Genomic DNA, 57,671 nt, shown 5'->3' with positions numbered 1-57,671 from the left:
GTCGATACCGGTGAATGATCCAAAAATACCTTCTGCGACGGTGCTGTGGGCTGGAGCCAATTGGATGGAACGCGAAACATATGATTTTTTTGGTGTTGACTTTGAAGGTCATCCCGATCTGCGTCGAATCCTGAATATGGACGATCTGGATGTGTTCCCAATGCGACGGGAATATCCGTTAGAAGACCCTAACCGAGTAGATAAAAGAGATTTTTATTTTGGGCGTTAGTCCACATTATAAAGCGCGATACGCATGAGCAAGCCGATCACTGAATTAACATCTAACAGACCCGTCTTTGAAGAGCACGATCCAGAAGAAGAGCTCACTACACTCAATCTAGGTCCTACGCACCCTGCTACACACGGCGTATTTCAGAATGTGCTGCAAATAGACGGCGAGCGCATCATCAGTGGTGTATCCACCATAGGCTATATTCATCGCGCATTCGAAAAAATTGCAGAACATCGTCCTTTTTACCAAATCACCCCGTTAACCGATCGGCTCAACTACTGTTCAGCCCCGATTAACAATATGGGCTGGCACATGACGGTCGAGAAACTTCTAGAAATAGAGATCCCCAAACGTGTGCAATACATGCGTGTCATTGTGATGGAATTGGCAAGGATTGCCGATCACATCATCTGTAACGGAATTTTGGGAGTAGATACCGGTGCGTTTTCCGGCTTTCTTTATTTGATGCAGGAGCGCGAGTTTATCTACGAGATCTTTGAGGAAATTTGTGGTGCTCGTCTGACGACTAACATCGGCCGTATAGGCGGCTTCGAAAGAGATTTCAATGATATCGCCTTTACGAAGATCGAGGAGTTTATAGATCGCTTCCCAGCGGTATTGGCCGAGTTCGAGGAACTATTTACCAGAAACCGCATATTTATCGAACGTACTTCAAACGTGGCTGCTGTTACACCGGAGCAAGCGTTGAATTACAGTTGGAGCGGTCCTATCTTGCGTGCTACAGGTGTGGATTACGATGTACGCGTAATGTCGCCATATTGTTCGTATGAAGAATTTGAATTTGATGTGCCCGTGGGTACCAATGGGGATGTATACGATCGGTTTATGGTACGAAACGAAGAGATGACACAATCTATGCGTATCATCAGACAAGCCCTAGAGAAAATAAAAGGTGAACCAAAAGGAATATTCCATGCCGATGTGCCAGAATTCTATCTGCCACCCAAAGAGCAGGTGTATACCAATATGGAAGCGCTTATTTACCATTTCAAAATTGTCATGGGCGAATGGGAAACTCCTAAATCGGAGGTGTACCATGCGGTAGAAGGCGCCAATGGCGAATTGGGTTTTTACCTCATACACGATGGCGGTCGCACACCATATCGTTTGCATTTCCGTCGACCTTCTTTTATCAATTATCAAATGTTTGCGCCGATGAGCAGCGGCATGCTGATCTCCGACGCTATTATTAATATGAGTAGTTTAAACGTAATTGCAGGAGAGTTAGATGCTTAATGTGAAAGAAAATCTGGTGGTAGACTTCTCTCCTAGCTTAGTAGAGAAGTTTGGTGAGATCGTCGCTCGTTATCCGGAAGGTCGCCAAAAATCTGCCTTGCTACCGGTATTGCACGAGGTGCAAGCGGTATATGGCTGGTTAAGTGTGGATATGATGGACAAAATAGCTTCTTATCTAGCGATTAAGCCTATCGAAGTGTACGAAGTCGCTACCTTTTACAGTATGTATTTCTTACAGCCGCAAGGTAAATATACGTTGGAAGTGTGCCGCACGGGTCCATGCTGTCTGGTGGGTGCGGAGAAGATCATGGATCAGATAGAAAGTACATTAGGCATCAAGGAGGGCGAAATTTCGGCTGATGGATTATTCTCTTGGCGGGGCGTCGAGTGTCTGGCGGCCTGTGGATTTGGTCCTGTATTGCAAATCGGACCCGAATATACATTCTATGAAAACCTCACGCCAGATAGTGTCGACGAGTTGATCGCGAATTTGAAAACCGAAGGACAAGCTAAAGATTAGTATCATGGGGCGAAAGTTATTACTCACACATATAGACGTACCCGGCATACAAAGTTATTCCGTGTACAAGGCACAGGGCGGTTACCGATCGGTTGATAAAGCCTTGAAGTCTATGAGTCCGGACGATGTGGTAGAAGAAGTGAAAAAATCTGGACTACGCGGACGTGGAGGAGCAGGTTTTCCGACCGGAATGAAATGGAGTTTTCTGGCGAAGCCAGAAGGTGTGCCACGCTATTTGGTGTGCAATGCTGATGAATCGGAGCCGGGAACATTCAAGGACCGGTATCTTATGACGTATATTCCCCACGCTTTGATTGAGGGAATGATCGTATCCAGCTATGCGCTGGGTGCGCATACTTCTTTTATCTACGTGCGTGGCGAAATGATGCCACAGATCCGTATCCTCGAAAAGGCTATCGCAGAAGCGAAAGCAGCAGGATATTTGGGTAAAAATATATTGGGATCGGGCTACGATCTTGAGTTGTACGTACAACCTGGAGGCGGTGCATACATTTGCGGTGAAGAAACCGCATTACTCGAATCTTTGGAAGGCAAACGTGGAAATCCACGCATCAAACCACCTTTTCCAGCTATTGCGGGGCTTTATGGCTGTCCGACCGTAGTCAACAATGTAGAATCTATCGCGGCAACTGTTCCGATCATCAATGATGGTGGCGAAGAATACGCGAAGATCGGCATTGAGCGCAGTACAGGCACGAAACTGATCTCTGCTGGTGGCAATCTGGCTAAACCCGGTGTGTATGAAATAGAACTGGGATTGCCCGTAGAAGAATTTATCTATTCCGATGAGTATTGTGGCGGTATTGCCAATGGCAAGAAACTGAAAGCTGTTGTAGCCGGAGGATCTTCTGTGCCGATCTTACCGGCCAACCTCATCTCGAAAACAATCAAAGGCGAAGCACGCCTGATGACCTACGAATCGTTGGCTGATGGTGGTTTTCAATCGGGTACCATGATGGGATCGGGCGGTTTCATCGCCTTCGATGAAGATCAATGCATCGTGCGAAACACCTGGAATTTTACCCGGTTTTACCGGCACGAGAGCTGCGGACAATGTTCGCCTTGTCGGGAAGGTACCGGTTGGATGGAGAAAGTGTTATACAATATCGAGCATGGCCGCGGTTCAATGAACGATATCGACCTGCTGTGGGATATACAGAGAAAAATTGAAGGCAATACCATCTGTCCACTGGGTGATGCAGCAGCATGGCCTGTTGCTGCAGCGATACGACATTTCAGAGATGAATTTGAATGGCATATCAACCACGGGCAAGAAGCACAAAGTAGAAATTATGGATTAGCACATTATGCTGATCCCTTGGAAGTCGTAACGGAATCATAGAGCTAAGCATACGGTGATGGCGGAAGAAATACAAAAGTTTCAAGTAAGTATAGATGGCATATCGGTTGAGGTAGATGCCGGAACAACCATATTAAATGCGGCTCGTCAGATCGGTGGAGATATTGTGCCGCCGGCGATGTGCTACTACTCGAAGTTGGAAGGCAGCGGTGGTAAATGCCGTACGTGTTTGGTGAAAGTGACCAAAGGATCTGAAAAAGATCCTCGTCCGATGCCGAAGCTCGTGGCTTCGTGCCGTACCACGGTGATGGATGGAATGGAAGTGCAGAATATCACTTCGCCAGATGTGGTGGATGCGCGCAAAAGCGTTGTAGAGATGCTATTGATTAATCATCCGCTGGATTGTCCAGTGTGCGATCAGGCGGGAGAATGTAAACTGCAAGATCTAGGCTACGAGCACGGATCCGAAAATACACGCTACGATTTTGCTCGCCGTACGTTTGAGCGAATTGATATTGGCGATAAAATCCAGCTGCACATGAATCGTTGTATTCTGTGCTATCGCTGTGTGTATGTGGCCAATCAATTGACCGACACGCGTGAGCATGGCATTTTGAATCGTGGAGACCATTCCGAAATATCCACCTTTATTGAGAATGCCTTAGACAATGATTATATCGGGAATGTGATTGATGTGTGTCCGGTAGGCGCACTAACCGACAAAACCTTTCGTTTCAAAAACCGCGTTTGGTTTACCAAACCGGTCAATGCACATCGCGACTGCCCGTCTTGTTCGGGTAAGGTGACTTTGTGGTACAAAGGAGCGGATGTATTGCGTGTAACGGCGCGTAAGGATGAATATGATGAAGTAGAAGAGTTTATCTGTAATACCTGTCGGTTCGACAAGAAAGAGACAGCCGATTGGACTTTGCAAGATCCAACGAAAGTGAGTCAGGAGTCGGTTATCGCTTCCAACCATTATTCGCAGTTCCAACCACCAGCGGTGATTCCAGAAAATACCCCATTAAAAGAAGCCAATTGGGAACAGTTGGCCAGAACAGAGAGATTGAACTAAGCGGCTAACAGACATGGAGACAGCATTTCTACTAGAAAAATTGATATTAGTGGTCGTCGTATTTACGATCACCTTAGTGATCGCGATGTATTCTACGTTGGCGGAGCGCAAGATTGCAGGTTTTATGCAAGATCGGCACGGACCAGATCGCGCTGGCGCATTCGGGTTGCTACAACCATTATGCGATGGTGGTAAGTTCTTTTTCAAAGAAGAGATCATTCCGGCAGGCGCGCATAAAGGTTTGTTTATCATCGGCCCAGTAATCGCTATTATTACCGCGTGTATCAGCTCGGCTGTCATCCCTTGGGGGCAAACGTTGACCATTGGCGATGCCAGCATCAAATTGCAGGTGGCAGAGGTGAATATTGGCGTATTGTACATTTTTGGTGTCATTGCGCTGGGTGTATACGGCATAATGCTGGGAGGCTGGGCATCCAACAACAAATTTTCATTGATGGGCGCTATTCGCGCTGCTTCCCAAAGTATTAGCTACGAGATTGGTTTGGGCTTGTCGCTGATCGCGTTACTAATGGTAACAGGCACACTTTCGATCGGTGAGATCGTAGCACAACAATCGGGATTTGTCAATTGGAATATTTGGGCGCAACCGCTAGGCTTTATCATCTTTGTGGTGTGTGCTTTTGCAGAATGTAATCGTGTACCTTTCGATTTGCCCGAGTGTGAAACCGAGTTAGTTGGTGGTTATCATACCGAGTATTCGTCTATGAAACTGGGTTTATACATGTTCTCGGAATACATCAATATGTTTGTATCGTCGGCACTGATGGCGGCCTTGTATTTTGGCGGTTACAACTTTCCATTTATGTACGATCTTGGCCTATCGGCCAATTGGATTACGATCATTGGCGTATTCGTGTTTTTTGCCAAAATATTTGCCTTTATCTTTTTCTTTATGTGGATCAGATGGACCTTACCACGTTTTCGGTACGATCAGCTGATGCGATTAGGTTGGAAGAAGTTGATACCATTGGCTATCGCCAATATTGTATTGACAGGCGTGATCATTTTGATCAAGGATACATTTTTTTAGAGAGAGGAGATCTATATGCAGTCGTTATCGAATAGAAAAAAAGTACTGGAACAAAAACCGATGAATTTCTGGGAGCGCATTTACCTGCCTGCCATATTCAAGGGTTTGTCCATTACCTTAAAGCATTTTTTTAAGAAAATCCCGACCGTGAAATATCCGGAAGAGGTGCGTCCGTATTCTAAAAATTTCCGCGGGCAACATTCTTTGAAGCGTGATGAGGAAGGTAGAGAGCGCTGTACTGCTTGTGGATTATGTGCTTTGTCCTGTCCAGCAGAAGCCATCACGATGACATCTGCCGAGCGAGCCAAAGGCGAAGAGCATCTATACCGCGAGGAGAAATATGCTTCGGTATATGAAATCAATATGTTGCGCTGCATCTTTTGTGGCCTGTGCGAAGAAGCTTGCCCTAAAGAAGCCATCTATCTGGATGGATCACACGTGACGGCCGATTATCTCCGGAAGGATTTTATCTATGGAAAAGATAAGTTGGTGGAGCCCAAATTCGACATTACAAAACTTGCTAAAGACTAAATATATAGCCGATGTCCTTTTTTTATCTTGTGGCTTTTCTATCGGTGATATTTTCGCTGATGACCATTTTTACGAAGAATCCTGTACACAGCGTGCTGTACTTAGTGATCACATTTTTTACGTTCACGGTGCATTACATCATGCTGAATGCGCAGTTCTTGGCCGTGGTGAATTTTATCGTCTACATGGGTGCGATTATGGTCTTGTTCCTATTCGTATTGATGTTGCTGAATCTAAATAAGGATACAGAACCGATGAAATCTCCTTTGGTGAAGGTGATGGGGACGATTGCAGGGATGTGCCTGTTAGCTACTTTTCTAGGTGCTTTCCGCGCATTGGAGCAGAATGATGTGCTCATCACACCCCATGAAAATATTGGATTAGTGGAAAATCTAGGGAAAGTGCTCTTCGGAGAATTTCTACTGCCTTTTGAATTGTCTTCCATTCTATTGCTCACTGCAATGGTCGGAGCAGTGCTATTGGCCAAACATGAGAAAGGAGTGAAGAAGCAACATGGATAATTTAGCAACTCAGCTCCAAGGCGTTCCCTTGCAGCATTATTTGATCTTCTGCAGCACCATTTTCGCCATTGGCGTGGTGGGCGTGTTGACCAGAAGAAATATCATTATTATCATGATGTCTATCGAATTGATGCTCAATTCGGTGAACCTGCTACTCGCCGCCTTCTCTGCGCATCATGGTGATCCTGCTGGTCAGGTATTCGTCTTTTTCATCATGGCATTGGCGGCTGCCGAAGTAGCTGTTGGCCTCGCGATCGTGATTATGGTGTATCGAAATACCAAATCGCTCGATATTGACTCCTTGACCAAGCTGCGCCTGTAATAGCGGCACACAGAAAGAACTTTGCTAACCCACATATATAAACTTGCATAGAAAAAATTAACCACGTATGAACGAATTGATCTGGATAGTGCCCTTACTGCCTTTGTTGGGCTTCGTATTCATCGGGACTTTACGAAATCACCTGCCGAACTGGCTCGTAAGCTTGGTTGGCTGTGGCACAGTACTCGCGGCATTTGTAGCCAGCGTGGCTCTGTTTTCGGAGGTGTACGGTGCACGAATGGTAGGAGGTAACGGCGAAATGACGCAGGAATTATTTACTTGGATTTCTGTTTCAGATTTTCAGGTTTCTTTTCGCTTTTTGGTGGATCCATTGAGTGCCATCATGCTCTTAATCGTAACGGGGATTGGTTTTCTGATTCATTTGTATTCTACATCATACATGCATAAAGATCCTGGATTTGCTAAGTTCTTCAGCTACTTGAACTTGTTTATCTTTTTCATGTTGCTTTTAGTGTTAGGATCCAATTACTTGGTGATGTTTATTGGATGGGAAGGTGTTGGTTTGTGTTCTTACCTATTGATTGGGTTCTGGTACAAAAACACCAACTATGCGAAGGCAGCTAAAAAAGCGTTTGTGATGAACCGGATTGGAGATTTGGGTTTTCTGATTGCCTTATTCTTTATGATTGCACACTTTGGTACGTTGGAATTTGCTGGTGTACTGGGGCAAGCAACGCTGATGGTTTCTGGCGATACCACTTTATTGATCATCACCTTATTGCTTTTCGTAGCCGCAACCGGTAAATCGGCGCAAATTCCACTTTTTACGTGGCTGCCTGATGCGATGGCAGGGCCCACGCCTGTTTCAGCGTTGATCCACGCAGCGACCATGGTTACTGCAGGTATTTACATGATTGCGCGATCTAATATTATGTTTACGCTATCGCCGATTACGATGCAGGTGATTGCCATCATTGGTGTGACGACCGCCGTTGTGGCGGCATTCATTGCCCTTACGCAAAATGATATTAAAAAGGTACTAGCCTATTCGACCGTATCACAATTAGGATATATGTTTTTGGGTTTAGGTGTCGGTGCTTTTACGGGCGCATTTTTCCATGTATTGACACATGCGTTCTTCAAAGCTCTGTTGTTTCTTGGTGCAGGTTCTGTGATTCATGCTATGAGCGATGAGCAGGATATGAGAAATATGGGCGGCTTGCGCAAAGCTTTACCAGTCACTTTTGCAACGATGCTGATCGGGACAATTGCGATTGCAGGGATTCCGCCGTTTGCGGGATTCTTTTCCAAAGATGAAATCTTGGCGTATGCTTTTGTCGAAAACCCAATCTTTTGGGTACTTGGTTTAGCGGGAGCGCTCATGACGGCTTTCTATATGTTTAGATTGCTATTTATGACCTTTTCGGGAACCTTTCGTGGTGCCGAATCGCAAAAAAGTCATTTGCACGAATCTCCTTGGCCGATGACGGCTGCGCTGATCTTGTTGGCATTACTGTCTGTATTGGGTGGCGCACTGAATGTGCCAGAAGCACTGCATGGTCATCATTGGTTGGCCAACTTCCTGCACCCTGTTTTTGCGGATTCGGCGGCTTTATCCGTTCCTTTTAGTTTAGATCATACCACCGAATATCTGTTGATGGCCGTATCTACCGTTGCCGCATTGGCGATGGCAGCCGTGGCGTATATGCGTTATGTCAAATCCGCGGCAAGATCGGAGAAAGTGCTGAGCGATCGTGGTCTTTTGTACCGACTTTCCTATCACAAGCTGTACGTGGATGAAGCGTATGAGCTTTTGATTACAAAACCGTTGCACAGTTTGGCTGGCGCATTCAAGAAAGGAGACGTAAAACTGGTCGATGGATTAGTAAACGGGGTGGGCAAAATGTTTTTAACTGCTGGAAATGGCATCCGACATTTGCAAACGGGGCATGTTAGTTTTTATATATTTATGATGGTATTGGGCGTGGCAGGCATTATGTTGTATGGCCTTATTGCACAATTAATAGAAAGATAACCTAAGAATTCATGGACAACCTTTTTTCGCTGCTGCTGCTCCCTTTAATTAGTGCTATCGTTCTGGTCTTCGTGCGTACGGATCGTGCTAAATGGGTGGCTTTGCTCTTATCATTAATCAACTTAGGACTTACCGTGCCGTTTCTACTGCGTTTTGATCCACAAGCTGGAATACAGTTTGAGCAGATGTGGGTATGGATTGAGCGCTTGAATGTCAACTTTCATATCGGTTTGGATGGCATTAGCTTACCGCTGGTTTTATTGACCAACGGACTGATTCCTCTGATCATTGCTACGACCGATCGTAGTCGTTTCAAAGGTGATTTCTACGCGCTCGTGTTATTTATGCAGCTGGGTCTTTTGCTGGTCTTCACGGCGTTGGATGCATTTTCGTTTTATGTAGGCTGGGAAATTGCCTTGATTCCGATTTATTTTATCTGTGCCTTGTGGGGCAGTGGTGATCGCGTTGCTACCAACCTCAAGTTCTTTATCTATACGTTTGCCGGCAGTATTTTTATGCTGATCGGTATACTTTACCTTTACCAGCAGACGCCGTCCGGTAGTTTTGAATGGACGGCGTTTACAAACTTAAACCTTCCGGAGAACACACAGCATTGGGTTTTCTGGGCGTTCTTTCTCGCCTTCGCGATCAAGATTCCGATTATTCCATTTCATACTTGGCAACCCAACACCTATGTACAAGCGCCTGCCGCCGGTACGATGTTGTTGTCTGGTATCATGTTAAAAATGGGAGTCTTTGGCCTATTACGTTGGTTGTTACCGATAGCGCCTCTAGGCGTAGCTGAATATGGCACACTAGTGATGATATTATGTGTAGTTGGAATTGTTTATGCCTCGCTTATTGCCTTTCGGCAAGATGATGCAAAGCGCCTCATTGCTTACTCCTCTATTGCACACGTTGGCCTTATTGCAGGTGGCGTATTTTCCTTGACGGTAGATGGTTTGCAAGGAGCAATGATCCAGATGGTTAATCACGGGATCTCGGTAGTCGGTCTGTTCTTTGTGATAGATTTGATCGAACGCCGTACCGGAAGCAGAAGCTTATCGGCACTTGGTGGACTGGCGTCGCGCACGCCTAAGTTGGCCATAGCATTTTTAATTCTGGTGATGGGTGCGGTCGGCTTGCCTTTAACCAACGGTTTTATCGGAGAGTTTCTTTTATTGAAAGGCTTGTTTGGTACGGCAGATTACGGGTTATGGTATGCGGTTTTCGGTGGACTTACCTTGATTTTGGGCGCAGTATACATGCTTCGACTTTATCAGAAAACTATGCTAGGCGAACTACAGGAGCAATGGAACTCCGTTTCCGATGTCAAAAGCATGGATGTGGTTATATTGGGGATTTTGGTGATTCTAATCGTCGTAATCGGGGTATTGCCCAATTATCTGCTACAACTCTCCGAGCCAGCAATACACAACTTATTACAGCAAATTTCATTTAGAACAGCATAGCTTAATACCAACATACATTATGGGTGCAATTATCACGCTTTCATTATTGGCAATACTGCTTTTGTACTTAGGGCTTTTTAAGGCCAAAAGTGCGTTACTGCCGGTCACCTTAGCGGGCTTAGCATTAGCCATCGGTTTCGAATGGTATGGCTGGGATCAAGTGGCAGAGCCACAATACACCGGTATGGTGTTGTTCGATCGGTATGCGATAGCATTTTCGATCTTATGCATTTTTATTGCCGGCTTAGTATTGTCTCTTTCCAAAGCCTATTTCAAGGCGATCAGCGAAAACGTGGCAGAATACTATGCCTTGATCTTATTTTCATTAGTAGGTGCATTATTGGTGTGTGCATATCACAACTTTGCCATTCTGTTTATTGGTATAGAGGTGATGTCTGTCGCTTTATACATCTTGGTAGGCATTCGCAAAAAAGATCGTGCATCCAATGAAGCAGCATTGAAGTACTTCCTGATGGGTGCATTCTCTACGGGATTTCTACTGTTTGGTATTACATTAATGTACGGCGCTACAGGATCCTTCGATTTGAGCGAACTGCAACAATATGTGCGCAGCACGCCAGATCATCAAATCTCCCCATTATTCTTTGGTGGGATTTTATTGATGTTGGTGGGCTTATGTTTCAAAGTGGGCGCAGCACCATTTCACTTCTGGACTCCAGATGTATACGATGGATCACCGATTTTGATTACGGCTTACATGAGCACGGTGGTGAAAGTGGCTTCTTTTGCCGGATTCCTGCGGTTGTTTTCTATGGTAATGGTTCCGTTAGATGGTTTCTGGGAACCACTGCTACTCACCATTGCGATCATTACACTGTTTGTGGGTAATATCTCCGCATTAGTACAATCTAGCTTCAAGCGCATGCTCGCCTATTCTAGTATAGCGCATGCGGGTTATATGTTGTTTGCTATTCTTTCGATAGGAAGTCTTTCGCCTTCGGCGATCCTTACTTACGGATTTGCTTATTCTTTGGCCTCCGTCGTGGCATTTGCTGCCTTGATATTGGTTAAGAGACAAATTGGTACCGATCAGTTCGAATCATTTAATGGATTGGCTAAGCAAAACCCATTCTTGGCTTTTGTCGTGACCATCGCTATGCTCTCGTTAGCTGGTATTCCATTGACCGCAGGTTTCATCGGAAAGTTCATGATGTTTGGCCGTGTGATGGAAAGTTACCATACCTTATTATTGGTACTGGCGGCGATAAATGCGGTCATAGGTGTATGCTACTACTTACGTGTCGTGGTACATCTGTATTTCAAATCTGCAGGCGATGAAGCAGCAACTTCAGCTATCAAAGTGCCTTTGATTTTTCAAATCATATTTGCCATTTCGATCCTGTTAACTTTAGCGGTAGGCGTCTACCCAGAATGGCTGATCAATTTGTTGTAAATGATGATCCTGAACGAACGTTAACAAAGAAATAAGTTTTTCCTCTATAAGCGATTAACTCTGCGAACAAATTGTATCTTTATCAGAGTGAGCATAGAGGAAACATGACTATAGGGGCTTTAGCGATAAGATATATAAACCTTCTTTTCCTGATATCGTGTTTAGCACCTGCCGTATTTGGACAACATAGAATCCAAGGTGTAGTCGTGGACGAAGATTCGGGAAGTAAGCTGATGGGCGTATCGGTGCGTGTGTTGGGAAGCAATGCCGGTACAGCGACCGACTCGACAGGACGTTTTGTGTTGCTGTTGGATAAATCTTATGCGCAGGTAGAGCTTACTTCAATTGGCTATGCGACAAAAGTGTTGCGCGTGAGCGAACAAGAACCCAACTTAATTTCTTTGCGAACCGAAGGGACGCTTATTGACGGCATTACGATTCGTTCAAACAGACGATATTCCAATAAGGATAACCCCGCCGTTGAGTTGATTGACTCAGTCATCCGTTACAAATCACAAAATCGCCTTTCCGGAAACGCGCGCATTCAATTTGAGCAGTATGATAAAATTAAGATCGGAATAGTAGATCCTCCAAAACTCTTGAAACGCACGCTATCTATGGTGAACTTTCCAACGGATTACATGGATAGTCTCACGCTGCCAGGGAAGAAGCTGCTAGGTGTTTATCAAGAAGAAAACCTAGCCAAAGTATACAGCCAACGAAATCCATCCCGCTCCAAGCGACGGATTGAAAACCAGATCAAAACAGAATTTGATCAGCGTTATGTGAACAATCCCAATATCCAATCCTACATCAATTATGTGTTGCAGCCGATAGATATTTATGATGAAAGTATCTTCATGCTGGACAAGCTAATCTTGAGCCCCATCGCAAATAGCGGAAAGACGTTCTATAAATATTTTGTAATAGATACGATTAAGAATGAGCATGGTGAATTTCTGGAGTTGGAATTTGTGCCTCGTAATGATAAAGATTTGTTGTTTCGTGGCAAGTTACAGGTGGCATTGGATGGAAGCTACGCCGTAAAGCGTGCCGAATTGCACCTCGGAACCTCGGCCAATATCAATTGGATTAGTGCGGTAGATTTGCAATTAAACTATTCTCCGACAGCAGATGGTGTGATGTTGTTAGACAGTACGCATGTGGGCGTATCCTTTGGTTCGGAGAATAATCAAGCTATGTATGCCGAGCGAGTGAGTATACACCGCGATTATGACTTAAATAGCCCGATTGACAACTCAGTGTTTGGCGGGCCGCCAATCGAGGTAATACCCAATGTGAGCGCATTTATTCCCAATCGGCCAATACCACTTACGGTGTTTGAAAGAAACACGTATGAAAATATCAATCGACTTAGAGAGAGCCCTACTTTCAGATCGACATTGGCCTTGGGCTATTTGATCGCACAAGGATATTATAATCTGAACGTCTTTGAACTTGGGCCGTTAGAATATACGTATAGCCGCAATAATATTGAAGGAAACCGCATTCGTTTCGGGGGACGAACAACACCAATGCTCTCCGAAAAAATGTACTTGGAAGGATATGTAGCGTATGGCACGCGCGACAATGACCTGAAATATTTCTTGAGAACGGCCGTTTCTCTGGATGGGCGCAACATTGCGACCTTTCCAGCGCATTATATAGAAGGTACAATCCAGCACGATATTTTAGAACCGGGACGGCAGCCGAGTTTTTTGCGAGGAGATAGTTTCTTTGAATCCTTTAGAAGCAACCGGCCGACTAAATGGTTTATGACCAATGCGTACCGTTTGGGTCACGTGGTGGAGTTTGGCAATCATTTCTCGGTTGCCACAGCATTTAGCCATATCAAACGACAGACGATCGGCGACTTCCGATTAATAAGTTCTGGCGATCCGACCCTTGCGGTGCGAGATATCAATACCAATGATTTGGAAGTTATTTTGCGTTGGGCGCCTTACGAGCGGTTTTATTATCGAAACTTGACCCGAAGTACCATCATTGAACGGCATCCCGTATTTACGGTTCAATACAATAAAGGGTTGAAAGGATTTTTAGATGCGCCCTACGATTACGATATGGTTAAAGCATCGGTATCGCGGCGATTTTTCCTCAATCAATTGGGCTTTGCTGATGTAACGCTGACCGGTGGCAAAATTTGGGGCGTGTTGCCTTACACGCTGTTACATATGCCGAATGTTAGGCAGCAAGAATTAGATGGTCGGCACGAAATTCGCTATGATTTGATGAACAGTATGGAGTTCGCGGCAGACCAATATGTAAAGTTCGGTTTTCAGCATGCGTTAAATGGCTTTATCTTTAACAAAATTCCGTTGCTGCGCAGGTTAAAATTGCGTGAAATTTGGGGAGCACAAATGTTTTATGGACGTATGAGTCCACAAAATGATCCGGCGCTTAGCGATCGAGTCCTCGAATTTGATTTAGACGGAGAAGGATTACCAATAACGAGAAGTCAAAACGGAAGACCATACTGGGAAGCATCGGCAGGAATAGATAATATTCTTCGTGTGTTGCGCGTAGAATATGTGCGCAGGCTCACACACCGAGACTTTCCAAACATTAGTCAGGATAGATACCGCGTTTCGCTGTCCCTAAATTTCTAAAACCAATACGTTATGTACAACAACATTAAAGTCCAATTGCTCGACCAAACCGCGCTATTGGAGATCGATCGCCCTAAATTCTTAAATGCGCTTAGCAGAGAAACGTTAGAAGAAATTGACCATGCTTTTCAGCATGATTTACTTCAGAATGCAGCTGTTCGCGGTGTGATTATCACGGGAGCTGGCGAGAAGGCCTTTGTGGCTGGTGCCGACATTAAGGAATTCGAGAACTATAACGCTGAAGAAGGCATGGCATTGGCCAAGTGGGGTCATGGTGTGATGAATCGCATTTACGAATTTCCGAAACCTGTCATCGCAGCCATCAATGGTTACGCTTTAGGTGGCGGTTTAGAGTTAGCATTATCTTGTCACATTCGTATCGCTTCTGATAATGCTAAGATGGGGCTTCCAGAAGTTTCCTTAGGATTGATACCGGGTTATGGCGGTACACAACGTCTCACCGAATTGGTGGGGCGCGGAAAAGCATTAGAAATGATCATGAGCGGGGAGATGATTGATGCACAAGATGCGCAACAATGGGGCTTGGTAAATCATGTGGTCAGCCTAGATGAATTAATAAGCAAATCGACAGATTTGTTGAAAAAGATGTATGGCAAATCTTCTCATGCGATTGCAGCAGCCATAAAAGCGGTGAATGCCGGTTTGGATAAAGGTAAGGACGGTTATGCCAGTGAAATTGAAGCCTTCGGTGGAAGCTTTGGAACACCGGATTTCCGCGAAGGAGTCGATGCGTTTCTTGCTAAACGCAAACCAAATTTCTAATTTGCTGTTATATCGATATCAGATCGTAAATTTTTTTAACTTAACATGGAAAACCCAGTTTTTTCTCAGAAGGAGCGGAATATTATTATTCTGCTCATTGTCCTCGTATTAGGAGGTATTATTTTACACGCTACACGAGGCTTGTTTGGTGCTTTCTTAGGTACTATGCTCATGTATACGCTTTTTCGTGGACTCAATATCTTTTTAATTGAACGCTGGAAATGGCCAAAACCTGTCTCTGCGATTTTTATCATCATCATCTCCATCTTGATTATTGTATTGCCTTTTTATGGGATCGGAAAGATGTTGTTTTCAAAAGCGATTGAATTGCAACGTGATCCAGAATGGATAAATAATCTGGTTGGTGCGATTAAGCAATTTGCGGGTGACAAATTGGGTCAGCCTGATTTTATAGAGAAGCAGTTGGAATCTAGCTCTTCCTACATAGGAGGCTTGTTGACCAACACATTGGGCGGCGCAGCAAATCTATTTCTGGAGATTACGGTAATGTATTTCATCCTGTATTTTTTGTTTGTAGGCTACAAAAGTTTTGAGCAATCTTTGCGTTTTTATTTACCATTTGATGATTCCAGTGCAGGGGTTCTTGCTGAAGAATTCAAAAATGTCACTTACGCAAATGTCATTGGACAGACCTTAATCGCTATCGTACAAGGAGCCTGTCTGAGTATCGGTTTTTATATATTTGGCGCATCAGATCCCTTCTTTTGGGGCGTGATTACGGCTATTTTGTCTTTTATCCCATTATTAGGGCCACCACTTATTTTTGTTCCAGCGGCGGTGATTATGTTTTCTCAGGGAATGACATGGCAGCCGGTGGGTTTATTGATCTGGGGATTTGGATTGGTGATCAACATCGATAACGTGTTGCGGTTTATCATTGCAAAACGAATGGGAGATATTCACCCGATTATTACGGTAGTGGGAGTCATTATTGGTATCCCATTATTCGGACTGCTAGGTTTGGTGTTCGGTCCGCTTTTATTGGTCTACTTTTTATCAGCCGTCAAAGTATATAAAGCAAATAAACGCTTATCCTTAAAAGAGCAAACTATTCGAGAAAAATTGCGCGAATAGGGAGATTAAAGTTTTTTTAATCTTCTTCGGGTAATACAAACAGCTCGCTGGCAATACGATCAGCGAGCTGTTTGCCTTCTGGCGATAGCTTTAGCGTCACTTCATCATAGATAAGTTCTCCTCCATCAATATAAGATTGCGCTTGTTGCAGCAGGAATTGCATCACGTCGAAACCAAACTGCTCCTCGACGACGTTCTTACGAATGCCCCACATGGTACGCAAACTCGTCATAATGTATTCATTGATGCGATCTTCTGTGCTTAGTACCTCACTCTCCAAAACAGGAACACCACTGGCTATGCCGCGCATGTACAGCGCATTGTTGCTTTTATTCCAAGATCGTGAACTGCCATTGAAGGAATGAGCAGATGGCCCGATGCCTAAATAATGTGTGCCATTCCAATAGTTTGTGTTGTGCTTAGCATATTTTCCATCTTTGGCGAAGTTGGAGATTTCGTAATGTTCAAAGCCGTTGGAAGTCAGTTTGTCAATCAGAATGCCCATCTGGTCGGCACTTTGCCCTTCATCGATTGGTTTTGTCTTTCCCTTTTTGATTTGGTGATGCAGTGCGGTTCGCTCTTCGACCGTCATGGCATAAGATGAAATATGCGGTACGCCATAGCCGATTAACTGGTCGATATTGTTGTGCCATTTTTCATCGGTCAACAAAGGATAACCATAGATGAGGTCGCAAGAGATATTATCAAAACCGGCATCCTGCACGCGTTTGATCACCACATCCGCTTCTTGGGCATTGTGCGCACGATTCATCCAGCGTAGATCTTCTTCGAAGAAGGATTGAATGCCGATACTAAATCTATTGATCGGCGTAGCGCGAAGATCTTGTATTTTAGAAAGACTGAGGTCGTCTGGATTAGCTTCTAGCGTAATCTCTGACTGCGGATCCAAGGTGAAATGTTGAGAAATTTTGTCTATTACGCGCTGAATATCCGAAGCGGCTAACAGGGAAGGCGTACCGCCACCAAAATAGACCGATCGAATGTGGCGATCTACCAGATAATCCGAGCGCAGCTCAATCTCCCGAAGCAGAGCATCGACCATCGCAGCCTTATCGCCCAATTGCGTGCTGAAGTGAAAGTCACAATAGTGACAAGCTTGTTTACAAAAAGGAATATGGAGATAGAACATGAGAATAATTACAATAAAGAAGTTTTTCGGTACTTAACCACCAAACTCAAGAAATCTTTCGAGGCTTACCTGCACGTTATCTCCCTTTTCTAGAGTTGGTAAACCGATCTTGGCAGCACGTATGCTAACATCTCCATTGCCGACCACGTATTCGTAGTACATACCACGGAATTTGATCTCTTGCACTTGAAAGAGCGCAGATTCATCAGCCGTCAAAGAAATATCTTCCTGATGAATAGCAACGGTCGAAGCGGTCTCTATGCCCAGTTCCTTTGCTTGCTTGGCAGAAAGAATATTGCTCTTGGCTAACAACTGCGCGGTATATATATTACTCGGCTTGAAGTACAAATCCTTCGGATTCCCGTCGTCAATAATCTTCCCATCTTTCATCACAATCAATTGATCGGACATCGCCAGCACTTCTGCTGGATCATGAGATACTAAGAGCACGGTAAGCCCGGTATCCGCCACGATCTGCTTGATGTCTTGTTGCAATGCGTCGCGAAATGCGGCATCCACTTGGTTAAAGGGTTCATCCATCAACAGCACTTCCGGATCATTGACCAAGGCACGAGAGATCGCTACGCGTTGGCGTTCGCCACCACTCAGATCCGCTACGCGCTTCTGTGCGAGATGCAAGATTTGTAGTTTTTGTAAAGTTTCTTCCGTTTTGCGCTGTTTGTATTCTAGATTGATGTTGGATAATTGCGAAGCTACATTGTCCCACACCTTCGCGTAGAGGTTGAGATCATCAAAATTCTGAGAAACCATTTTCATGGCTTCGTGGCCGGGAATGAGTTTATCTTTTCGTGTGGGCACCAACCAACCACGGTAGCGGATTTCTCCGTTGGCAGGCTCTAGCAATCCGTAAATCAATTTCAATAAAGTACTCTTACCACTTCCCGAAGCACCGATAATTGCCGTGATGCTGTTCTCTTGGATTCCTACGCTAACCTGATCTACCGCAATCACATCATCCTTGCCCTCAAAAACGCAGGAAACTTCATGCACATGAATTAATGGTAGGCCATGCTGCTGCGTATCCTGAGGAACCAATTGACAAGATGAAGAAGTTGTACTCATAAAAAAAATGCCGAATCCTTTTAGATGATCCGGCACAAAAATACGGTTTTAAAATCAGGAAATGTTTGCCTAGAAACCCAAGTTTAGCCCAAATACAAAATTCTTGAATCCATTTTGATTAGGTGATTGTTCGAACATATCGTTCATGTAATATTTTGTGAAAACACCGAAAGAACCAAATCCGACGCGCAGATGTCCGCCATATTGAAAGGATTGCAGGTTGTAGGTATCCCGAAAACTTTGTTTGCCCAATTCATCGCTGCGCAATCGTTGCGAACCTTTTAATAGAATACCAAACATTGGCCCTGCCACAATGCGTACACGATCTCCACCGCGACTGCGGCCGCTACGCCACTCGAATGCTACAGGTATACGCAAGTAAGTAGAGGTCAGTACATTCTTGGTATAATTTACCTCATTACGATCTACAAAAGTCGGTGTAAGCGGTGTTTGATTTTGATTCAAAATCACATTGTTCGTCAAGCGCATGTAATTCCATTCGAAGCCAGCTGCGGTATATATTTTGATGTTGTCATCCAAACGAACGCCAAACTGCGCAATATCAAAACCAAAGTTGGAAGCTCTACTGTGCGACAAAAATTGATTCTCCTCGGAGAACGTGAAGCTACCGTTGTCCATCGGACGGGAAAAGCCCCAGTCGATCCGAGTAAAAGTTAGTCCACCAAAGATCCGTGGATATTTTACCTTCTTTTTATTGCTGTTATTGTCTTCATCATCACCTTTTCCTAGAGTAAGGTTCATGTTTACTTTCCTGCTCGAATCTCGTTCTGTGGTCAAGCTGTCTTGTGTCTGCGCTTGCGCAGCGGTGGTAGCTGAAAGTCCGAACGCGATCCAGACGATCATAAGATATAAGTATGTTTTCATAGTTGCTGAGTATGTTTTAAGAGTTATTTGCGTTTTTTTGTTCTGTTTTTAGCGAAGAGATTGCCTAATTCTAGGCGGAATGAGCCTTCTTCATCCTTCAATACGTAGATATCCTTTGTTACCTGTGTTGGCGTATTATCGTTCACTACATGTCTAATTTTGCTGATTACGCTGCCTGTAGCCTTTCTTACGGTTCCTGCAATCATCATTTCTTCCTCTTCCTCAAAAGGTTCTATGAGTGGCTTGATCGGTTCTACATCGGTTACAAATCGGGTCGGAAGATCCATCGTTGGCACTTCTGCCAACTGCAGATGTTGCAAAGTCGGGATTTCCGGTTTCTCCATCGCTGCCAGCTGATTTACTTCTGGCTGATTAACAGGAGCAATGCGCTTTTGTTCTATGGATTCGCTTGTCGTTTTTCTGAGAGGTTCTTCCTGCTGCACAGGTGTTATGCTGTGGGTTAATAGTCTTCCCGGGCGTACAATGTTTTCCATTACTTCTTCCTCTGCAGATGTTGTATCGTCATTTATGGATTCAACAGCCTTCTTTTCCGATTGCTGATGCACCACTTGTGTTTGCGGTATGATGGATTTTTGTTGCATCATGAAATAGGCAAATAAACCTACACCGACTAAGGCACAAGCTGCTGCATACCTTATCCAAAGATAATTTCGTTTTTTGGTGACTGGAATCAATGGAACAATTCCTTCCTTGCCCTCCGCTTCCTCATCCAACTGCTGCACGATCTTGTCCCACAGCTGTGGACTCGGCGTCGCTTCCTCGCTTTGCAGCGCATCGCGAAACAGTTTGTCGATATCTTTTTCTTTCATATCCATTTCTCCTATTAGCTAATATGATCCATTTTTAATAACCGTTCTTTCAGCCAGCTTCTTGCTCTCGAAAGCTGCGATTTAGAATTTGTTTCCGTAATCGATAGGCTGTCGGCAATTTCTTTGTGACTGAATCCTTCTATCGCATACAGGTTGAAGATCGTTTTGTAGTTTATCGGCAGTTGGTTGACCAATTGCAACAAATCTTTGTACGCCGTCTGATCTGCTTGCAATGGGCTAACGATCTGCGAAGCGCCATTACCTTCCTCCTCTAAATCGATGTATACCATCTTTCGCTTTCTGTACACTTCAATAGCGGTATTCACCATGATTCGTCTGATCCAACCTTCCAGCGATCCTGCGCCATCATATAAATGATATTTGGTATATACCTTTACAAAACCGATCTGCAACATATCTTCCGCCTCTAAGTGATCTTTTGCGTACCGCAAACAAACGGCAAACATCTTCGACGAAAAATGATGGTATAAAGCCGCTTGTGCTTTGCGTTCCTGCTTTTTGCAGCCCTCCCATACCATGTCAATATTCGTCAGTTTCAATTTTACTAGGTTTTATAAGAAAGACGGAGCTTCTGAACGAATGGTTGCAGCAGAAATAGAAAAAAGTTAAAAAATCTTAAATAAGTTCAATAATCCGGCTTTCCGGGCCGGTAACACGAAGGTGAATGGACTTCGAATCTGGTGGTAATAGATTGGCAATCTTATCTGGCCACTCGATTAAGCAGTAGTGGCCAGAGTATAAGTATTCTTCATATCCCATATCAAATGCCTCTTGCTCATTTCGTAATCGATAGAAATCGAAATGATACACGGAGCCCTGAGGGGATTCATATTCGTTAACAATTGAAAATGTGGGGCTGGAGGTATTTTCAACCACACCGAGCTGAGCACAGACTTCTTTGATAAAAGTCGTTTTGCCGGCGCCCATATCTCCATAAAACAAGATCACACGAGCGTCGGCAAAGGATTGAACTATAGTTTTGGCGACCGCGCTGAGGTCTGCCAATGTGTCTACGCGGTATTCCATAAGCAAATTTACTTATTTCGGCGTGTAGGTAGCAAATGGAATGATCATTTCTTCTAATGAGATCCCGCCATGCTGGAAGGTGCCATAGAAATGATTTACAAACTGATTGTAATTGTTGGGATATACAAAATAGGCATCTTCTTTAGCGAAGGTGTACACCGAGCTAATGTTTAGTTTCGGCAACTGCGCATCGTGCGGATTTTTGACCACGAATACATCCTTTTCATGATAGTTGAGATTTCTGCCCTGTTTGTACCGCAGGTTGGTATTCGTGTTGCGATCGCCTACTATTTTACTCGGTTTCTTGACACGAATAGTACCGTGGTCTGTGGTCACAATGACACGTACTTTGTGCTGCGCAAGCCACTTCAACACATCTAGCCAAGGCGAATGCTCAAACCAAGACAAGGTCAATGAACGATAAGCCGCGTCGTCATTCGCTAGTTCACGAATCATAGCCATATCGGTGCGAGCATGCGATAGCATATCTACGAAGTTATAGACCAATACATTCAGGTCATTATTCATCAGGTTGTTTAGATTTTCTAAAACATCCTTTCCTTGCTCGTGGGTCAATATCTTGGTATACGAGTGTTTGATGTCTTTGCGATAAACCCGTTTGATCTGGTCGGCTAAGAACACATCTTCGTACATGTTTTTACCGCCTTCATCATTGTCATTTTGCCAATGATCTGGAAACCGGCGTTCCATTTCCAGCGGCGTCAGTCCGCTAAAGATCGCATTCCGCGCATATTGTGTTGCGGTTGGCAGAATGCTGTAATAACTATCTTCTTCCTCCAGGCGGAAGTATTCGGTAATGATTTCATTGATTACACGCCACTGATCGTACCGCAGGTTGTCGATCAAAAAGAAAAAAGTAGGCCGATCCTCTTCCATGGTCGGAAATACCTTTTTCTTGAAAATATGATGCGAGAGATTGGGGCCGCTGCCTGGATCATTGATCCAGCCGAGGTAGTTATTTTCGACATATTTGGCAAACAAGGTGTTGGCTTCCGATTTTTGCATCGTCAGGATCTCGTGCATTCCGCTGTCTTCCAATTTTTCGAGCGACAGCTCCCAATAAAGCAATTTCTTGTACGCTTCTACCCATTGTTTGTAATCCAAAGCATCATTCATGATGGTGCCCAGATTGCGGAAATCCTGCTGATAAGCTAGTGAGGTTTTTTCACTGACCAGTCTGCGGTTTTCTGTAAGTTTCTTTATCGTCAGTAGTATTTGTTTAGGGTTTACCGGTTTTATCAGGTAGTCGTCGATTTTGGAACCAATAGCATCTTCCATCAGATGCTCTTCCTCATTTTTGGTGACCAATACGGTAGGAATTGAAGCATTGACCGACTTCAGGATGCTCAATGTTTCTAATCCAGTTAGTCCAGGCATATTCTCGTCAAGAAAAACCAGATCATATGGATCGCTTTTGAAGGCGTCTACCGCATCGTAGCCATTGTTTACGGTCTTGACTTTATACCCTTTTTGTTCCAATAATAATATATGTGGCTTCAGAAATTCAATTTCATCGTCTGCCCAGAGTATACGTGTCTTCTGCATGTGTGTTGCCTTAGGAAATCTATCAGTTCAACAACTGAAGTTTAAAAATGATTTGAACGGTGAAGATAAGGTGAAGAAACCCATCCTGTGCCTCACCAATCAATTCGTTGCGCTTTTTTAACAAGAATTAACGCATATCTATGTATCTTTGCCGTTATATTCGAGCATTATTACTGCTTAAAAGTAAGGTAAAACGGCTGGATTAATAGATTAATAGATTATAAAGTATTGAATAAGAAAAAAATAATTAATGATCCGGTGTATGGTTTTGTGACCATTCCATCTGCCTTCATTTATGATCTTATTCAGCATCCCTTCTTTCAAAGGCTGCGGTACATCAAGCAAGGCAGCATGAGCCATTTGGTATATCCAGGCGCTTTACACACCCGTTTTCAACATGCGATTGGTGCGATGCATCTGATGAGTCTGGCCATTAGTACCTTACGGAATAAAGAGGTGGAGATTTCGGAAGAGGAAGAAGAAGCGGCTCTGGCTGCGATTCTATTACATGATATCGGGCATGGTCCATTTTCCCACTCGTTAGAGCAAACCATTATTGAGGGCGTATCGCATGAGATGATATCCTCCGTCTTGATGCAACGACTCAATGAGGCATTTCACGGAAAATTGGATTTGGCTATTTGCATCTTTAATAATAAATATACAAGACCATTCTTGCATCAATTGGTGTCGAGCCAGTTGGATACAGATCGGATGGATTACCTCAATCGCGACAGCTTTTTTACGGGTGTCTCTGAGGGAGTCATATCGTTTGATCGCATCATCAAAATGCTTTATGTAGTCGATGAGCAATTGGTTATTGAACAGAAAGGAATTTACTCGGTAGAGAATTTTCTGATTGCCCGCCGACTCATGTATTGGCAGGTGTATTTGCACAAGACCGTGGTAGCGGCAGAGCAAATGTTGCTACAAGCGCTACGACGAGCCAAGGAATTAGCCCAAGAAGACGTTGCTTTATTTGCGAGTCCGGCGCTGGTTCATTTTCTACATCAACGCATTACGAAAGACAATTTTATGAGTGATCAGTCTCATTTGTCTTGGTTTACCCGTTTAGACGATACGGATATTATGTCGGCCATCAAGGCGTGGAGTACACACGAAGATAAGATCTTACGTATATTGTGTTCTAAATTGATGAATAGAGAGCTCTTTCGTACCGAGCTGCGTAGCGAAGCGGTGACAGCGACAGAGTTTCAAGAACTGCAGCGACGCACAAAAGCGGCATTTGATCTGGAGGATCATGAGGTAGACTATTTTGTCTATGCGCAAACTATTCAAAACAGTGCGTACGATCCTGACCAGAATAATATCAATGTCTTAGCGAAAGACGGTACTTTGCTAGATATTACGGCTGCTTCAGACTTGTCAAATCTGGATGCATTGTCGAAAATTGTGGTCAAACACGCCGTCATTTATCCTAAAGAAATATTTAATTAAAAGAGTCCTTACACGCGATGAAATTTTCAGCTCAACAAATTGCTGCATTATTGCAGGGCACGATAGAAGGTAATCCCGAAGTGGCGGTGTCTCGCTTATCTAAGATTGAAGAAGGAGATGCCGAAAGTTTATCCTTTCTTTCTAATCCTAAATATGAGCAACATATTTATGACAGTTCAGCAGCGATTGTGATCGTGAATGAATCGCAGGTGCTGGATGCGAAGAGAGCAGTAAAACCTACGCTAATTCGAGTGAAAGATGCCTATCAAGCATTTGCTGAATTATTGAAAATATACGAACAAATGCGCTCCGACCGATCAGGACGGGAAGAGTACAGCTTTGTACATGATTCTGCGCAGCTCGGAGAAGGCTTTTATGTTGGCGCTTTTGCCTATATCGGACAGCAAACCGTGTTGGGTAAAAATGTGAAAATCTATCCGCAAGTGTATATTGGCGACAATGTACGCATCGGCGATAATAGTGTGATATATCCAGGAGCAAAGATCTACCACGATTGCGTGTTAGGTAATAATGTGACAGTACATGCAGGTTCTGTGGTGGGTAGTGATGGCTTCGGCTTTGCTCCGCAAGAAGATGGATCGTACCAAAAAGTGCCTCAAATTGGTAATGTCATTATCGAAGATTGGGTAGAGATTGGAAGCAATACAACAGTAGATCGTGCTACACTAGGGCAAACAGTGTTGCGCCGTGGTGTGAAATTGGATAATTTGGTACAGATTGCACATAATGTGGAGGTCGGAGAAAATACGGTTGTCGCAGCACAAACGGGAATCTCTGGGAGCACAAAGATCGGCGCAAAGGTGATCCTTGGCGGCCAAGTTGGTGTGGTTGGTCATATTACAGTGGCTGATGGGACACAAGTGCAAGCACAATCTGGGATAAACAAAACAATAAGCCAAGAAAATAAGAAATGGGCTGGTTCTCCGGCATTTCCGTACCAAGGGGAGCTTAGATCGCAGGTGCTTTATGCTAAACTGCCTGAGCTAGAAAAGAGAATCGCTGAATTGGAGAAGCGTCTCAGTGAAAAATAATAGCTACTTTTAATACTTACTTGACGTCAATATAATGCTAAATATGAATGTAAAACAGCGAACTATTAAATCCGAAGTGACGATTTCGGGCGTAGGACTGCATACGGGGCACCCCGTAAATATATGCATCAAACCTGCACCAGAGAATCATTGGTACAAATTCCAACGCGTGGATTTGGAAAGTAAGCCTTTGGTCCATGTAGATGCCGATAATGTGACAGATACCTCACGTGGTACGACAATTTCTCAGAATGGTGGATCTGTCAGTACGATTGAACACTTGATGTCAGCCTTAGTAGGACTAGAATTGGATAATATCCTCATCGAGATTGATGGTCCAGAAGTCCCAATTCTAGATGGTAGTGCAGCTATCTTCGTCGAGAAATTGCGCGAAGCAGGTTTTGTAGATCAAGAAGCTGATCGCGAATATTTTGAAGTAACTAGCAATATCCATTATAATGAACCCGAACGACAAGTAGAGATCGTGGCCATGCCGTTAGATGGTTATCGTTTAACCTGTATGATCGATTTCAATTCACCCGTATTAGGAAGTCAACATGCATCTATTAGCCACATAACGGAGTTTCCGAAAGAGATTTCTTCGTCGAGGACATTCTGTTTCCTGCATGAACTAGAGATGTTGGTACAGCAAAATCTAGTTAAAGGTGGCGATTTGTCTAATGCTATCGTTATAGTAGATAGGAAAATTGAAGAAAGCGAACTTAGTAAGTTAGAGCACGTATTTAATAAAAAAGTAGAAGTTGCGAGTGAGGGAATTTTAAATAATGTGAAACTTCGTCACTTAAATGAGCCCGCTCGCCACAAATTACTAGATATGATCGGTGATTTGGCTTTGGTAGGTCGGCCGATTAAGGGGCACATTATGGCGGCGCGTCCTGGACATGCGGCGAATGTTGCTTTTGCGAAGCGCATCAAAGCGCAAATGAAAAAAGATCGCTCGCGCAAGAATGTAAAGGTGTATGATCCGAACATGACGCCCGTATATGATACGGTGCAGATCATGAATATATTGCCACACCGCCAACCCTTCTTATTGATTGATAAGATTTTGGAATTGTCGGAAAACCATGTGGTTGGTTTGAAGAACGTAACGATGAACGAGGACCTATTTATGGGACATTTCCCAGGCTCGCCTTTGTTTCCTGGCGTTTTGCAAATCGAAGCAATGGCACAAACAGGTGGTATATTGGTGTTGAACACCGTTTCAGATCCAGAGAACTGGTTAACCCTGTTCTTAAAAATCGAAAACGCGAAATTCAAAAACCCTGTTCGCCCAGGCGATACAGTGATATTTACCTGTGAGTTATTGGAGCCGATACGTCGTGGTATCGCCCGCATGAAAGGTGTAGGATTGGTCGGTGAGAAAGTAGTGAGCGAGGCAGAGCTAATGGCACAAATCGTTCGAGTAAAAGAATAAACTAAACATGATGATACAACCATTATCATATATACACCCAGATGCGCAAATAGCGCATAATGTGGTAATCGAGCCTTTCTCTACCATTCATAAAGATGTGGTGATTGGAGAAGGCACGTGGATAGGCTCCAATGTGACGATCATGGATGGCGCGCGCATTGGAAAAAACTGCCGTATTTTTCCAGGAGCGATCATCTCGGGTGAGCCGCAAGACTTGAAGTTTGAAGGCGAGATTACGACAGCAGAAATCGGTGATAATACGACCATTCGAGAATGTGTAACCATCAATAGAGGTACTAAAGATCGTTATCGTACAGTTATCGGTAAAAACTGCTTGATCCAAGCATATAGCCACATCGCGCACGACTGTTTCGTCGGAGATAACTGTATCTTCTCGAACTCTAGCACACTTGCCGGCCACATTACAGTAGGCGATTACGTGGTATTAGCCGGAATGGTCGCTGTACACCAATTTTGTAAAATTGGCTCACATGCTTTTGTGACTGGTGGTACACTAGTGCGAAAAGATGTGCCTCCTTATATCAAAGCAGCTCGTGAACCGATTGCGTATGCTGGAATCAACTCGGTTGGCTTGCGTCGTCGGGGATACACCAATGAGCAAATCACCGAAATTCAAAACATCTACCGTGTGCTCTTCGTGAAGCACAGTAACTTGGGTAAAGCCTTGGATTTGGTAGAAGCTGAATTTGAAGCGACAGAGCTAAGAGACGAAATTTTGGGCTTCGTGCGTGCATCGAACCGCGGCGTTGTCAAAGGTTTTGGACAGGGAAAAGCCAGTCTATAACGACCACCATATAAGGGCACGGACTTGAAGATCACGCTGCAAGACATCGGGAGAAGGTATAACCGAGAGTGGATATTTAGACACTTGAGTTATACCTTTTCTGCTGGAAAGAAGTACGCTATTCTGGGGCCGAATGGTTCGGGAAAATCGACGCTGATTAAGGTGCTTACAGGCAGCCTGTCGGCGAGCGAAGGCACGTTGCAGTACGAGCGAGCGCCGCAGGATATTTGTTTGTTAGATGATGTGTATAATCACCTCACAATTGCAGCGCCTTACATGGAGTTGATAGAAGAGTTTAGCCTGTCGGAATTGATCGACTTCCATTTTAAGCACAAAAGTTATTTGCCAGGCTACAACAAAGAATCCCTGTTGCAGTTATCACAGCTTGAGGCGGCCAGAGATAAGGAAATTAAGTACTTTTCCTCGGGAATGAAGCAACGCCTCAAGTTGGTGTTGGCCTGCTGCTCGGCCAGTGATTTGGTTTTTCTGGATGAGCCGACCAGTAACTTAGATGTGCATGGTGAAAACTGGTATCTGGATCTGGTGAAGCAAACTATTGGTCTCGATCGGATCCTGATTGTTGGCTCCAATCAGCCAAAAGAATATGCTTTTTGTGATGAACATCTAAACATCCAACAGTACAAGCTTTTTAAATAACCACGGATTTTTCTATTTTTGAGTCCGAAATAAAAAATATTATGGCTAAAGCATCAGACGTAAAATCTGGAAATATATTGCGTTTCAACGGAGAGTTGGTGAGCGTAGATGAATTTTTGCACCGTACACCTGGGAATTTAAGAGCATTTTACCAAGCGAAAATGCGTAACCTAAAGACGGGTAAATTGGTTGAATACCGCTTCAGAACAGACGAAGAGGTAGAGATCGCACGTGTAGAAACGAATGATTATCAATACCTATACGATGATGGTGATTTCTTCGTGATCATGGATAATGAGAGCTACGAGCAGTTTAACGTACAGAAATCACTTTTTGGCAATAGCGCTCGTTTTCTGAAAGAAGGCATGAACGTGATCGTGGCTTTTGAAAGCGAAGAGCCGATCATGGCACAAGCACCAACGACGGTTGATTTGGAAATTACGTACACAGAGCCTGCTGTAAAAGGAGATACGTCTACCAACGCATTGAAAAGTGCCACGGTAGAAACTGGGGTAGAGATTCGTGTGCCTTTGTTTGTAAACCAAGGTGATCGCGTAAAGGTAGATACGCGTACAGGCGACTATATTGAGCGCGTAAAGTAAAATATACGAGCTTATTATTCCTTAAATAATACAGTAAGCGGTCTATGGAATTTCCAAAGGCCGCTTTTTTGGTTTGATATCTGCATGCATCAAGCTGTTGCGGCAGCAACTAGTGAGGAGAAAAAAGGATGAAAGATCTGACGAAAGACGAACTGAGAGCCCTACATAAGACGAAGCGATTGGCGCTTTTGCCTGCAGAAAGGCAACTGCTGGATGAGCAGCTGCTCGTAGGTTTAAAAAGTCTTGATTTTTCTGTTATAAGGTACTTGCATATTTATCTGCCCATTGCAAAGTGGAATGAGTACGATACGAGGCCATTTATTCATTGGCTGCGCCAACACCACCCGACGGTACATATTGTTGTGTCGGTGTCTGAATTGAAGCAAGGTACATTGCAACACTTTATTTGGAATACCGAATCTGTGGTCGAAAATGCGTGGGGAATTCCCGAACTTACTTTGCAGCCGGATACCGTGCCGGTCTCTCCTGAAGATATGGATGTAATCCTGATGCCTTTATTAGTGTGCGATCGCAACGGTAATCGCATTGGTTATGGTAAAGGTTTTTACGACCGTTTTCTGCAAGCTTGTCGTCCAAATGTGCAGAAGGTTGGTGTTTCTTATTTCGCGCCACTAGCAACGCTAATTCCAGCTGACGCTTGGGATGTGCCGCTGGACAGCCTCATCACACCCCATGGAGTCACCTCATTTTAAAGCGATCAGAGCCGCTAAGCCATAAAAAAAGCGATCAAGACTCGAAGTCTTGATCGCTTTTTTTATGAGTTGCCTAATCTTAAAGGGCTTTTCTGAAGTTGGCAACACTGGTTTTCACATCATCGGTATTGTTTTCCCAATTGTGCTCGTATTCTGCAGAGATCATTCCTTTGAAATTCTGACGTTTCAGCTCTTCGATGATCTGTGGCATGCCGATTACGCCAGTACCCCAATGCACATCGTGCGCTGCTTTGTCATTGGCTACATTAAGATCTTTAAAATGTAGGTGGTATACTTTTCCTTCCAACTTTTTCAAAGATTCCACCGGATTCAAACCCGAACGCTCCCAGTGGCCTACATCGGCCGCTGCGCCCATTTTGTCACTACGGCCTTCGATTGCTTTCAGCACGATAGTAGGATCCCAATACGTGGAAGGATCGGGGTGATTGTGTATAGCTACTTTGATATTGTGCTCATCGCACAGTTTGGACAAGATATCCAAATGCTCTGCCTTAGGCTCACACACGATTACTTGTATGCCCATTTCTTTGGCGAACTCAAAGATCTGGCGCCATTCCGCTTCATCTTTTCCATCAACTACGCCATATGCATTCAACGTGATGCCATGCTCAGACAATAATTCTTTGGCTTTTTTACGACCTTCGGCCGTTAACTGGTGACCAGTTTTATCCGCACTACCTTTAGTAAGATCTTGTCCGGGATACATTTCTACATGTTGTAGGCCAGCTTCTTTTATTTTATGTAATGCTTCTTCGAAAGAGAATAAGCGAAATGTATACGCTTGAGCGCCCAACTTCCATCCTAATTCTTCTTCTGGATAACTTGCTTCAACAGTTTTGGTGCTGTCTGCCGATTCTGCTGCGGCATTTTGCGAAGAAGAATTGTTGTTGCAAGCAGTCGTAGTCCATGCTAATAGGGCTACCAAAGCTGCTTGTAGCATTGTGATTTGTAGTTTCATAGTAATGATTTATTAGTGATTAGTTTTGTATAATTTTCAATCCATTTTTGATGCGGCTTGCCACTTGTTCTTTTCCAAGTGTCTCAGCGATCACAAAGACATCTGGACCAAATTTTCCACCAACCAACATGATGCGCAATGGCAACATCAATTCCCCTACTTTCAGTCCAGATTGTGCTATTTTCTCTTTAAAAACCATTTCCAGACCACTAGCTATCCAATCTTCTTGAGCTTCGAAAACCGAGATCATTTCCTCAAAAAATGCCGTCTTTTCTGGAGTCCATTTTGGTTTTATAGCGGCGCTATCCAAAGATTCAGGCGCTTGGAAAAAGTATGCTGCATGCTCCCAGAAATCCGCAATGAATGTCATCCGATCTTTCACCAACGCTAAGATGTTGTTTACTTTTTCAGCGTCTGCTTGGATGCCTTTTTCTGCAAGTAGTGCCATGATTTTAGGCAATAGTTCTTCATTCGGGGTACGTTGAATCCATTCTCTGTTGAACCACTTTGCTTTTTCGAAATCAAATTTAGCACCTGCTTTGCTGATGCGATCGACGGAGAATTTTTCGATAAGCTGATCTAGTGTAAAGAACTCTTCCTCCGTGCCATCATTCCAGCCCAGCATGGCCAACATATTGACAAATGCTTCTGGCAAGAAACCTTTTTCGCGAAATCCGACCGTTGTATCTCCAGAAACTGGATCTGTCCAATTCATCGCATAAACCGGGAATCCTAAGCGGTCACCATCGCGTTTGCTTAGTTTTCCATTGCCATCAGGTTTCAGGATTAATGGCAAATGCGCCCAGTGTGGCATCTCGTCTTTCCAACCAAGGTAATCCCACAGCAAGATGTGTACTGGAGCAGAAGGAAGCCATTCTTCACCACGGAAAACATGAGAAATTTCCATGGCTTTGTCATCCACGACCACCGCAAGGTGGTAGGTCGGCATACCGTCCGCTTTTAGCAATACTTTATCGTCGATCAATTTCGTTTCGAAGGCCACACGATCGCGAATCATATCCTCAAAAGATACCGTTCCTTCTGCTGGTATTTTGATGCGTATGGTATGCGGATGGCCTTTGGCCAATAAGCGAGCTACTTCTGCTTCTTCTAAACTCAGGGAGTTGCGAAGATTCAATCGGTTTTCGTGGCTATAACGGAAGTTTGGTTGCAATTTTCGTTGTTCGTCGAGCTCTTCGGCGGTGTCGAAAGCGTAATAGGCATGTCCGGACTGGATTAGCTGCTCAGCATACTGACGGTACGAAGGTTTCCGCTCGCTCTGGCGATATGGGCCTACTGCGCCCGGTTTTTCGGGGCTTTCATCTGGTGCGATACCACACCAAGCCAAACAGTCGTTGATATATGCTTCTGCGCCGTCTACAAAACGAGTCTGATCGGTATCTTCGATGCGAAGAATAAAATCTCCGTTGTGATGCTTTGCAAACAGATAATTGAACAATGCGGTACGTACGCCTCCCAGATGTAGGCCACCTGTCGGGCTGGGCGCGAAGCGCACCCGGACTCTCTTTTCCAAACTCATAACAACAAAACTACGGATTATTTCCCGATCGTGATGGCGTATAAAGGCTCCTACTAACTATAAAATGCCTATTTTGTGGGGCGATTTAGAACTTATGCAAAGAAATCCCTACCGCCATCACAGGCAACATTGGAAGTTATTTCTGTTTTTGTTTGCGGCTATGATTGCGGCAGCATCACTGCTATACACGAATTACCTCACCAAAAGTTTGTCAAAATCCGAACGTACTAAGGCCGAGGTATGGGCTATGAGCACGCGTAGCATCGTGTCGTTGCCCGATGTGAATGATGAGTTTATCAGCTTTATTTACGCGGTGCGAGATAGCCTTTCATTACCGGCAATCATCACCGATGATACTGGTGATATTATCTTTTGGCGAGACTTGGATAGCACACGGACGAATATTCAAACGGATGTAAGCGATACATTGTCAGCCAAGCTCGTATATGATCCCGCTTATTTTGCCAATGAGTTGGCAGAAATGCAGCGGCGGCATGCGCCGATTATTATTGAGTTAGAAACTGCAGGGCAAAAATGGTTTGTTTATTACAAGGATTCGGATGCCCTTCGCCAGCTTCGCGTCTTTCCATATATTCAGTTATCCTTAATCGCGATCTTCTTGATTATTGCGTATACGGTGTTTAATTCTATTAAGCGCTCGGAAGAAAATTTAGTATGGGTGGGCATGGCCAAAGAGGCTGCGCATCAGCTCGGTACACCGATTTCTTCGTTGATGGGCTGGCTAGAACTGGCTAGAGCAACTTTTGAGTCGGAAGATAATACGCTGTTTGACGAGATGGAGCGCGACGTCTATCGGCTGGAAGTCGTAGCCGATCGCTTTTCCAAAATCGGCTCAGAACCGCATCTTTCCAATCACAATATCTTCCATGTAGTCAAAGAATACATGGATTACTTCCGCGTGCGTACAAGTGGTCGGATTTCTTTTGTGTTAGACGGGGATCAACATGTGGAAGCCATGTTGAATGTGCAACTGTTCGATTGGATTATAGAGAATCTTTTAAAAAACGCCGTCAACGCGATCGAGTCAGAGGGAAAGGTGCATATTCATATCCATGAAAATATCGCCAAGGAAGAAATTTTCATGGATGTAAGTGATACCGGAAGAGGTGTACCGCGGTCCAATTGGGAAACGATATTTTTACCTGGATTTACCACCAGAAAACGGGGTTGGGGATTGGGTTTAAGTCTCACCAAAAGGATGGTGAAACTGCATCGTGGCCAGATATTTGTAAAAGAATCCGAGGTGGGCAAGGGCACCACATTCAGAATAATTTTAAAAAGTAATTTGAGATATGAACCAACTCAAATCGGATGATTATCCGGCGATTTACAAAGAGTATATCGATAGTGTAACCGAACCGGTTATGGATGAACTCAGGAAAAAATTAGACTCTTTTCCAGAGTTCGTGCGTAGCATTCCCGAAGAGAAGGGTACGTACTCTTATGCAGAAGGAAAATGGACGGTGAAAGAAGTGCTTTGCCATTTACTAGATGCAGAACGTATCATGGCGTACCGCGCATTGCGTTTCGCTCGAAATGACATGACCGCTTTGGCCTCTTTCGAGCAAGATGAATTCGTAGCGAATGGACGACATAACGAAAGATCCTTTGAAAGTATTATCGAAGAATTCAAGGTGCTACGACAGGCTAATATTCTGCTGTTTCAAACGTTCAACGATACGGAGCTAAATCGTAAGGGTATGGCTTCTGACCGGTTGATTAGTGTGCAAGCGTTTATTTATATCATTGCGGGGCATATGAATCATCACATTACGATTTTACATGGTAGATATCTCAAAGACAACAACAATCAAAAACAGCTACATGTGGTTTAAGGAATATAGTATCGCAGAACTCAATGAGCTCTTTGGCAAGAATATGACTGGCTTTCTGGGGATAGAGGTGATTGAGATTCGGGATGATGCGCTCGTAGCGCGCATGCCGATCACGGATAAGGTCAAGCAGCCATATGGACTGTTGCATGGTGGCGCTTCCGTCGTGCTGGCCGAGTCTGTAGGAAGTGTGGCGACAAACCTAATCGTAGATCCCGAAAAATATGTGGGCGTGGGTCTGGAAGTAAATGCCAATCACTTACGTCCTGTGCTTTCTGGCGAGGTTACTGCCACGTGTACACCATTACATATTGGAGGGAAAACGCATATCTGGGATATCAAAATAAGAGATGAGAAAGGTAAGCTGACCTGTGTATCTCGGCTCACAGTTGCTATCGTTCGTAAATAAAAATTCCCCACATCTTGCTTAAAAGATGTGGGGAATCTTAACATAACCTATTATCACTTCGTGTAATGGCTAACACGACCTTTGCGGCCATCTACATCGATGGTAAAGACCTGAATTTTTTCACCTGATTTCAATGATAAGCCTGCTGTAGGAAATGGCTTTGCTGTTGCACTAGTGTCAGAATTTATGGTATATTGAATTGGGAACCCCGGATATTCGGCGTTCGCTATCACTTTGCCGGCTGATTCTTTGATGCCCACCGCAGGCAAACGGTACTGAAATCCGCCTGCGAAGCTGCGCAACTTCGGAAGTTCTGTCTTGCCGACCTTGTTAATAAATCCAGCATAAGTATTGTCGAATGCTTGCTTGTCGAAGTTTGCTTCACTTTCCCACTCGCTTGCCGGTGCCCACGCACGTTCTGCCAGTGCAAAAAAGCGCGGGAAGATCATATAATCCATCGCATCATTGTCTAGCACCGTCTCTGCCCACAGCGCACCTTTCAAGCCGACTAAGTGTTTAGCACCTTCTGCTGATAGTCTTGTTTTGTTTTCAAAATGTTTTTTGCCTAGTGGTTTTCCACGATCTGTATACTGGATATTGGCAAAATAGCTTTCAGGAAGTAATGAGTAAGCGTGATATAAATCTGTTTTAGAGGCCCAAGTCAATCCGGGCTCTTCAAAACTATTGTCCCAAGCCATGTCGAAGTAGAAATTACTAGCACTGACAAAGACGGTATTATGACCTGCATTGGCCAGTTTGTAGGCCAGATCTTCTTGACCACCACCAATCGTATTATTCCATACATCGAGCAAAAATCCACGATCCGCAAACTTTTCATTCACTTCCATGCCTTTTCCGCGGTTCACCATGCCCACTTCTTCCCATCCTGCCATCGTAAGATTTTTCTCTTTTAGGATTTTATGCACGCGATCAATGTAGTACGTCCACACTTCGTGTACAGAAGAATAGCCTTGTTCTTTCATCAAGGCTTGCACCAATGGGGATCCTTCCCAAGATCCTGTTGGCAATTCATCGCCGCCAATGGAAATTACTTTCAAGGGTAATCCCGCTTCTGCATAAATAGCTTTAATCTCGTCCATGATGTGCGCAATGAAACGATACGTGCCCGGCATGGCTGGATTCATCACATTGTCTTGCCAATATTGAGCAGAATAGTAGGTCGATGTATCTTGGAAATCATTCATCAAGAAACGTTCGGCTTCTTCTTTCTGTCCTTCTTTTACTAGGCGATGATATCGAGCTTCCATCGCTTTGACGGCCGCACGCGCATGCCCTGGTGTCTCCACTTCTGGAATGATCGTCACGAATCGTTCATCCGCGTAGCGCAATAACTCCTTAAATTCTTCTTTCGATAAGTATTGTTTCTTTTTCAGGTTTGCACCAGAGCCGTACGATGGCTGAATGCCCAATCCATCTGCGTAATATGGGGTCCTATTTGCTCCGATTTCCGTTAACTCAGGCAAAGAAGGTATTTCTAAACGCCATCCTTCGTCGTCAATGAGATGCAGGTGTAATTTGTTCAATTTATACCGCGCCATCACATCTACATAGCGTTTCAGCGTCTGTAGATCTTTGAAGTTTCGCGAAATGTCCAACATCAAACCGCGGTAAGCATAGCGCGGGGCGTCGTCAACCTGTACAAATGGTATGGATATCGATTTGCTATCTTGAAAATTTGCAGGAAATAGGGATAACAGAGATTGAAGACCATAAAATGCTCCTTTAGCATGGCTGGCTTGTAGGCGAATTCCTTTGGCATCTACCGATAGCCGATACGCATCTTCTGCTAATCCATCTATTTTTTGGATGGCTAACTGCGCGTCGTCCGGTTGCTGGACGTTTTTAAGATTCCAAGCGGAGAAGTCTTGAGCGACCTCATTCAACACTGTCGAAAGTTCTTGTGCTAATGTAGCATCGATATAGTAAGAGAAACCTTTGCTAAGAGCGTACTGACCTGCCGCTGCGGTTATAGACTGCGGCGTAGGCAAGATGAGCTGTGATCCGTTGCTTTGGAATAATGCATTTTTATCGTACAAGTCGGCAAGCATTTTTGCCTTCTTCTCCGCCGATACTTTCGGTGCTGTAATTTGTGGATTCGGTAAGGAGATTACTGCCTTTGGATCTTGCCGCGATTGCAAATAAAAGCCATTTGGCGAGATGGACGTATGTGTAATCGGAAAATCCGTTTTATACGTAAGCAGAATCGAATCGCGATTCGCTAAGCGGATAGCCTCCTTAAAGTTAATGCGATACAGATTCCCATTCTCATCAGATATCTTGTACGTAGCTTGTTCCTGCTCTTTAATATGATAGTTGGAATTGAACCATAGATCGTAGCTGCTAAGATCTAGCGCCTTGTTGTGGTTGTTTTTTAGCACAATATCAAACTGCTTACCCGTGGAGTCTTGTGGCGAAACGCGCCAACTCAACGAATAGGGCTGCTGAGCGTACCCAAAGCTTAGGGCAATGAGATAAGCGGAAAAGGATAGGCCTAATTTTTTCATAAGATGGATTTACGTTGGTCTAAAATAGGTTTTTTAATAGGCTGCTGCAATTTTTTAAAAATAATTTTGATGTGTATAGATATAATTCTATATTTGCACACCGAAAGAGAAAAACGGCCCGTTCGTCTAGGGGTTAGGACGCCAGATTTTCATTCTGGTAACAGGGGTTCGATTCCCCTACGGGCTACCAACCGAAAGGTTAAAATCAAACAAAAGCTTGCAATTTATTTGTAAGCTTTTGTCGTATATAACGGTTTTGGTAGGTATCCGTTATTCAGGCATCGTATTTAAAAGTTGTAGACGAAGCCAATTTTCTTCTCCCACTCCCTTCACACGCTATTTTACAGCATAACATTAAGTTAATACTGGCTCTGTATATTTGGCAATCCAACGGCCCACGTACATTATGGAGATTTTACAGGATAATCAACTTATGCAAGCCATTCGAGCGGGGAGTGAAGAAGCTTTTGCTCAATTTTTCAACGCGTACTGGGAATATCTTTACCGCGAAGCATACTTTCGCCTCAAGAATCATGATGATGCAGAAGACCTCGTACAAGAAATTTTCACCTCTTTCTGGCAGAACCGCGAGAGCATAATCATCAACGTCTCCATAAAAGCATACCTCGTAGGTGCGCTTAAAAATAAATTGATTCGACATTACACCAAAAATAATTTACATCAAGAAACGGTAGATCACCTCTTGCGGCAGATGGCTGTCTTTGAAGAAGGCGTACTCGATGCCATTACGGCAAAAGAGATTCAGCTTACCATCAATCAAGCCATCGATCATTTCCCCAAGAATATGCGGGATATCATCCTATTGCGCATGCAAAACTTTACGATAGCTGAGATCGCGAAAGCCCTTGACCTCTCGACCCAAACAGTGAAAAACAATACAACCATGGGCTTGAAACAACTTAAAGACATCTTAAGTAAAGAACATCCTGAAGTTTCCTCCAGCCTATACGCCTTTATTTTGGCCTTAATAATTACTTAATATCAACTTAATGATTTCTTGAGGTACTTATTCCGCTTTCGCTGCACTATAAGAGTGAAAACAACAGCAAGTGGAATTAAAGAAACTCAAAGAACTGCTCGATAAGCACCAATCGGGCCAAGCCACCGAAGCCGAGCGCCAACTCATCGAGACATGGTACGCCTCTTTCTCGAATAAAGAGGAGCAAGATCTATTCGAAAATACCGAACAGAAAGCACGCACTAGAGCGCGTATCTGGTCTGGCATCCAGATTCCGCAACCTATTCCTCAGCGTCCATTCAAACAGCGGTATCTCATCCATTTCGTCAGTGCCGCTGCGGTATTGCTCGTATTGGGAATTTCGATCGCTATTAAGCGAGGCGTGTTCTCCTCCAATAGCAGTAGCATAGCACAGCAAGCCGCCGTTGTGCCCGACTTTCGCAGCAGCACAGGTATTAAGGAGCGCAAGATGTTGGTGCTGCCCGATAGTACGCAGGTCTGGCTAAATGCCAACTCTACCGTTGAAGTGTTGGCCAACTATGGCGACAGTATCCGCCGTGTACATTTATCAGGAGAAGCATTCTTTGATGTGGCTCACTTGCCTTCCAAACCATTTATAGTCGAATTAGACGACCTGAGCGTGAGAGTACTCGGAACAGCCTTTAATATCAATTGCTACACGGGATTACAGACCATCAATGTGAGCGTGGATCGCGGTGCGGTTCAAGTGGAGAAGAATGGTTTTCCGCTAGAAAAACTATCCCTAGGACAATCCCTCGTATTTACAAGAGATAAAGGTACGTATGCCCTGCAAGAGAGTGGAAATAAAGGCTCTTGGCGTGATGGAAAAGTAGTATTAGCGCAGGCCAGCTTTGAAGAAATGGCACAGGTCATCCAAAATATGCACGGCGTCGTGGTCAAGAAACCCGAAAATTCAAAGCAGACCTATTCGTATGATCTAACACTCTATGCGGATCGACCACTGCGTGAAAACATGGAAAAAATATGCAGTATACACCGATTAAAATATAGGAGGGTCGACGATGAACTAATTCTCTACTAAACCAAACTATTGCGTGCGGTACCAAAAGGCACCGTCCGCAACGTATGTTGACCGGGATTTGCTTGAGACCCAATACCCGGCCACTTAGCTTTTTGTGTATTACTAAGACTATAAAAATAATGAATATAAATCTATTGTTCATACGAATTATTATGCGTGCGACAATTATGATCTGCTTATTTGGGACGATGATTGGCCAATTTCTATTGGCGGCGCCTCTGATGGGGCAAATCCACCAACGAAAAATTGATTTTACAGCGGCAGATATGACGTTGTATACCGCTATCAAGAAGCTCGAAAAGGAGCAAAATTTAGACATTGCATTTGATGATAAGCTCCTCGGACTGTCGTCTAAAGCGGTGGCCAATAAATCATTCAAAACCACTTCTATAGAGCGCATCCTTCAAAACCTATTCGCCGGTACGAATGTGGTATTTGAAGAAAATGACAAAGGAACTATCGTCTTGAAGAAAGCACAACGTCCCGGTGTGCTCACAGGTGTTGTATTGGATGAGAATGGCGAGCCACTACCATCAGCAACAGTTCGTATCACCGAGCTCAACAGAACAGCCACCACCAACAATGACGGTCGATTTACCGTTTCGGTACGCCCCGGATCCTACACCGTCACGGCGAGCTACATCTCGTTTGAAACGATGAGCAAAAGTCAGGTGCTCGTACAGGAAGGGGAAACTATGACCTTGAGTTTTCAGTTAGTGCCCGCCATGGATGAAGTAGCTGAGGTGGTTGTCACCGCGCTAGGCATATCACGCCAGCAAAAGTCGTTAGGCTATGCCGCGACCGAACTAAAAGGCGATAAAATTACCGAAACCATGCCCAATAACTGGACGGAAGCGCTATCAGGACGCATCGCTGGGGTTAACCTCGTGCGCTCGGGAGCAGGTCCAGCAGGTTCCAACAAAATTATTCTCCGTGGCGAAAACAACTTGACGGGAGACAACCAAGCATTGATCATCGTCGACGGAGTGGTGATCAACAATAGCAGTGGCAACCAAGTAGGCCAAGGTCATGGTGCTTATTTGGGCGGTGACTCACCCGTAGATTTCGGAACGGGGATCAACGATATTAATCCCGAAGACATTGCTTCGCTTACCGTATTAAAAGGTGCTAATGCTACGGCGCTATATGGACAGCGAGGTGCTAATGGAGCGATCGTCATCACCACAAAATCTGGAAAGATCAACAAGGGTATCGGTGTCACCGTATCGTCCAACGCCGTGATCGAATCTGTATCGCGCTGGCCCGACTATCAGTATGAATACGGGCAAGGAACGGAGGGCGTGCGCTATTATTCCTTCAATGACGGAGTAGATGGCCCAAGCACACGAAGCACCAGCTCCGCTTGGGGACCGAAATTTGACGGTCAATCCTATTTCCAGTACGACCCGATCACCCAGACGCGCGCTACAGAACGCACCCTTTGGGAGGCCTTCCCGGATGAGCGTAAAAAGTTTTTCGAAACCGGAACAACATTTACCAATTCCATCAGCCTAGATGGGGGCAATGCTCGTACACAAGTACGTTTCTCTTTTACAAATCTGCGAAACAAATGGATCATCCCGAATACGGGATACGAACGCAACAACGTATCCTTGACGGCCGCCCATCAGGTCACCGATAAGCTACGGATCCAGACCCGCATCAATTACCGGCAAAACCGTAGTGATAACTTGCCAACCTCTGGCTACAATAACCAATCTTTTATGTATTGGAATGCCTTTTGGCAACCCAATGCGCAGCTTAGTTGGCTGGAAGACTATTGGAAGCATGGATCAGAAAATCTGGTGCAAAACTATCCCTACAGTAGTCTTGTCGACAATCCGTACTTGATCGCCTATGAAATGCTCAACAAGAATAAGAGACATGGCCTTACCGGTAATATCGAAGCCACGTATAAGTTCTCGGACGAATGGGATGTGCTGGTGCGTACCACGATGGATCTAAACGCCGAACGACGCAGCCAGCAGCGGCCATACGATACCGAAAAATTTAAGAAAGGGATGTTCCGTACCCAAGCCATCAATAACACAGAGACCAATTCTGAAATGATGGTGACGTACAAGAAGGATATCAACGACCACTTCAAAATAAGAATCACTGGTGGAGGTAGCTCCCTACGCAATGAAAATGCGTTGGAACGCAACTCGGCAGATTCATTGGCCTATCCCGGCATATTCAATATGGGTAATCCAGCAGGTGTGATCGTGAGTACACCTTTTCGCAGTGAACTGGTGCTCAACAGTGTGTATGCCTTTGGTACGGTCGCATTCCGCGATTATTTATTTGCCGATCTATCGTTTCGTACCGATTGGAATAGCGCACTAGCCTCACCGACCAACAAGGGCAAGTCATTTAGCTATCCATCTGTCAATGTGAGTTATGTGCTTTCGGATATGGTGAACTTGCCTGCGCAGTTCTCCATGGTTAAGTTTCGCGGATCTATCGCCGAAGTAGGAAGTGGATCGATGGTACCCTATCGTACCTCTTACACGTACAATGTAGACCCGACTTTTCCGGGGGGAAGATCAAATCCTACCTCGCTTCCTAATCTGCAACTACAACCGCTTAAAACGGTTAGTTATGAACTCGGAACAGATCTCAACTTGTTTAGAAATAGATTGACCGTGAATGCGACCTATTACACCGCAACGACAACCAATCAGCATTTAGTCGCCGTGATCGATCGTGCGTCTGGTGCAAATAATGTATTGATCAATGCCGGTGGCATCCGAAATAGTGGCTTTGAGTTAGAAGCCTCTATCGTACCTATTCAAAAGAAAGATGGCCTTACTTGGATCATGAGCCCCACCTTTAGTACCAATAAGAATAAGGTGTTGGAACTGACGGATAACCAACAAGAAATGATCTTACAAAACGGACCCGGCAGCCGCGGTATGATGGTAGCTCGTGTGGGTGGCCGTATGGATGAATTATGGGGTCGCGGTTACCAACGTTCACCCGATGGACAGATCGTTTACGACAACGGTATTCCTCAATTAACCGATTCGGTGCAATACATTGGCCAAGCCAATCCCGCTTTTCGCCTAGGCTTGTACAACGAGTTCCGGTACAAACAATTCCGCGTAGGCTTTTTATTCGACGCGCAATTTGGTGCGGTCGGCTATTCATTGACCTCTGCGGTCAATAGTGAGCAAGGTAAAACAACCAATACGCTACCCGGACGCTATAACGGCATCATCGGCAACGGCGTGATCGACAATGGTGATGGCAGTTACCGAGCAAACGATGTGATCGTTACCAATGTGTGGGATTATTACAATGCGCACTTGGGGCGCGACAATGTCGAAGGCACCAGTTACTCAACCGACTTTCTAAAGTTTAGAGAATTTCGAATCGATTACAGTTTGAAGCCCGAAACCCTCGCTAAATTAGGGTTGCAGCGTGCCACGATAGGCGCCTTCGGGCGAGACTTATTTATTTGGTCAAGCTGGCCTGCCTTTGATCCTGAGTTTGGTACTCTGGGCAATGGCGACATCACCCGAGGCTTTGAGTTGGGGCAATTCCCAGCTACACGAACCTTTGGCGTCAACTTAGTTATTGGCCTTTAAAATCATCGTAAACATGAAACATCTTATAAAAATAATATTACTAGGAATCGTTTGCTCGAGTATATTTACCTCGTGCAACAAAGATTTCCAAGAAATTAATACCAACCCAAATACCAGTCCTCGGGTTCAGCCTGAGAATCTGTTGGCTCCCGCATTAACGAAATCAGTGAGTGCCAACATGAGCCGTAGCCAGCGCATCACTAATGAACTCATGCAAGTGACGGTCAATATGGGGGACGGTGACGGACGTATCTTTCGATACGATATCCGCACCAACGAAGCAGACCACATGTGGAATAATCTCTATGTGCAACTGCGCAACTTCCGCGATATCTACGAGTATGCGGATGAGCTCAATCAACCAGAATACAAAGCAATTGCTCAGATCTCTGAAGTGTGGTTGTTTTCTATACTCACCGATATTTATGGCGATATTCCGTATTCGCAAGCATTATTAGGAAGAGATTCAAACGTTGTGCAGCCCGTATTCGACAAACAAGAGGCGATCTATTTATCGCTGTTTGAGAAACTAGAAGAAGCCAATACCTTACTCAATGGAATAGCTTTTGAATATAAAATTAAAGCAGATGCAGATCCCGTTTTTAATGGACAGATGTACAAATGGCGTCTCTTTGGAAATTCCTTATACCTTCGGTTGGCACTACGTCTTGCGCATAAAACCGAACTCAATACCGTGGCAATTATTAAAAAGATTATCGAAGACAACCCGATCAGATACCCCATTATGCGTAGCAATGATGACTCCGCCATCTTACGATGGACTGGTGTATCACCATACGTGTCACCTTTTGCCACCTGGCGGAATGCCGATTGGTACGGTCCAAAATCGGCCAGCTTCTTTATCGACAAACTTAGTGAGCGTAGTGATCCTCGTATCGTGACTTGGGTATCTCTCTTCAATGGAGACTATCTTGGCGTACCGAGTGGGTATCCTGTTGGGCAGCCTCCCGTACAAGGATCTGCGCTGCACACCGGCCTGATGTTCCACCCCTTATTAGGAAACATGTTGAACTACGGTGAGCTGCAGCTCATATTAGCGGAAGCAGCCGTTAAAGGATACATTACGACTGGCTCAGCTCGAGAATACTACGAGCGCGGTACTAGAGCGGGGATCGAACTTTGGGGGCACCAAATGCCCTCTTTCTACCTCTCTACAGAGTTGAGCGCATGGGATGACAACTTCGACGAATTTCAGAAAATGGAACTTATCCACCTGCAAAAATATTACGCGTTATTCTTCACGGATATGCAATCTTGGTTTGAATTCCGCCGTACAGGCCACCCCGTCCTGCCAATCGGATCGGGACATCTTAACGACGGCAAAATGCCGGTACGACTCAATTACCCAGTCTATGTGCAAAATGCTAACCGTGCAAATTATCAAAAAGCGGTAGCCGAGCAGGGTCCGGATAATATCAATACACCGGTATGGTGGCAGAAACCTTAATCGAATGCGCACTAATAATCCAACTACGAAAATGAAAAAGTTAAGCTATAGCGTTCTATTTATCACATTGGGATTGATCACGTTATTAACCTCCTGCGAAAACAGGGATCATATCTTAGGGACATTAAGTCCGTATATTTCCATCCAAGATCTTCGTGCTGTGCACAAAGGCAATGACGTAGAGATTACGCCCGAATCCGTAAGTGAAGCCGAATGGACTACCGGTGTGGTAATATCAGATGCGCAATCGGGCAACGTGCCCGAAGGCATGATGGTCGTACAACAGCTCCAACGGGGCAATAGATTGCACGGTATTGCTCTGAAAGTCGGCGACCTTGCGGCAGCATACCGCATGGGCGATTCCATCCGCATTAATATCGGCGGCAAAACCTTGCGTCGCGAAACATTCCTGTATATAGACGGGCTACACACCAGCGATCTCGAAATGGTGGACAACGTAGGCAGCGTACGCACCAGACAAGTCTCTGCATCGGCTATCAACCAACGCCCTCATGAGTACGAAGGTACCTTAGTACAGATCGGTGGCGGAGAGATGGTGCCAGGACCAGTAGAAGGTGACAGCTTTGTGGGAGTAAAGAAAATGCTCAACGGTGCAGATACGCTTGTGATCCGAACATTGCCAACGGCAAACTATGCGGCACTGCCTGTACCACGCAATATGAACGTGAAAGGTATATTGTTGGGCGATACGAATGGCCTCATGGCCATATGGCCATTTGCCGTGGCGCATATCGAAGATACATCAGATCCTATTATTCCGGGCGATCTCGGCGATATGCCATTAGTATTCACCGGGTACTGCCCTGATCCAGAAGGGTCGGACACCAACTATGAATACATTCAGTTGATGGCCAACGCCGATATCAACTTTGCGGAGATTCCGTTTGCCGTAGTCACGACCAACAATGCCGGAGCCAACCAACCCAATGCAGGTGCTGCACCGGGTGCAGGGTGGTCTACCGGTGGTGCACGTACCCTCAAATTCAATTTGACTGAAGGTTCGGTCAAGAAAGGCGAGTTCTTCTACGTAGGGGGGCATCAAAAACGCATCAGTGGCGCAAACTCCACAACGTTGGGTGACCTGAATTGGGTACGAGCCATTCCATATGCTACCACTGGTGGTGATGGATTGGGCGATGCCAATGCCAATATCCTAGCGAATAGCGGAAATGCGAGCGGTATGGCGCTCTTCGTTGGTACCAATATCAACGAGGCTTCCGTACCACTGGATGTCGTGATGTTTGGTGGTTTGGGTACAGCTACCGTCATCGATTCGGTCGCCAATCTGGGATACCGAATCGCAAACAACGATCATTATCAGCGATTCCATCCCGAAACCTTGGCACCACAGCCATTCTTCTCTATGGGAGGTAATCAATACCGCATTCCACATTTTGTGCCGGCCAATGTGGGTTTCTTTATCAAGCTGGGCGGTGTATTCAACGCTACAACACGTACGTGGGAAGTCGCGAGAAGCTACCATGCAGAACCTCTGAGTAAACAAGCGCCGGCAAGTGTGCTCTCTACTGGAGTGGGAGTGACCCAGCAAGTTGATTAAATAATAATAGGGGCTTTCTAAAGGAGCAATTATCGACGTCATCGCGAAACGTAATAACGACCACGGAGCGATCTCATCTAAAAAAAGAGATCGTTCCGTTGTTACTATTTGCGATGACGTCTTTTACGCGTAATCATGCTTCTAAAAGACTGAGACTAATAAGATAATAAGACACATGAAAAGAACATACTTATCCTCGATCTACCGCTTATGCAAAGGAGTGCTATGCCTATCCATCATCATGACGCTATTGGCCAACTCCTGTAGCAAGAGCATGCTAGATCCTATTGATGAAACGATACCGCCAGCAGAAAATTCCGTTAGCAACGACTTTAAGGCAGCCATTTCCCCCTTCTGGGATATCGAGCGCGGCAAAGCGATGCCACTTTCGGGTACAGGCTATCAGGATGGAGATATCTTGCAATTGGAACCGGCACAGCAAGGGCAAAAAATCTTGACCGTGGCTATTGTCGACGACAAAGTTACGTTCCCAACCGATTTAGAACCGATCAATTATCGGCTGAGCATCCTGCGTGGTACCACATCGTATCCCATAGGCAACACTCAGTTCAACTACGTGCTCCGCGCAGATATCCCAAACCAAGAGGGTAAGAATATCAAGGGCGTAGTGCATGTTGCCGGGCAAGGGCTTGCCGATGTGGTTGTTTCCGATGGCTATGACGTGACCACAACAGATGCTCAAGGCGTCTATTATCTGAGCTCGACCAAGCGCACGGGCTATGTCTTTATTTCGATCCCCGCTAACCACGAGGTTACTGAAACGGCAAACAAGACCCCAAAATTCTATCAATTTGTGGCTTCCAATCCAGATATCATTGATACGCGTGATTTTGAGTTAACAGCTGTGAACAACGAAAACCATGTCATCTTAGCGCTTGCCGATATGCATTTAGCGAACAGAAACAGCGACCTGAGTCAGTTTCAGAACGGCTTCATGGCGGATGTTAATCAGCAGATCGCTCGCCTTAAATCGGAAGGAAAGCAAGTCTATGCGCTGACGTTGGGTGATCAGACTTGGGAAACCTATTGGTATAGTAATAGTTTTATGTTGCCCGAGTATGTTCAGCAGATGAACAACCTACAGGCTCCGGTTTTCAACACGATCGGTAACCACGATAATGATCCTTATTTTTCTAACGATTGGATGGCCGAAAACGCGTATCGGAGAATTCTCGGTCCCACTTATTATTCATTCAATCTGGGGCAGGTGCACTATGTCGTACTCGATAATGTGGAGTACATGAATACGGGTGGCTCATACGGTACGGTGGGCAGCAGAGATTACAACGCCAAGATTACCGAAAACCAATTGGAGTGGCTGGCCAAGGATTTGGCATCCTTACCAGCGACTACACCTATCGTGCTCTCTACACACATCCAATTGCACCATGCTCCTACAGAGCAGGGCAACACGCCCAACTTTCGCACCAGCAATGCACAGCAACTTATTTCTTTGCTAGATCGTTTTGCGGAAGTGCATGTGATGACGGGGCATACGCATGTGAACTACCGCGTATCACGTAACGATAAATTTATGGAACATAACATTGCCGCGCTTTCCGGAACTTGGTGGTGGACAGGGCGCCCAGGCTATTCCGACAACCACATTGCACCAGATGGTAGCCCGGGTGGTTACGGTCTTTGGGAGATGAATGGCAGCAATATCGTTTGGAAATACAAGTCCATCGGCTATGCGCCCGAATACCAATTTCGTGCATACGATCTGAATGAAGTGGAAATCACGGCAGCTAAGCATGCGCCAGCTGCTAATGCCACATTCCGTGCTATGGTGCCCCAATACGCTGCCGACTTCGCCAAAGCAAATAAAACCAATGAAGTATTGATCAATGTGTGGGGTTATGATCCCGAGTGGAATGTGTCGGTTACCGAGAATGGCAAGTCGCTAGACGTACAACGCGTTTCTTCGTATGATCCGCTGCAGATCATTTCCTATGGTATGCAGCGCCTCAATGTGAACGCAACACCCACCTTTGATGCTGCAAATACTTCCCATATGTTTAAGGTGAAGGCCTCAGCGGTTAATAGCACTTTACAAATCAAGGTGACGGATCGCTTCGGTAATACCTATAGCGAATCGATGGAACGGCCAAAAGCATTTACGTATCTAATGCGCTAAATGAATAACTCAAAACAGTAAGTAGAAATGACGGTAATAGTCTAGTTTTTACTGATAGGTCGTTGGTAGCAAGGTCCGATCCTCTTTAAGCAATACCCACCGAAAGGTTAAAATAACACAAAAGCTTGCAAATCAAATTGCAAGCTTTTGTTGTTGTATAGATTTTCCGAATTATCGTATGAATACACCATTACGAAGTAATATTTAAAACAATACTGCGTAATGATATAAAAAATTAAGATTTCGTTGCTGCTTGATAAGGTTTTTTAGCTGCCTCAATCAATTCCTTCATCTCCATCTTGATATAGTCAACGTTTGGTGTCGATCCGGTTAAGAAATAGCGGACCTTGCCATCTCCGTCGATCACAAATTTTGCAGGAATACCTCTAACCCCGAATTTTCCAGCCAATACTTCTCCCGTTTGCGCATCTTTCTGGTCATCGTACAGTACCTCAAAAGGATAGTTGTTTTTCTCGATGAATGATACCACATTTTTCTTGTACTCCTTGTCGCGTTCCCAAGTGTTGATGAATAAAAACTGTACGTTTTCATCGTTCTCATACATGGCCTGTGCAGCTTGCATGCCCGGGAAGGAACGGATACACGGCTGACACCAAGTAGCCCAGAAATCCAATACCACGACTTTGCCTTTTAGGCTTGCCAAACTTACTTTTTCCCCTTTCAAGTTAAGTAATTCGAATGCTGGCGCATCTTTATAAGTCGCCATCTCTTGAATATGCTCTTGGATAGATTTTACCAAATCCTGCTTTAGTCCAGCGTTAAACCGTTCGTATCCCTGCATTGAACCATTCAGCTCTGCGTAGAGATTTTTCAAATCATTCTCCACATTAAATTGTCCCTTGGCATAGAGCTTTGACAACACATTGTAGGCTTCCAACTTACGGTTGGTGCCCATCAAGGATTTATAATATACAGTCGATAAACCATCCGCTTGTTCTGGAGCAACTTCCATGGCTTTCTCAATCAGATCCAATGCTTCGGCGTACGAGCCACGATTCACCAAGATGCCCACATAGGAAGACATAGAACTTGCATAACCCATCGCGGCGAATTTAGCTTTATTGTCTTTTTGCTCTTCGGGCAGGCTAATGTAATAATAAGCGTCGTCCATCGCGACTTTCAATAACGGAGCTGCTGAAACCGTATCGCCAGCAGCCAATAAGGTTTGTCCAACAGGGAGATAGCCGTTTCCGCGCCAAAAACGCTCGTGCATCTGCTCCAAGTACTGAACGGCTTGTGTGGGTTTCTCTTCTTTGGCAAAAGCTCCCGCCAAATTAGCTAGCACATAATCATAAGTAAGCTCCTGTTCTGGGAAGTTTTTGACGGGCCATTTTTTCAATAGTTGTTTATAAGCCTTCTCCTTTTCAGCACTACCTTCGGCCTCGTAAAACACCTCGGTGATGTATGCATCTCTGGTTAGGCTACCTTTTGGGAACTTCTTGGTAGCTGTCTTACTGACGGCCTCCATCTTATCCTCATGACCTAACGTACGAAGAATGTTGATTGTCATGCGATAATCTTCCTCGACCTTCAAGTTTTTGACGTCGCTAAACAGTGCATTCGCTAACGAATCTTTTTGTTCTAGTGTGCCGTTTTCCAAGACACCGCGATTTCTTTGGTACAGGTTCTCTGGTTGCTGCTGCGCGTAGCTGAAACTAGCGGTGAGTAGCATAGCCATCAATAGTTTAGTTTTCATATTGTCTATGTTTGTTATGGTTGACGTATAGTGTGTTAATTTTCGTAGCCTGCGTTTTGAGTCAGGTTATTGTTTAGAAGAATTTGTGCATTCGGAATTGGGAAGAGCACATCCGTCGCCTGCCAGTTCGCCTTGATCGGTGAGAGTACAGCTGTAGCACGATTGGTGCGCTTAAGGTCAAACCAACGATGTCCAAATTCTCCAAAAAACTCGTGCAAGCGTTCTGCTTCGATGGCTGCAAGCAGTTGTGTTTGCGTAAGTGAAGCGGATAATCCAGCCAATCCAGCACGCGTGCGAATGGCGTCTACATCTTCCTTCGCGCCCGCCAAGTTATTGCGGTTAGCGCGAGCTTCGGCACGGATGAGGTATTGTTCTGCCAAGCGCAGTATCACGTGATACTCATTGCCAGTACCAGCCGAAACCTTGTATTTTGTAATCGCATAATACACCTTATTTGACACGGTCTTTGCTGCTGTCCAGTTTGTTTTCCGCAAATCTACGGTCGGTGTGATTTCAAAACTATTGTATGCAGCATCTGGCAAGGTATACCCCGGAATTACATTGGCCGAAGTAATGTAATTTGCGCCAAAGGAAGTAACACCACTTAGGTTAGCGATTTGAAAAATCACCTCGTTGCTGGTATTCGTGAAGTTACTCGTCGTTGCTGGTAATCCATACTCGGTAGCTTGCAACACTTTTGTAGCTTGCAATTCAGCTTTTTCCCAATCATTTCGGTAGAGATAGACACGAGCCAATAGGGCACTTGCCGCATGCTTGTTTACTCGGGCGCGGAACGTGCCTTCATAAGCTGTAGCAAGTTTGCTCTCCGCATCGGTCAGGTCTGCAATGATCTGCGTATACACTTGATCGGCAGGCGTTCTTGCTAAAGAAGCCTGATCAAACACCTCCAGATCGCTTAGCAAGTGCAAAGGCACATCACCATATAAATTGACCAGATAGAGGTAGGTGTAGGCGCGCATGAATTTGGCTTCGCCCAAGAGTTGGTCTTTCACCGTAGGTGTCAACGTTGTTGATCTTTCCAAACCGATGATGCTATTGTTCGTGTTTTTTACCAGTTGATACAAGCTTCCCCATAAGTTATTCACATAACTATTAGTATTCAACAAGCCATTGTTGGCAAACTCCAATAAACCAGCATCGGCGGCATTGTACTGCAGATCGTCTGCAGCCATACCCGAATAGAATGTCGTGGTGCCTGCATTGCCCACACCAGAAATATACAGACCTAGAACAACACTTCGAGCTGAAGCATCCGTCTGAAACGCTTCTTCAGATATTACTTGGGTGGGTGGCGCACCCAGTTCGACAAATTTCTCACAAGATGTGGCGAGCAGCGATGCGGCCAATATGGCGGCGGAAAATATATGTTTATTTAAAATGGTTTTCATGACGGTAATTAAAATTGACAGTTAAATCCAAAAACGATAGTTCTAAGCGGTGGCAACACCTGTCCGATGGTTCCGGTTCCTAAACCCGACGGGCCACCTTGCACCGTGGTTTCGGTGTCGAGCACATACTTGTTTTTTGCCCAAGTAAATAAATTTTGCCCTTGTGCGAAGATGTTGACATTCGACATTTTCGTGCTGGATAGCCAACTGGCTGGCAGGCGATAGGACAAGTTTACGGAACGTAGTTTGATGTAAGATGCATCGCCGTACACCGCATTAGAATTTGTAAATTGATTGTACGAGGTGTACACCGGATTGCCTGGCGTCGTCGTTGCTGCTGGAATATCCGAACCACTATTCTCTGGTGTCCAGCGACCAAGCCAGTAATCATTCTGATTTACCATCGCACCCGGTCGGGTATTCAGAATTCGGGTGACGCCAAAGCGGTGGTTAAACTGGAAAAATACGCCCAGTTCAAATCCTTTATAAGTAAACGTGTTGTTGAAACCACCATAGAATGGTGTTCCCAAATCGGCCACATAACGATCATCTAAATTAATCACACCGTCTCCATTACGATCTTCATACATCGCAGCGCCGGTAGTAGGATTCACCCCTTGGTAATTGTACAAGCGCACTAAGTTGATGGGCTCGCCAACGATGAAGCTGCTGGCGAAGAAGGATTGCTCGATATTTGGAAATTCGAGCAACTTATTCCGGAAGAAGGTGAAGTTGGTCGATGTCTTCCATGTGAAATCTTGACTTTCGATGTTCGTTGTGTTTAATTCCAGCTCCAATCCCGTGTTTTGTATTACTGCTGGCAGATTAGATGTGTAACTATTATAACCAACTTGTGTAGGCAAACCTGCTGAGGTAATCTGATCGCCAGATCTGTTTCTAAAGTAATTTGCTGTGAATAAAATGCGATCTTTTAGGAAACCCAAGTCTAGTGCAAACTCCAATTTCTGCGTGGTTTCCCATTGTATGAACTCATTCGGTAAAGTGACCAAGTTCATGGTCGCATTGCCCAGATAAGCAGCGGAAGAAGAATATAATTGTAAATACAGGTAGTTTGCTATTTGATCATTACCGGTCGTTCCAAAACTTCCGCGTAGCTTACCGAAACTCAGAAAATCTAAATTGTCGGCAACAAAATCTTCTTTCGAGAATATCCAGCCCATACCAACCGCACCAAAATTTCCGAAGCGATTTTTAGGCCCGAATCGCGAAGATCCATCTCGACGGAAAGTACCGTTAAAGAGGTATTTCTCTTTCCAATCGTAGTTTAATTTACCAAATACCGCGTTGTATTTGTACATCACGAGGTTATTGCTCGCTGTGAATAAGCCCGCAGCATTCAAGGAGCCCAATAATGCATCATTGCTATAGTTCGATCCATTGGTGGTTTGCGTAGCCGAAGAGTTTTGTTGAAAACTCGTTCCTATTAACGCCGTCAAGTTGCCTTGCCCGATAGCTTTAGTATAGTTCAACGTCGGTTCGATGATCCAGTTCTGTGCTTTCGTATTCGAGAAAGACGAAGAGCCCAATGTTGTCGCCACGGTATTGTTTAAGCTTGTGGAAGGCGTTTGATTATTTTGCTGTAACTGTGTAATGGTATATCCAAAATTCGCCTTGGCTACTAGTCCGGGAGCAATGTTGTAGCTTAAGTTTGCATTCGAAATCAAGTTGTTGGTCTTGCCAATGTATTTGCGATCTAGTAATGCAATGGGATTGTTAATACCAAATGAGGAAGGCAACCAATGGTAGGTGCCATTTTCATTGTAAATAGGATAATTAGGTGGCAAATTGTAGAAAGAAGATACATCCGAACTCGGCATATCCGTCATGTCATTGGCATAACTTACCGAGAATGCCGCATTGAATTTACCATCATTAGATTTATGATCCAGATTTAAGCGGGAGGTAAAACGACTATTCTCACTATCGCCATAAAAGACAGTACTTTCTCGTCTATAACCTGAGTTGAAGAAGAAGCGGGTATATTCATTTCCCCCAGATAGGTTTGCTTGCGCATCCGTAATATGTCCGGTATTTCCAATTAGCAATTTTTGCCAATCCGTCGCGGCATTTTGATTCCATACGGTCAGATCTGGCGCATTAGCGGTCGTCGCCGTAGCGCCATCATTCGCAAAAGCATCTTTCCGTAAAGCCAAGTAATCCGGCAGATTCAACATCGGAATAAAACGATTTACTTCGGTGATTCCGGTATTGAAGTTGACGCCCACACGAGTGCGACCAGAAACGCCTTTTTTCGTCGTAATCAAAACCACACCATTTGCGCCACGACTTCCATAAATGGCAGTAGCATCCGCATCTTTCAAGATGTCAATCCGTTCAATATCTGACGGGTTAATCATATTAAATGGGCTCAATCCACCAGACGCACCTGAAATACCAAAGGCGTTTAGATTATCCGTCGCTGGTGCGCCGCCGTTGAAGTTGGTGAAAGGTACACCATCCACTACGTAAAGTGGAATAGATCCTGAGGTGGTACCGCTTAGCGAAGCTTGATTTCTGATTTGCACTTGAACGCCACTACCCGGCACACCGTTATTTTGTGCAATCAGCACGCCCGGCATTCTGCCGGAAAGCGCAGCAAGCGGATTGCCGACTGGCTGCGTTTCGATATCTTTTGCGGTGATGGAGGCGACAGATCCTGTGTTGAGACGACGGGTCGTCGTACCATAACCGATAACTACGACCTCTTCCAAACTTCCCTTTTCAGGAACGAGCTTAACAGAAGTGCCATCTTTAGGAAGATCTTTCACTGGGATTTCCAGTTTTTGATAGCCGATAAATGAAAATATCAGTGTTAGGTTGTCACCTTCAAGCAACATCCCCCAATGTCCGTTTGAATCCGTAGCGGTACTCATTTGCATATTGCGGTAATCCAATTTCTGGTAATTTTTTACCACAATGCTGACGCCTGCTAATGGTTCACCGACTTCGTTGACCACTTGTCCGGCAACTCGCGTTTTAGGTTGGGAATTTTCGCGAATGGCGATGATGTCGTTATTCATCAACTGCCAAGTTAGATCGCTGCCCTCGAGCGATTGACTCAGAACCTCTTTAACCGTCAATTGCTTTCCAACTAAGTTAATAGTCTTGTTAGGAAGGCTGTTTTTACTATAAAACATTTTGTATTTACTCTGCTCATTAATGGAGGCAAAAACATCCTCCAATTGGCCATTTCGAATAGAAATATCCATTTTTTGAGTTTGAGAATAAGCATATCCTGGCACATGGAGATGTGTTAAGCAGGATAACAGGATGGCGAGCCTCGCTGTCCTGGTTAGGTTAGGTAGTTTAGTATTCATAAGCTTGTGTAGATGCTATTGTTCTTGTGTTATGGCGTGATGTCGATATTTCCCTGTTTATCTTTCTGGTAACGGAAGGATGCAACGGCCTGCAAACCTTGCAGGATATCTTCGATCGGTTCGTTATCGAAGGTGGCAGAATACACCTGATTTGCTATTGCTTGGTTTTTTATGGTGATTTTCACGCCGTGAATGCGCTCCAGTCGGCGTGCAATTTGTGCGAGCGATTCATCCATTATCGTCACCCGTTTGACCATCCATTCTGTTTCGGTAGCTAGTCCATCTTTTTCAGAAATAGCGATCGATCGAATATTGGTCGCCGCATGATTGATTGTGTGTAACTTGTTGTTTTCGCGGATGGATTTTACTGCCGCTAAAGGTGTGTTTTCTAGTACAAATTTCTCTTTGGGTTTCAGGATAAATTTTTCCTTTTCCTGCCCAGTTTTCCATACTTCAACCTGACCACGAATGAGCGACGTTTCAGCAAGTTCATCTTCTTGGTAATCTCGCACGTTAAAAGCAGTTCCTAATACGCGGATTTCCATGCGTGGTGTATGGATTAAGAATGGCTTCTCTTCGTTTCTGGCGACATCAAAATAGGCTTCTCCAATGAGGGTGACCTCCCGAGTTGCGGCATCTTCGAATGATTTAGGGTAGATCAGCTTGCTTGATCCATTTAAGGTGATTTTTGAGCCATCTTCCAATGTAATTTCTTGCATTTCGCCACCGGCTAAATGAATCTCCATTTCCTGTTGAAAATAGTTGGTCTGTAGATAGTAACTAAGCAGGAGAAAGCCAGCCAAGAGAGCGGCCGCCGCCAAAGCAAAGCGCATTCTTCTTTTGGGTGCAGGATGTTTGGCCACCGATCTTTTGATATTGGCATCCACTTTCCCTAAGTTTTCGACTAACTCTGCTTCGCTAATATGATGTGTAGATTGGCGTGCGTAGTGCAGGTAGAAACTATCTAGCCAGCGCTTTTCTTCATCCGTCAGTGGTTCGCCGTTGCGATATCGCTTCAATAAAAGCTCAATATCCTTTTTATTCATTTTTCGTAGGTAGTTTGCCCGGCATTGCTGTCGGTTAGTTACAAGTATGACGGGGAAGCAAAGGAAAGGGAGTACTCTAATATTAAATTAATATTAAAAAAATGGGAATAAGAAGGATCGCAAGCTTTGCGCGTAGGTATCGCAGGGCATTATGTACTTGTTTTTTTGCAGTTTTCTCTGAGATGTGCAGTTTTTCCGCGATTTCTTTGTAGGAAAGCTGTTGTTCGCGGTTAAGTTCAAAGATTTCTTTGGTTCTATGAGGCAGTTGATTCTTTTTCTCTTCAATAAGCGCCAAGAGATCCTTTTCCAACAGATGCTCGTCGGCGTATGAAGATCCATAATTCTGGAAATGCAATAGTTCATCCATATATTTTGCCACTACTTTCTCGTGGCTAATATGGTCGAATATTTTATGTCGAACGGCCTGATAAAGGTAGGCGAGTGGTGTGCCGTGCACGTTCCAATTGTTGTGTTTTGCCCAAATAGTGAGGAATACATCTTGAATAATATCGTTGCACAATTCGGTATCGCCTGTCATGCGGTAGGCATGTCGATATAATGCGGTCTTGTGTCGAAGAAATAGCTCGTCGAAAGCACGCTGGTCACCCTCGTTGACGAGCGTCACCAGTGTCATATCATCTAAATCGACCCACCTATTCATGAAACTTGCTATTGTTATACTTTGCTAATTTGATAAAATTAAAAATTTATTGACTGATTTATATAAAATCTGTGATTAAAATGACTAATTGTTTTTATTTTATTAATGTTTATAGGTGTTGTTTGTAAATGTCTTTTTGGTGAGAAATATTTTGAGCAACTCAGATGTAGGTCTAAATTTAGGTATTGTTGAAATGTCTAGTCCTGTATCAGCTTTTCAGGACTAGACATTTTTTACTAAACGCTTGGCACGAAACAGAATTGTCTGATGCGGCAGAGAAAATAATTTTGACGATGACCAAAGAGATCACATTAATATAATATGAGGGTCTTCGTGATAAAACATATTCATTACCCCAATCACCAACTATAAACCGCTATCTACTGTGATTTTTTACAGATGAAATGTAATAAATAACTTATTGCAACATTATTGCGTTTTCTAGATTTTGTTCTATCTTTGATCATAGAACCATCGTGAATCTGCTGACTGACCAGATTGAGTTTGCCAACGTGATTGTGCTCAATAAATCGGATCTGGTTTCTGATGAAACACTTGGTGTGTTGGAAGCAGCGATTAAAAAGTTGAATCCCGAAGCCAAAACAATTCGTACGCAGTTCGGACGAGTAAAACCGCAAGAAATCATCGGCACAGGTGCTTTTGATTTCGAACTGGCTTCTTCTTCCTCGGGCTGGATCCAAGAATTGGAGAATGAGCATACGCCCGAAACGGAAGAATATGGCATTTCATCTTTTGTATTTCGGTCGAAAAAACCATTTCATCCCGAACGCTGGTACACCTACCTGAATGAAGATTATCCAAATAATTTGATTCGCGCGAAAGGACTTTTCTGGTTGGCTTCTCGACCCCATGTAGCCATTAGTTTTAGTCAGGCTGGCGGTAGTTTGCGATTAGAAAATGCGGGATCTTGGTGGAGTAGTATGTCCGAAGAAGTGCGCTATCAATATCCAGATTACGCAGATCTCCGCAATGATCTGTTGGCGCGCTGGCATCCAGAGTGGGAAGATCGCAAAAACGAACTGGTATTTATCGGCCAGAATTTGGATAAGGAAAAATGCATGGCTCAGCTTGAGGCCTGTCTATTAACAATAGAAGAGGAACAAGGTTGGAGAACTACCCATTGGAAGGATGAATTCCCACAGAATATTTAATCCATAAATTCGGTCGCACGATTAAAGAATGAATACCTTGCTGAATCCGATAATTTCCTTTATTTGGTAATATTATGATAAATTCTTATATTTATGGTAATCAGTTTCAAACTTTAATTTGTTTATTATGAATGTATTGACTAACTCCGTAATAGTGTCATTCTTGACATTGTTTTCTACAATTAATTTTGATGAAGGATATAATATTGACAGGGGGCATAATGTTGATTCCAAATTTAGTCCTATAGAGCACACTTCTCTAGCTGCTAATGGCTCAATAATCCTACAGCAAGGATTGCTTTATCCATCAACACCTTATGGTGCATGGTTTCAAGGAGATGCTTCAAGCGAAATTGTCTGGGAAGTACTGGGAGGAAGTATAATATCTGGGCAAGGAACAATGCAAATAGAGTTTATAACGGATCCAAACCCTTTTTTAGGTACCAATAATTTATCGATTACAGCTTATTACACAGATTCATTTGGCCAGCAAAGAGTAGCAGGAGCGACTAGAAACGTAGCTTCTGGTGGAGGCGGTACGCCAATAGAGTGGTAATACTTTCATAGCGTTTTTCAGCTGCGTAAAGTAATGCGCACGTTTTACGAATAGTCCAGATAATTCTTCAATTGTTTGGGCTATTCTAGTTTTTCGAGACTTCGTCATTTAGCAGCCAATCGCTTT

Annotated in this window: 49 protein-coding genes and 1 tRNA gene (2 of these 50 cut by a window edge); 34 read left to right on the top strand and 16 right to left on the bottom strand. The window is 44.4% G+C overall.

What is annotated here, in order from left to right; translation table 11 throughout:
- The 15 genes from AC3IRT_RS17285 to AC3IRT_RS17215 form a co-directional block, all read left to right on the top strand.
- On the top strand, positions 1-229 hold the final stretch of the coding sequence (locus AC3IRT_RS17285; protein ID WP_489394442.1) for an NADH-quinone oxidoreductase subunit C. The gene continues 269 nt to the left of window position 1, outside the view; the window shows 229 of its 498 coding nt (coding positions 270-498); its start codon lies beyond the left edge, outside the window; the stop codon is at positions 227-229.
- Between the two features lie 24 nt (positions 230-253).
- Entirely contained in the window at positions 254-1,489 is a 1,236-nt protein-coding gene (locus AC3IRT_RS17280) for an NADH-quinone oxidoreductase subunit D (protein WP_489394441.1), read from the top strand.
- Entirely contained in the window at positions 1,482-2,009 is a 528-nt protein-coding gene (locus AC3IRT_RS17275; RefSeq protein ID WP_489394440.1) for an NADH-quinone oxidoreductase subunit NuoE family protein, read from the top strand. Before AC3IRT_RS17280 ends, AC3IRT_RS17275 begins: the two co-directional genes overlap by 8 nt.
- 4 nt (positions 2,010-2,013) lie before the next feature.
- On the top strand, positions 2,014-3,372 hold the full coding sequence (nuoF, locus tag AC3IRT_RS17270) for an NADH-quinone oxidoreductase subunit NuoF (RefSeq protein WP_489394439.1): 1,359 nt from the start codon (positions 2,014-2,016) through the stop codon (positions 3,370-3,372).
- 16 nt (positions 3,373-3,388) lie between these two features.
- Positions 3,389-4,405, top strand: coding sequence for an NADH-quinone oxidoreductase subunit G (locus AC3IRT_RS17265; RefSeq protein ID WP_489394438.1), 1,017 nt, complete (start codon positions 3,389-3,391; stop codon positions 4,403-4,405).
- Between the two features lie 13 nt (positions 4,406-4,418).
- The gene (gene nuoH / locus AC3IRT_RS17260) at positions 4,419-5,456 is read left to right on the top strand and encodes an NADH-quinone oxidoreductase subunit NuoH (RefSeq protein ID WP_489394437.1); all 1,038 of its coding nucleotides are present in this window, start codon (positions 4,419-4,421) and stop codon (positions 5,454-5,456) included.
- A 15-nt stretch (positions 5,457-5,471) separates the two neighbouring features.
- Positions 5,472-5,987 carry a NuoI/complex I 23 kDa subunit family protein gene (locus AC3IRT_RS17255; RefSeq protein WP_489394436.1) on the top strand — a complete coding sequence of 172 codons (516 nt, stop codon included), beginning with the start codon at positions 5,472-5,474 and terminating at the stop codon, positions 5,985-5,987.
- A gap of 11 nt (positions 5,988-5,998) precedes the next feature.
- Positions 5,999-6,508 carry an NADH-quinone oxidoreductase subunit J family protein gene (locus tag AC3IRT_RS17250; protein ID WP_489394435.1) on the top strand — a complete coding sequence of 170 codons (510 nt, stop codon included), beginning with the start codon at positions 5,999-6,001 and terminating at the stop codon, positions 6,506-6,508.
- Complete coding sequence (gene nuoK / locus AC3IRT_RS17245) at positions 6,501-6,830, top strand: NADH-quinone oxidoreductase subunit NuoK (RefSeq protein ID WP_489394434.1); 330 nt, start codon at positions 6,501-6,503, stop codon at positions 6,828-6,830. Before AC3IRT_RS17250 ends, nuoK begins: the two co-directional genes overlap by 8 nt.
- 67 nt (positions 6,831-6,897) lie before the next feature.
- A complete protein-coding gene (gene nuoL / locus AC3IRT_RS17240; RefSeq protein WP_489394433.1) occupies positions 6,898-8,826 on the top strand; it encodes an NADH-quinone oxidoreductase subunit L in 1,929 nt (642 codons plus the stop codon).
- An 11-nt stretch (positions 8,827-8,837) separates the two neighbouring features.
- On the top strand, positions 8,838-10,298 hold the full coding sequence (locus AC3IRT_RS17235) for a complex I subunit 4 family protein (RefSeq protein ID WP_489394432.1): 1,461 nt from the start codon (positions 8,838-8,840) through the stop codon (positions 10,296-10,298).
- Between the two features lie 19 nt (positions 10,299-10,317).
- On the top strand, positions 10,318-11,712 hold the full coding sequence (locus AC3IRT_RS17230; RefSeq protein ID WP_489394431.1) for an NADH-quinone oxidoreductase subunit N: 1,395 nt from the start codon (positions 10,318-10,320) through the stop codon (positions 11,710-11,712).
- A gap of 104 nt (positions 11,713-11,816) precedes the next feature.
- The gene (locus tag AC3IRT_RS17225; RefSeq protein ID WP_489394430.1) at positions 11,817-14,339 is read left to right on the top strand and encodes a DUF5686 family protein; all 2,523 of its coding nucleotides are present in this window, start codon (positions 11,817-11,819) and stop codon (positions 14,337-14,339) included.
- 12 nt (positions 14,340-14,351) lie between these two features.
- Complete coding sequence (locus AC3IRT_RS17220) at positions 14,352-15,122, top strand: enoyl-CoA hydratase/isomerase family protein (RefSeq protein WP_489394429.1); 771 nt, start codon at positions 14,352-14,354, stop codon at positions 15,120-15,122.
- 45 nt (positions 15,123-15,167) lie between these two features.
- The gene (locus AC3IRT_RS17215; protein ID WP_489394428.1) at positions 15,168-16,217 is read left to right on the top strand and encodes an AI-2E family transporter; all 1,050 of its coding nucleotides are present in this window, start codon (positions 15,168-15,170) and stop codon (positions 16,215-16,217) included.
- Between the two features lie 16 nt (positions 16,218-16,233).
- Here AC3IRT_RS17215 and hemW read toward each other — a convergent pair whose 3' ends face one another.
- The 7 genes from hemW to porX form a co-directional block, all read right to left on the bottom strand.
- The gene (hemW, locus tag AC3IRT_RS17210) at positions 16,234-17,367 is read right to left on the bottom strand and encodes a radical SAM family heme chaperone HemW (RefSeq protein WP_489394427.1); all 1,134 of its coding nucleotides are present in this window, start codon (positions 17,365-17,367) and stop codon (positions 16,234-16,236) included.
- Positions 17,368-17,400: 33 nt separating this feature from the next.
- A complete protein-coding gene (locus AC3IRT_RS17205) occupies positions 17,401-18,450 on the bottom strand; it encodes an ABC transporter ATP-binding protein (protein ID WP_489394426.1) in 1,050 nt (349 codons plus the stop codon).
- 69 nt (positions 18,451-18,519) lie between these two features.
- Positions 18,520-19,335, bottom strand: a complete 816-nt coding sequence (locus AC3IRT_RS17200) for an outer membrane beta-barrel protein (protein ID WP_489394425.1) — start codon at positions 19,333-19,335, stop codon at positions 18,520-18,522.
- 23 nt (positions 19,336-19,358) lie between these two features.
- Positions 19,359-20,171: a hypothetical protein gene (locus AC3IRT_RS17195; protein WP_489394424.1), complete on the bottom strand. Its 813-nt coding sequence runs from the start codon at positions 20,169-20,171 to the stop codon at positions 19,359-19,361.
- Between the two features lie 8 nt (positions 20,172-20,179).
- Positions 20,180-20,725, bottom strand: a complete 546-nt coding sequence (locus AC3IRT_RS17190) for an RNA polymerase sigma factor (protein WP_489394423.1) — start codon at positions 20,723-20,725, stop codon at positions 20,180-20,182.
- Positions 20,726-20,801: 76 nt separating this feature from the next.
- On the bottom strand, positions 20,802-21,212 hold the full coding sequence (gene tsaE / locus AC3IRT_RS17185; RefSeq protein ID WP_489394422.1) for a tRNA (adenosine(37)-N6)-threonylcarbamoyltransferase complex ATPase subunit type 1 TsaE: 411 nt from the start codon (positions 21,210-21,212) through the stop codon (positions 20,802-20,804).
- Between the two features lie 12 nt (positions 21,213-21,224).
- Entirely contained in the window at positions 21,225-22,778 is a 1,554-nt protein-coding gene (gene porX, locus AC3IRT_RS17180; RefSeq protein ID WP_489394421.1) for a T9SS response regulator signal transducer PorX, read from the bottom strand.
- A 228-nt stretch (positions 22,779-23,006) separates the two neighbouring features.
- Here porX and AC3IRT_RS17175 point away from each other — a divergent pair, with 228 nt between their 5' ends.
- The 7 genes from AC3IRT_RS17175 (at position 23,007) to AC3IRT_RS17145 (ending at position 29,503) form a co-directional block, all read left to right on the top strand.
- Positions 23,007-24,236 (top strand): HD domain-containing protein, encoded by a 1,230-nt coding sequence (locus AC3IRT_RS17175; protein WP_489394420.1) that lies wholly within the window; start codon positions 23,007-23,009, stop codon positions 24,234-24,236.
- A 17-nt stretch (positions 24,237-24,253) separates the two neighbouring features.
- Positions 24,254-25,288, top strand: a complete 1,035-nt coding sequence (gene lpxD, locus AC3IRT_RS17170) for a UDP-3-O-(3-hydroxymyristoyl)glucosamine N-acyltransferase (RefSeq protein WP_489394419.1) — start codon at positions 24,254-24,256, stop codon at positions 25,286-25,288.
- 43 nt (positions 25,289-25,331) lie between these two features.
- Positions 25,332-26,726: a bifunctional UDP-3-O-[3-hydroxymyristoyl] N-acetylglucosamine deacetylase/3-hydroxyacyl-ACP dehydratase gene (locus AC3IRT_RS17165; protein ID WP_489394418.1), complete on the top strand. Its 1,395-nt coding sequence runs from the start codon at positions 25,332-25,334 to the stop codon at positions 26,724-26,726.
- A 10-nt stretch (positions 26,727-26,736) separates the two neighbouring features.
- Positions 26,737-27,531, top strand: a complete 795-nt coding sequence (gene lpxA / locus AC3IRT_RS17160) for an acyl-ACP--UDP-N-acetylglucosamine O-acyltransferase (RefSeq protein WP_489396147.1) — start codon at positions 26,737-26,739, stop codon at positions 27,529-27,531.
- An 84-nt stretch (positions 27,532-27,615) separates the two neighbouring features.
- Positions 27,616-28,188, top strand: coding sequence for an ABC transporter ATP-binding protein (locus tag AC3IRT_RS17155; protein WP_489394417.1), 573 nt, complete (start codon positions 27,616-27,618; stop codon positions 28,186-28,188).
- 41 nt (positions 28,189-28,229) lie between these two features.
- Positions 28,230-28,790, top strand: a complete 561-nt coding sequence (efp, locus tag AC3IRT_RS17150) for an elongation factor P (RefSeq protein WP_489394416.1) — start codon at positions 28,230-28,232, stop codon at positions 28,788-28,790.
- Positions 28,791-28,918: 128 nt separating this feature from the next.
- Positions 28,919-29,503, top strand: a complete 585-nt coding sequence (locus tag AC3IRT_RS17145) for a 5-formyltetrahydrofolate cyclo-ligase (RefSeq protein ID WP_489394415.1) — start codon at positions 28,919-28,921, stop codon at positions 29,501-29,503.
- A gap of 79 nt (positions 29,504-29,582) precedes the next feature.
- Here AC3IRT_RS17145 and AC3IRT_RS17140 read toward each other — a convergent pair whose 3' ends face one another.
- A complete protein-coding gene (locus tag AC3IRT_RS17140) occupies positions 29,583-30,482 on the bottom strand; it encodes a sugar phosphate isomerase/epimerase family protein (RefSeq protein ID WP_489394414.1) in 900 nt (299 codons plus the stop codon).
- Between the two features lie 19 nt (positions 30,483-30,501).
- Complete coding sequence (gene gltX / locus AC3IRT_RS17135) at positions 30,502-32,022, bottom strand: glutamate--tRNA ligase (protein WP_489394413.1); 1,521 nt, start codon at positions 32,020-32,022, stop codon at positions 30,502-30,504.
- 94 nt (positions 32,023-32,116) lie between these two features.
- Here gltX and AC3IRT_RS17130 point away from each other — a divergent pair, with 94 nt between their 5' ends.
- From AC3IRT_RS17130 to AC3IRT_RS17120, 3 genes are read left to right on the top strand one after another with little or no spacing between them, the layout of a single operon-like run.
- Positions 32,117-33,358, top strand: coding sequence for a sensor histidine kinase (locus tag AC3IRT_RS17130; RefSeq protein WP_489394412.1), 1,242 nt, complete (start codon positions 32,117-32,119; stop codon positions 33,356-33,358).
- Positions 33,336-33,878 (top strand): DinB family protein, encoded by a 543-nt coding sequence (locus AC3IRT_RS17125; RefSeq protein ID WP_489394411.1) that lies wholly within the window; start codon positions 33,336-33,338, stop codon positions 33,876-33,878. Before AC3IRT_RS17130 ends, AC3IRT_RS17125 begins: the two co-directional genes overlap by 23 nt.
- Positions 33,868-34,284: a hotdog fold thioesterase gene (locus AC3IRT_RS17120; protein ID WP_489394410.1), complete on the top strand. Its 417-nt coding sequence runs from the start codon at positions 33,868-33,870 to the stop codon at positions 34,282-34,284. The genes AC3IRT_RS17125 and AC3IRT_RS17120 overlap by 11 nt, the downstream gene beginning before the upstream one ends.
- Before the next feature lie 53 nt (positions 34,285-34,337).
- On the opposite strand, the gene AC3IRT_RS17115 is transcribed toward AC3IRT_RS17120, so the two are convergent.
- Entirely contained in the window at positions 34,338-36,809 is a 2,472-nt protein-coding gene (locus AC3IRT_RS17115; RefSeq protein ID WP_489394409.1) for a beta-N-acetylhexosaminidase, read from the bottom strand.
- Positions 36,810-36,924: 115 nt separating this feature from the next.
- Here AC3IRT_RS17115 and AC3IRT_RS17110 point away from each other — a divergent pair.
- The 7 genes from AC3IRT_RS17110 (at position 36,925) to AC3IRT_RS17080 (ending at position 47,646) form a co-directional block, all read left to right on the top strand.
- Positions 36,925-36,999, top strand: a tRNA-Glu gene (locus AC3IRT_RS17110).
- Positions 37,000-37,215: 216 nt separating this feature from the next.
- Positions 37,216-37,809: an RNA polymerase sigma factor gene (locus tag AC3IRT_RS17105; protein WP_489394408.1), complete on the top strand. Its 594-nt coding sequence runs from the start codon at positions 37,216-37,218 to the stop codon at positions 37,807-37,809.
- Between the two features lie 70 nt (positions 37,810-37,879).
- A complete protein-coding gene (locus AC3IRT_RS17100) occupies positions 37,880-38,851 on the top strand; it encodes a FecR family protein (protein WP_489394407.1) in 972 nt (323 codons plus the stop codon).
- Positions 38,852-39,003: 152 nt separating this feature from the next.
- Positions 39,004-42,441 (top strand): SusC/RagA family TonB-linked outer membrane protein, encoded by a 3,438-nt coding sequence (locus tag AC3IRT_RS17095; protein WP_489394406.1) that lies wholly within the window; start codon positions 39,004-39,006, stop codon positions 42,439-42,441.
- 13 nt (positions 42,442-42,454) lie between these two features.
- Entirely contained in the window at positions 42,455-43,909 is a 1,455-nt protein-coding gene (locus tag AC3IRT_RS17090) for a SusD/RagB family nutrient-binding outer membrane lipoprotein (protein ID WP_489394405.1), read from the top strand.
- A gap of 31 nt (positions 43,910-43,940) precedes the next feature.
- Positions 43,941-45,488: a DUF5689 domain-containing protein gene (locus AC3IRT_RS17085; protein WP_489394404.1), complete on the top strand. Its 1,548-nt coding sequence runs from the start codon at positions 43,941-43,943 to the stop codon at positions 45,486-45,488.
- A gap of 175 nt (positions 45,489-45,663) precedes the next feature.
- Entirely contained in the window at positions 45,664-47,646 is a 1,983-nt protein-coding gene (locus AC3IRT_RS17080) for a calcineurin-like phosphoesterase C-terminal domain-containing protein (RefSeq protein WP_489394403.1), read from the top strand.
- Between the two features lie 235 nt (positions 47,647-47,881).
- On the opposite strand, the gene AC3IRT_RS17075 is transcribed toward AC3IRT_RS17080, so the two are convergent.
- From AC3IRT_RS17075 to AC3IRT_RS17055, 5 genes are all read right to left on the bottom strand, one after another.
- Positions 47,882-49,363, bottom strand: a complete 1,482-nt coding sequence (locus AC3IRT_RS17075) for a TlpA family protein disulfide reductase (protein WP_489394402.1) — start codon at positions 49,361-49,363, stop codon at positions 47,882-47,884.
- Positions 49,364-49,398: 35 nt separating this feature from the next.
- Positions 49,399-50,772, bottom strand: a complete 1,374-nt coding sequence (locus AC3IRT_RS17070; RefSeq protein WP_489394401.1) for a RagB/SusD family nutrient uptake outer membrane protein — start codon at positions 50,770-50,772, stop codon at positions 49,399-49,401.
- Between the two features lie 8 nt (positions 50,773-50,780).
- Complete coding sequence (locus AC3IRT_RS17065; protein WP_489394400.1) at positions 50,781-54,002, bottom strand: SusC/RagA family TonB-linked outer membrane protein; 3,222 nt, start codon at positions 54,000-54,002, stop codon at positions 50,781-50,783.
- A gap of 137 nt (positions 54,003-54,139) precedes the next feature.
- Entirely contained in the window at positions 54,140-55,156 is a 1,017-nt protein-coding gene (locus AC3IRT_RS17060) for a FecR family protein (protein ID WP_489394399.1), read from the bottom strand.
- A gap of 82 nt (positions 55,157-55,238) precedes the next feature.
- Entirely contained in the window at positions 55,239-55,817 is a 579-nt protein-coding gene (locus tag AC3IRT_RS17055) for an RNA polymerase sigma factor (protein ID WP_489394398.1), read from the bottom strand.
- A 413-nt stretch (positions 55,818-56,230) separates the two neighbouring features.
- On the opposite strand from AC3IRT_RS17055, the gene AC3IRT_RS17050 reads away from it, so the two are divergent.
- Entirely contained in the window at positions 56,231-56,989 is a 759-nt protein-coding gene (locus AC3IRT_RS17050) for a GTP-binding protein (RefSeq protein WP_489396146.1), read from the top strand.
- A 127-nt stretch (positions 56,990-57,116) separates the two neighbouring features.
- Positions 57,117-57,545 (top strand): hypothetical protein, encoded by a 429-nt coding sequence (locus AC3IRT_RS17045; protein ID WP_489394397.1) that lies wholly within the window; start codon positions 57,117-57,119, stop codon positions 57,543-57,545.
- A gap of 104 nt (positions 57,546-57,649) precedes the next feature.
- Here the strand turns inward: AC3IRT_RS17045 and AC3IRT_RS17040 are convergent, their stop codons facing one another.
- Positions 57,650-57,671 carry the final stretch of a Crp/Fnr family transcriptional regulator gene (locus AC3IRT_RS17040; RefSeq protein ID WP_489394396.1) on the bottom strand. The gene runs 557 nt beyond the window's last position, so only the last 22 of its 579 coding nucleotides appear in the window; its start codon lies off the right edge, out of view; it ends in the stop codon at positions 57,650-57,652.

Source organism: Sphingobacterium sp. KH_072 (assembly GCF_057837975.1).
Note: the sequence above shows the minus strand (reverse complement) of the source record. Positions and strands in the feature narration are given on the sequence as shown.

Coding starts and splice junctions, on each gene's coding strand:
- AC3IRT_RS17280 (WP_489394441.1), top strand. CDS start 254: ATGAGCAAGCCGATCACTGAATTAACATCTAACAGACCCGTCTTTGAA.
- AC3IRT_RS17275 (WP_489394440.1), top strand. CDS start 1,482: ATGCTTAATGTGAAAGAAAATCTGGTGGTAGACTTCTCTCCTAGCTTA.
- nuoF (WP_489394439.1), top strand. CDS start 2,014: ATGGGGCGAAAGTTATTACTCACACATATAGACGTACCCGGCATACAA.
- AC3IRT_RS17265 (WP_489394438.1), top strand. CDS start 3,389: ATGGCGGAAGAAATACAAAAGTTTCAAGTAAGTATAGATGGCATATCG.
- nuoH (WP_489394437.1), top strand. CDS start 4,419: ATGGAGACAGCATTTCTACTAGAAAAATTGATATTAGTGGTCGTCGTA.
- AC3IRT_RS17255 (WP_489394436.1), top strand. CDS start 5,472: ATGCAGTCGTTATCGAATAGAAAAAAAGTACTGGAACAAAAACCGATG.
- AC3IRT_RS17250 (WP_489394435.1), top strand. CDS start 5,999: ATGTCCTTTTTTTATCTTGTGGCTTTTCTATCGGTGATATTTTCGCTG.
- nuoK (WP_489394434.1), top strand. CDS start 6,501: ATGGATAATTTAGCAACTCAGCTCCAAGGCGTTCCCTTGCAGCATTAT.
- nuoL (WP_489394433.1), top strand. CDS start 6,898: ATGAACGAATTGATCTGGATAGTGCCCTTACTGCCTTTGTTGGGCTTC.
- AC3IRT_RS17235 (WP_489394432.1), top strand. CDS start 8,838: ATGGACAACCTTTTTTCGCTGCTGCTGCTCCCTTTAATTAGTGCTATC.
- AC3IRT_RS17230 (WP_489394431.1), top strand. CDS start 10,318: ATGGGTGCAATTATCACGCTTTCATTATTGGCAATACTGCTTTTGTAC.
- AC3IRT_RS17225 (WP_489394430.1), top strand. CDS start 11,817: ATGACTATAGGGGCTTTAGCGATAAGATATATAAACCTTCTTTTCCTG.
- AC3IRT_RS17220 (WP_489394429.1), top strand. CDS start 14,352: ATGTACAACAACATTAAAGTCCAATTGCTCGACCAAACCGCGCTATTG.
- AC3IRT_RS17215 (WP_489394428.1), top strand. CDS start 15,168: ATGGAAAACCCAGTTTTTTCTCAGAAGGAGCGGAATATTATTATTCTG.
- hemW (WP_489394427.1), bottom strand. CDS start 17,367: ATGTTCTATCTCCATATTCCTTTTTGTAAACAAGCTTGTCACTATTGT.
- AC3IRT_RS17205 (WP_489394426.1), bottom strand. CDS start 18,450: ATGAGTACAACTTCTTCATCTTGTCAATTGGTTCCTCAGGATACGCAG.
- AC3IRT_RS17200 (WP_489394425.1), bottom strand. CDS start 19,335: ATGAAAACATACTTATATCTTATGATCGTCTGGATCGCGTTCGGACTT.
- AC3IRT_RS17195 (WP_489394424.1), bottom strand. CDS start 20,171: ATGGATATGAAAGAAAAAGATATCGACAAACTGTTTCGCGATGCGCTG.
- tsaE (WP_489394422.1), bottom strand. CDS start 21,212: ATGGAATACCGCGTAGACACATTGGCAGACCTCAGCGCGGTCGCCAAA.
- porX (WP_489394421.1), bottom strand. CDS start 22,778: ATGCAGAAGACACGTATACTCTGGGCAGACGATGAAATTGAATTTCTG.
- lpxD (WP_489394419.1), top strand. CDS start 24,254: ATGAAATTTTCAGCTCAACAAATTGCTGCATTATTGCAGGGCACGATA.
- AC3IRT_RS17165 (WP_489394418.1), top strand. CDS start 25,332: ATGAATGTAAAACAGCGAACTATTAAATCCGAAGTGACGATTTCGGGC.
- lpxA (WP_489396147.1), top strand. CDS start 26,737: ATGATACAACCATTATCATATATACACCCAGATGCGCAAATAGCGCAT.
- efp (WP_489394416.1), top strand. CDS start 28,230: ATGGCTAAAGCATCAGACGTAAAATCTGGAAATATATTGCGTTTCAAC.
- AC3IRT_RS17145 (WP_489394415.1), top strand. CDS start 28,919: ATGAAAGATCTGACGAAAGACGAACTGAGAGCCCTACATAAGACGAAG.
- AC3IRT_RS17140 (WP_489394414.1), bottom strand. CDS start 30,482: ATGAAACTACAAATCACAATGCTACAAGCAGCTTTGGTAGCCCTATTA.
- gltX (WP_489394413.1), bottom strand. CDS start 32,022: ATGAGTTTGGAAAAGAGAGTCCGGGTGCGCTTCGCGCCCAGCCCGACA.
- AC3IRT_RS17130 (WP_489394412.1), top strand. CDS start 32,117: ATGCAAAGAAATCCCTACCGCCATCACAGGCAACATTGGAAGTTATTT.
- AC3IRT_RS17125 (WP_489394411.1), top strand. CDS start 33,336: ATGAACCAACTCAAATCGGATGATTATCCGGCGATTTACAAAGAGTAT.
- AC3IRT_RS17120 (WP_489394410.1), top strand. CDS start 33,868: ATGTGGTTTAAGGAATATAGTATCGCAGAACTCAATGAGCTCTTTGGC.
- AC3IRT_RS17115 (WP_489394409.1), bottom strand. CDS start 36,809: ATGAAAAAATTAGGCCTATCCTTTTCCGCTTATCTCATTGCCCTAAGC.
- AC3IRT_RS17105 (WP_489394408.1), top strand. CDS start 37,216: ATGGAGATTTTACAGGATAATCAACTTATGCAAGCCATTCGAGCGGGG.
- AC3IRT_RS17095 (WP_489394406.1), top strand. CDS start 39,004: ATGCGTGCGACAATTATGATCTGCTTATTTGGGACGATGATTGGCCAA.
- AC3IRT_RS17090 (WP_489394405.1), top strand. CDS start 42,455: ATGAAACATCTTATAAAAATAATATTACTAGGAATCGTTTGCTCGAGT.
- AC3IRT_RS17085 (WP_489394404.1), top strand. CDS start 43,941: ATGAAAAAGTTAAGCTATAGCGTTCTATTTATCACATTGGGATTGATC.
- AC3IRT_RS17080 (WP_489394403.1), top strand. CDS start 45,664: ATGAAAAGAACATACTTATCCTCGATCTACCGCTTATGCAAAGGAGTG.
- AC3IRT_RS17075 (WP_489394402.1), bottom strand. CDS start 49,363: ATGAAAACTAAACTATTGATGGCTATGCTACTCACCGCTAGTTTCAGC.
- AC3IRT_RS17070 (WP_489394401.1), bottom strand. CDS start 50,772: ATGAAAACCATTTTAAATAAACATATATTTTCCGCCGCCATATTGGCC.
- AC3IRT_RS17065 (WP_489394400.1), bottom strand. CDS start 54,002: ATGGATATTTCTATTCGAAATGGCCAATTGGAGGATGTTTTTGCCTCC.
- AC3IRT_RS17060 (WP_489394399.1), bottom strand. CDS start 55,156: ATGAATAAAAAGGATATTGAGCTTTTATTGAAGCGATATCGCAACGGC.
- AC3IRT_RS17055 (WP_489394398.1), bottom strand. CDS start 55,817: ATGAATAGGTGGGTCGATTTAGATGATATGACACTGGTGACGCTCGTC.
- AC3IRT_RS17045 (WP_489394397.1), top strand. CDS start 57,117: ATGAATGTATTGACTAACTCCGTAATAGTGTCATTCTTGACATTGTTT.